Source organism: Streptomyces chengmaiensis (genome assembly GCF_029846775.1).
Taxonomy (GTDB): Bacteria; Actinomycetota; Actinomycetes; order Streptomycetales; family Streptomycetaceae; genus Streptomyces; species Streptomyces chengmaiensis.
In genome coordinates, this window is sequence record NZ_JARWBG010000040.1 from 1 (window position 1) to 53887 (window position 53887).

At 70.8% G+C, this 53887-nt stretch carries 68 protein-coding genes, 1 tRNA gene and 1 riboswitch (1 of these 70 cut by a window edge); of the genes, 9 read left to right on the top strand and 60 right to left on the bottom strand.

What is annotated here, in order from left to right:
- Both QCN29_RS26715 and QCN29_RS26720 read right to left on the bottom strand, forming a co-directional pair.
- Positions 1–838: pyridoxal-phosphate dependent enzyme (locus tag QCN29_RS26715; RefSeq protein WP_450170103.1), on the bottom strand; the 838-nt coding region annotated here is incomplete at its 3' end.
- A gap of 194 nt (positions 839–1032) precedes the next feature.
- Complete coding sequence (locus tag QCN29_RS26720; RefSeq protein WP_279931340.1) at positions 1033–1689, bottom strand: phytanoyl-CoA dioxygenase family protein; 657 nt, start codon at positions 1687–1689, stop codon at positions 1033–1035.
- A gap of 176 nt (positions 1690–1865) precedes the next feature.
- Between QCN29_RS26720 and QCN29_RS26725 the strand changes: the two genes are divergently transcribed.
- Positions 1866–2537 carry a TetR/AcrR family transcriptional regulator gene (locus tag QCN29_RS26725; protein ID WP_318036744.1) on the top strand — a complete coding sequence of 224 codons (672 nt, stop codon included), beginning with the start codon at positions 1866–1868 and terminating at the stop codon, positions 2535–2537.
- A gap of 142 nt (positions 2538–2679) precedes the next feature.
- Here the strand turns inward: QCN29_RS26725 and QCN29_RS26730 are convergent, their stop codons facing one another.
- From QCN29_RS26730 to QCN29_RS26860, 27 genes are all read right to left on the bottom strand, one after another.
- Positions 2680–3498 carry a hypothetical protein gene (locus tag QCN29_RS26730; RefSeq protein ID WP_279931341.1) on the bottom strand — a complete coding sequence of 273 codons (819 nt, stop codon included), beginning with the start codon at positions 3496–3498 and terminating at the stop codon, positions 2680–2682.
- Positions 3499–3512: 14 nt separating this feature from the next.
- Positions 3513–3764: a hypothetical protein gene (locus tag QCN29_RS26735; protein ID WP_279931342.1), complete on the bottom strand. Its 252-nt coding sequence runs from the start codon at positions 3762–3764 to the stop codon at positions 3513–3515.
- Positions 3765–4016, bottom strand: coding sequence for a hypothetical protein (locus tag QCN29_RS26740; RefSeq protein WP_279931344.1), 252 nt, complete (start codon positions 4014–4016; stop codon positions 3765–3767).
- A 19-nt stretch (positions 4017–4035) separates the two neighbouring features.
- Complete coding sequence (locus tag QCN29_RS26745) at positions 4036–5136, bottom strand: peptidoglycan-binding protein (RefSeq protein WP_279931345.1); 1101 nt, start codon at positions 5134–5136, stop codon at positions 4036–4038.
- A gap of 75 nt (positions 5137–5211) precedes the next feature.
- Entirely contained in the window at positions 5212–5643 is a 432-nt protein-coding gene (locus QCN29_RS26750) for a hypothetical protein (protein ID WP_279931346.1), read from the bottom strand.
- Between the two features lie 11 nt (positions 5644–5654).
- Complete coding sequence (locus QCN29_RS26755) at positions 5655–9071, bottom strand: hypothetical protein (protein WP_279931348.1); 3417 nt, start codon at positions 9069–9071, stop codon at positions 5655–5657.
- A 2-nt stretch (positions 9072–9073) separates the two neighbouring features.
- Positions 9074–11197, bottom strand: coding sequence for a phage tail tape measure protein (locus QCN29_RS26760; RefSeq protein ID WP_279931349.1), 2124 nt, complete (start codon positions 11195–11197; stop codon positions 9074–9076).
- Positions 11198–11208: 11 nt separating this feature from the next.
- Complete coding sequence (locus QCN29_RS26765; RefSeq protein WP_279931350.1) at positions 11209–11454, bottom strand: DUF5361 domain-containing protein; 246 nt, start codon at positions 11452–11454, stop codon at positions 11209–11211.
- 47 nt (positions 11455–11501) lie between these two features.
- Positions 11502–11861, bottom strand: a complete 360-nt coding sequence (locus QCN29_RS26770; protein WP_279931351.1) for a hypothetical protein — start codon at positions 11859–11861, stop codon at positions 11502–11504.
- An 87-nt stretch (positions 11862–11948) separates the two neighbouring features.
- A complete protein-coding gene (locus QCN29_RS26775) occupies positions 11949–12512 on the bottom strand; it encodes a phage tail tube protein (protein WP_279931352.1) in 564 nt (187 codons plus the stop codon).
- A 68-nt stretch (positions 12513–12580) separates the two neighbouring features.
- Positions 12581–12985, bottom strand: a complete 405-nt coding sequence (locus tag QCN29_RS26780; RefSeq protein ID WP_279931354.1) for a hypothetical protein — start codon at positions 12983–12985, stop codon at positions 12581–12583.
- Positions 12985–13182: a hypothetical protein gene (locus QCN29_RS26785; protein WP_279931355.1), complete on the bottom strand. Its 198-nt coding sequence runs from the start codon at positions 13180–13182 to the stop codon at positions 12985–12987. Before QCN29_RS26785 ends, QCN29_RS26780 begins: the two co-directional genes overlap by 1 nt.
- A gap of 16 nt (positions 13183–13198) precedes the next feature.
- Positions 13199–13498 (bottom strand): hypothetical protein, encoded by a 300-nt coding sequence (locus QCN29_RS26790; RefSeq protein ID WP_279931356.1) that lies wholly within the window; start codon positions 13496–13498, stop codon positions 13199–13201.
- A gap of 4 nt (positions 13499–13502) precedes the next feature.
- Positions 13503–13886 carry a hypothetical protein gene (locus QCN29_RS26795; RefSeq protein WP_279931358.1) on the bottom strand — a complete coding sequence of 128 codons (384 nt, stop codon included), beginning with the start codon at positions 13884–13886 and terminating at the stop codon, positions 13503–13505.
- Entirely contained in the window at positions 13883–14503 is a 621-nt protein-coding gene (locus QCN29_RS26800) for a hypothetical protein (protein ID WP_279931359.1), read from the bottom strand. Before QCN29_RS26800 ends, QCN29_RS26795 begins: the two co-directional genes overlap by 4 nt.
- Positions 14481–15065, bottom strand: a complete 585-nt coding sequence (locus tag QCN29_RS26805) for a hypothetical protein (RefSeq protein WP_279931361.1) — start codon at positions 15063–15065, stop codon at positions 14481–14483. The genes QCN29_RS26800 and QCN29_RS26805 overlap by 23 nt, the downstream gene beginning before the upstream one ends.
- Before the next feature lie 101 nt (positions 15066–15166).
- Positions 15167–15826: a glycosyltransferase gene (locus tag QCN29_RS26810; protein ID WP_279931362.1), complete on the bottom strand. Its 660-nt coding sequence runs from the start codon at positions 15824–15826 to the stop codon at positions 15167–15169.
- A gap of 4 nt (positions 15827–15830) precedes the next feature.
- The gene (locus QCN29_RS26815) at positions 15831–16385 is read right to left on the bottom strand and encodes a class I SAM-dependent methyltransferase (RefSeq protein ID WP_279931363.1); all 555 of its coding nucleotides are present in this window, start codon (positions 16383–16385) and stop codon (positions 15831–15833) included.
- Entirely contained in the window at positions 16309–16845 is a 537-nt protein-coding gene (locus tag QCN29_RS26820; RefSeq protein ID WP_279931365.1) for a phosphotransferase, read from the bottom strand. Before QCN29_RS26820 ends, QCN29_RS26815 begins: the two co-directional genes overlap by 77 nt.
- Positions 16845–17855: an SU10 major capsid protein gene (locus QCN29_RS26825; RefSeq protein ID WP_279931366.1), complete on the bottom strand. Its 1011-nt coding sequence runs from the start codon at positions 17853–17855 to the stop codon at positions 16845–16847. Before QCN29_RS26825 ends, QCN29_RS26820 begins: the two co-directional genes overlap by 1 nt.
- A gap of 45 nt (positions 17856–17900) precedes the next feature.
- Complete coding sequence (locus QCN29_RS26830) at positions 17901–18518, bottom strand: hypothetical protein (RefSeq protein WP_279931367.1); 618 nt, start codon at positions 18516–18518, stop codon at positions 17901–17903.
- Between the two features lie 126 nt (positions 18519–18644).
- A complete protein-coding gene (locus QCN29_RS26835) occupies positions 18645–19379 on the bottom strand; it encodes a VG15 protein (protein ID WP_279931368.1) in 735 nt (244 codons plus the stop codon).
- Between the two features lie 2 nt (positions 19380–19381).
- Positions 19382–20917 carry a phage portal protein gene (locus QCN29_RS26840; protein WP_279931369.1) on the bottom strand — a complete coding sequence of 512 codons (1536 nt, stop codon included), beginning with the start codon at positions 20915–20917 and terminating at the stop codon, positions 19382–19384.
- Position 20918: 1 nt separating this feature from the next.
- On the bottom strand, positions 20919–21068 hold the full coding sequence (locus tag QCN29_RS26845) for a hypothetical protein (protein WP_279931371.1): 150 nt from the start codon (positions 21066–21068) through the stop codon (positions 20919–20921).
- 4 nt (positions 21069–21072) lie between these two features.
- The gene (locus QCN29_RS26850) at positions 21073–22776 is read right to left on the bottom strand and encodes a terminase (RefSeq protein WP_279931373.1); all 1704 of its coding nucleotides are present in this window, start codon (positions 22774–22776) and stop codon (positions 21073–21075) included.
- Positions 22721–23152, bottom strand: a complete 432-nt coding sequence (locus QCN29_RS26855; protein ID WP_279931374.1) for a phage terminase small subunit — start codon at positions 23150–23152, stop codon at positions 22721–22723. Before QCN29_RS26855 ends, QCN29_RS26850 begins: the two co-directional genes overlap by 56 nt.
- Positions 23153–23270: 118 nt before the next feature.
- Positions 23271–23642, bottom strand: coding sequence for an HNH endonuclease (locus QCN29_RS26860; RefSeq protein WP_279931376.1), 372 nt, complete (start codon positions 23640–23642; stop codon positions 23271–23273).
- Between the two features lie 273 nt (positions 23643–23915).
- Between QCN29_RS26860 and QCN29_RS26865 the strand changes: the two genes are divergently transcribed.
- Positions 23916–24452: a PH domain-containing protein gene (locus tag QCN29_RS26865; protein ID WP_279931377.1), complete on the top strand. Its 537-nt coding sequence runs from the start codon at positions 23916–23918 to the stop codon at positions 24450–24452.
- A gap of 120 nt (positions 24453–24572) precedes the next feature.
- On the opposite strand, the gene QCN29_RS26870 is transcribed toward QCN29_RS26865, so the two are convergent.
- The 25 genes from QCN29_RS26870 to QCN29_RS26990 all read right to left on the bottom strand — a co-directional run bounded on the left by QCN29_RS26870 (position 24573) and on the right by QCN29_RS26990 (position 38097).
- Entirely contained in the window at positions 24573–24794 is a 222-nt protein-coding gene (locus QCN29_RS26870) for a MerR family transcriptional regulator (protein ID WP_279931379.1), read from the bottom strand.
- 140 nt (positions 24795–24934) lie between these two features.
- The gene (locus QCN29_RS26875; protein ID WP_279931380.1) at positions 24935–25558 is read right to left on the bottom strand and encodes a hypothetical protein; all 624 of its coding nucleotides are present in this window, start codon (positions 25556–25558) and stop codon (positions 24935–24937) included.
- 4 nt (positions 25559–25562) lie between these two features.
- A complete protein-coding gene (locus QCN29_RS26880) occupies positions 25563–25862 on the bottom strand; it encodes a hypothetical protein (protein WP_279931381.1) in 300 nt (99 codons plus the stop codon).
- Between the two features lie 11 nt (positions 25863–25873).
- The gene (locus QCN29_RS26885) at positions 25874–26041 is read right to left on the bottom strand and encodes a hypothetical protein (protein ID WP_279931383.1); all 168 of its coding nucleotides are present in this window, start codon (positions 26039–26041) and stop codon (positions 25874–25876) included.
- On the bottom strand, positions 26038–27378 hold the full coding sequence (locus QCN29_RS26890; RefSeq protein WP_279931385.1) for a hypothetical protein: 1341 nt from the start codon (positions 27376–27378) through the stop codon (positions 26038–26040). The genes QCN29_RS26885 and QCN29_RS26890 overlap by 4 nt, the downstream gene beginning before the upstream one ends.
- Positions 27375–27593, bottom strand: a complete 219-nt coding sequence (locus QCN29_RS26895; RefSeq protein WP_279931386.1) for a hypothetical protein — start codon at positions 27591–27593, stop codon at positions 27375–27377. Before QCN29_RS26895 ends, QCN29_RS26890 begins: the two co-directional genes overlap by 4 nt.
- On the bottom strand, positions 27590–27991 hold the full coding sequence (locus QCN29_RS26900) for a hypothetical protein (protein WP_279931387.1): 402 nt from the start codon (positions 27989–27991) through the stop codon (positions 27590–27592). Before QCN29_RS26900 ends, QCN29_RS26895 begins: the two co-directional genes overlap by 4 nt.
- The gene (locus QCN29_RS26905) at positions 27988–28305 is read right to left on the bottom strand and encodes a hypothetical protein (RefSeq protein ID WP_279931389.1); all 318 of its coding nucleotides are present in this window, start codon (positions 28303–28305) and stop codon (positions 27988–27990) included. The genes QCN29_RS26900 and QCN29_RS26905 overlap by 4 nt, the downstream gene beginning before the upstream one ends.
- Complete coding sequence (locus QCN29_RS26910) at positions 28302–28460, bottom strand: hypothetical protein (RefSeq protein ID WP_279931390.1); 159 nt, start codon at positions 28458–28460, stop codon at positions 28302–28304. The genes QCN29_RS26905 and QCN29_RS26910 overlap by 4 nt, the downstream gene beginning before the upstream one ends.
- 114 nt (positions 28461–28574) lie before the next feature.
- A complete protein-coding gene (locus QCN29_RS26915; protein ID WP_279931391.1) occupies positions 28575–28808 on the bottom strand; it encodes a hypothetical protein in 234 nt (77 codons plus the stop codon).
- 13 nt (positions 28809–28821) lie between these two features.
- A complete protein-coding gene (locus tag QCN29_RS26920) occupies positions 28822–29409 on the bottom strand; it encodes a hypothetical protein (protein WP_279931393.1) in 588 nt (195 codons plus the stop codon).
- A gap of 114 nt (positions 29410–29523) precedes the next feature.
- Complete coding sequence (locus QCN29_RS26925) at positions 29524–30042, bottom strand: single-stranded DNA-binding protein (RefSeq protein ID WP_279931394.1); 519 nt, start codon at positions 30040–30042, stop codon at positions 29524–29526.
- Positions 30042–30275, bottom strand: coding sequence for a hypothetical protein (locus tag QCN29_RS26930; protein ID WP_279931395.1), 234 nt, complete (start codon positions 30273–30275; stop codon positions 30042–30044). Before QCN29_RS26930 ends, QCN29_RS26925 begins: the two co-directional genes overlap by 1 nt.
- Before the next feature lie 73 nt (positions 30276–30348).
- Positions 30349–30690 (bottom strand): hypothetical protein, encoded by a 342-nt coding sequence (locus QCN29_RS26935; RefSeq protein ID WP_279931397.1) that lies wholly within the window; start codon positions 30688–30690, stop codon positions 30349–30351.
- A 23-nt stretch (positions 30691–30713) separates the two neighbouring features.
- Positions 30714–31016 carry a hypothetical protein gene (locus tag QCN29_RS26940; protein ID WP_279931399.1) on the bottom strand — a complete coding sequence of 101 codons (303 nt, stop codon included), beginning with the start codon at positions 31014–31016 and terminating at the stop codon, positions 30714–30716.
- A gap of 421 nt (positions 31017–31437) precedes the next feature.
- Positions 31438–34077, bottom strand: coding sequence for a hypothetical protein (locus tag QCN29_RS26945; RefSeq protein WP_279931401.1), 2640 nt, complete (start codon positions 34075–34077; stop codon positions 31438–31440).
- The gene (locus QCN29_RS26950; protein WP_279931403.1) at positions 34074–34370 is read right to left on the bottom strand and encodes a hypothetical protein; all 297 of its coding nucleotides are present in this window, start codon (positions 34368–34370) and stop codon (positions 34074–34076) included. The genes QCN29_RS26945 and QCN29_RS26950 overlap by 4 nt, the downstream gene beginning before the upstream one ends.
- An 86-nt stretch (positions 34371–34456) precedes the next feature.
- Entirely contained in the window at positions 34457–34900 is a 444-nt protein-coding gene (locus QCN29_RS26955) for a hypothetical protein (RefSeq protein ID WP_279931405.1), read from the bottom strand.
- Positions 34897–35346, bottom strand: coding sequence for a hypothetical protein (locus QCN29_RS26960; protein WP_279931406.1), 450 nt, complete (start codon positions 35344–35346; stop codon positions 34897–34899). The genes QCN29_RS26955 and QCN29_RS26960 overlap by 4 nt, the downstream gene beginning before the upstream one ends.
- Positions 35343–35522 carry a hypothetical protein gene (locus QCN29_RS26965; RefSeq protein ID WP_279931408.1) on the bottom strand — a complete coding sequence of 60 codons (180 nt, stop codon included), beginning with the start codon at positions 35520–35522 and terminating at the stop codon, positions 35343–35345. Before QCN29_RS26965 ends, QCN29_RS26960 begins: the two co-directional genes overlap by 4 nt.
- Positions 35519–36073, bottom strand: a complete 555-nt coding sequence (locus QCN29_RS26970) for a hypothetical protein (RefSeq protein WP_279931409.1) — start codon at positions 36071–36073, stop codon at positions 35519–35521. The genes QCN29_RS26965 and QCN29_RS26970 overlap by 4 nt, the downstream gene beginning before the upstream one ends.
- Positions 36070–36762, bottom strand: a complete 693-nt coding sequence (locus QCN29_RS26975) for a hypothetical protein (protein ID WP_279931411.1) — start codon at positions 36760–36762, stop codon at positions 36070–36072. The genes QCN29_RS26970 and QCN29_RS26975 overlap by 4 nt, the downstream gene beginning before the upstream one ends.
- On the bottom strand, positions 36759–37514 hold the full coding sequence (locus QCN29_RS26980; protein ID WP_279931412.1) for a hypothetical protein: 756 nt from the start codon (positions 37512–37514) through the stop codon (positions 36759–36761). Before QCN29_RS26980 ends, QCN29_RS26975 begins: the two co-directional genes overlap by 4 nt.
- 14 nt (positions 37515–37528) lie before the next feature.
- Entirely contained in the window at positions 37529–37873 is a 345-nt protein-coding gene (locus QCN29_RS26985; protein ID WP_279931413.1) for a helix-turn-helix domain-containing protein, read from the bottom strand.
- A complete protein-coding gene (locus tag QCN29_RS26990) occupies positions 37870–38097 on the bottom strand; it encodes a helix-turn-helix transcriptional regulator (RefSeq protein WP_279931414.1) in 228 nt (75 codons plus the stop codon). Before QCN29_RS26990 ends, QCN29_RS26985 begins: the two co-directional genes overlap by 4 nt.
- Positions 38098–38250: 153 nt before the next feature.
- On the opposite strand from QCN29_RS26990, the gene QCN29_RS26995 reads away from it, so the two are divergent.
- Entirely contained in the window at positions 38251–39204 is a 954-nt protein-coding gene (locus tag QCN29_RS26995) for a helix-turn-helix domain-containing protein (protein WP_279931415.1), read from the top strand.
- Positions 39205–39206: 2 nt separating this feature from the next.
- The gene (locus QCN29_RS27000) at positions 39207–40790 is read left to right on the top strand and encodes a tyrosine-type recombinase/integrase (protein ID WP_279931416.1); all 1584 of its coding nucleotides are present in this window, start codon (positions 39207–39209) and stop codon (positions 40788–40790) included.
- Positions 40791–41399: 609 nt separating this feature from the next.
- Here QCN29_RS27000 and QCN29_RS27005 read toward each other — a convergent pair.
- Both QCN29_RS27005 and galE read right to left on the bottom strand, forming a co-directional pair.
- Entirely contained in the window at positions 41400–42875 is a 1476-nt protein-coding gene (locus QCN29_RS27005) for a UDP-glucose dehydrogenase family protein (RefSeq protein ID WP_279931417.1), read from the bottom strand.
- Positions 42876–42907: 32 nt separating this feature from the next.
- On the bottom strand, positions 42908–43933 hold the full coding sequence (gene galE / locus QCN29_RS27010; RefSeq protein WP_279931418.1) for a UDP-glucose 4-epimerase GalE: 1026 nt from the start codon (positions 43931–43933) through the stop codon (positions 42908–42910).
- Positions 43934–44300: 367 nt separating this feature from the next.
- On the opposite strand from galE, the gene QCN29_RS27015 reads away from it, so the two are divergent.
- The 4 genes from QCN29_RS27015 to QCN29_RS27030 all read left to right on the top strand — a co-directional run bounded on the left by QCN29_RS27015 (position 44301) and on the right by QCN29_RS27030 (position 47475).
- Positions 44301–44374 (top strand) — tRNA-Met (locus QCN29_RS27015).
- A 218-nt stretch (positions 44375–44592) separates the two neighbouring features.
- Positions 44593–45726: a PP2C family protein-serine/threonine phosphatase gene (locus QCN29_RS27020; protein WP_279931433.1), complete on the top strand. Its 1134-nt coding sequence runs from the start codon at positions 44593–44595 to the stop codon at positions 45724–45726.
- 236 nt (positions 45727–45962) lie between these two features.
- Positions 45963–46107, top strand: a riboswitch (cyclic di-AMP (ydaO/yuaA leader).
- Between the two features lie 11 nt (positions 46108–46118).
- On the top strand, positions 46119–47201 hold the full coding sequence (locus QCN29_RS27025; RefSeq protein WP_279931420.1) for a M23 family metallopeptidase: 1083 nt from the start codon (positions 46119–46121) through the stop codon (positions 47199–47201).
- A 112-nt stretch (positions 47202–47313) separates the two neighbouring features.
- Positions 47314–47475 (top strand): hypothetical protein, encoded by a 162-nt coding sequence (locus tag QCN29_RS27030; protein ID WP_279931422.1) that lies wholly within the window; start codon positions 47314–47316, stop codon positions 47473–47475.
- Here QCN29_RS27030 and QCN29_RS27035 read toward each other — a convergent pair.
- From QCN29_RS27035 to QCN29_RS27050, 4 genes are all read right to left on the bottom strand, one after another.
- On the bottom strand, positions 47454–48749 hold the full coding sequence (locus QCN29_RS27035; protein WP_279931434.1) for a PrsW family intramembrane metalloprotease: 1296 nt from the start codon (positions 48747–48749) through the stop codon (positions 47454–47456). The genes QCN29_RS27030 and QCN29_RS27035 overlap by 22 nt on opposite strands.
- A gap of 107 nt (positions 48750–48856) precedes the next feature.
- The gene (gene trmB, locus QCN29_RS27040; protein ID WP_398860045.1) at positions 48857–49651 is read right to left on the bottom strand and encodes a tRNA (guanosine(46)-N7)-methyltransferase TrmB; all 795 of its coding nucleotides are present in this window, start codon (positions 49649–49651) and stop codon (positions 48857–48859) included.
- 148 nt (positions 49652–49799) lie between these two features.
- Positions 49800–51008 (bottom strand): L-2-hydroxyglutarate oxidase, encoded by a 1209-nt coding sequence (gene lhgO / locus QCN29_RS27045; RefSeq protein WP_279931424.1) that lies wholly within the window; start codon positions 51006–51008, stop codon positions 49800–49802.
- A gap of 106 nt (positions 51009–51114) precedes the next feature.
- A complete protein-coding gene (locus tag QCN29_RS27050; protein ID WP_279931425.1) occupies positions 51115–52533 on the bottom strand; it encodes an MFS transporter in 1419 nt (472 codons plus the stop codon).
- 998 nt (positions 52534–53531) lie between these two features.
- Here QCN29_RS27050 and QCN29_RS27055 point away from each other — a divergent pair.
- A protein-coding gene (locus QCN29_RS27055; RefSeq protein ID WP_279931426.1) for an asparagine synthase-related protein crosses the window boundary here: on the top strand, positions 53532–53887 show its beginning. It continues 1885 nt past the right edge of the window; only the first 356 of its 2241 coding nucleotides appear in the window; its start codon is at positions 53532–53534; its stop codon lies off the right edge, out of view.

The following is a 53887-nucleotide window of genomic DNA, read 5'->3' on the forward strand; positions in this document are numbered from 1 at the left end:
CGTCCGGCACGGTCACGGAGTGCACCCGGTCCTGCTGGGCTGCGTGCAGTGCCGCAGCCGAGGCGCGGCGTGCGCCGAGGGAGTCGGCCGCGACGGAGTCCGGGGTGACGTCGACGAGACGACCGGCCTCGACGGCGGCGTTCAGGGCGCGGCAGTTCTCCGGCTCGACCGCGACGGTGCGGATGCCGTGGTGCAGGGCGGCCGTGGCCACTCCGGCGAACAGGCCGCCGCCTCCGACCGCGACGACGACCGTGTCGAGCCCGGGGATCTGCCGGCGGATCTCCTCCAGGAGGGTCCCGGCTCCGGCCGCGATGAGCGGGTGGTCGTAGGCGTGGGAGGAAAGCGCCCCGCTGTCGGCGGCGAAGTCGGCGCAGGCGCTCGCGGCCTCCGCGTACTCGACGCCGACGAGGCGGACGTCCGCGCCGTACGCACGCAGCTTGGCGACCTTGACGCGCGGCGCGGTCTCGGGCAGGAACACGGTGGCCCGCACCCCCTGCTGCCGCGCGGCCCACGCACACGCCAGCCCGGCGTTCCCCCCGGACGCGATCGTCACCCCGGCCTCCGGCAGGGTGCCCGCCTCACGGTGAGCCTGAAGGAAGTTCTGCGCCCCGCGGGCCTTGAAGGACCCGGTGTGCTGCATGAACTCCAGCGCCAGCCAGANCTCGGGCAGGAACACGGTGGCCCGCACCCCCTGCTGCCGCGCGGCCCACGCACACGCCAGCCCGGCGTTCCCCCCGGACGCGATCGTCACCCCGGCCTCCGGCAGGGTGCCCGCCTCACGGTGAGCCTGAAGGAAGTTCTGCGCCCCGCGGGCCTTGAAGGACCCGGTGTGCTGCATGAACTCCAGCGCCAGCCAGACCTCGCAGGGGTCGGGGTCGCGTTCCTCGATCGGGTCGCAGAAGGCTGTGGGGATCGCCCCGGGGTCGGTGCGGGCAAGGGAGACGGGGCGGATCTGGTCCACGATGCGTTCGTGTGCAGCTTTGATGTCGGTGTAGGTGAGCTGGTGCACGGTGTGCTCCTGTGGAGGGGTGGTCAGGACCAGGCGATGAGCTGGCCCGTGGTGGTCAGGCCGAGGAAGAAGGCGAACGCGATGCGCCGCCCGACGGGTGAGGGCTCCACGGCGTGGAAGTTGGCCGGGTTGAACAGCAGGGCGTCGCCGAGTTCCGGGGTGATGCTGATGCGCTGGCAGTGTGTGACGGCCTCCGGCTGATAGCCGTAGGCGTCGCTGTGCCGCTCGTCGGCCGGCTCCCAGCGGTGCCGCCAGATGGTGGTGGCCCCTCCGCTGGCAGGGACCGCCACCCAGACGTTGAAGGCCAGCTGGGCCACGATCTCCTGGTCGAAGAGCCCGTTTGGGAACTCACGGTTGATGTCGTCGTAGTGGATCAGCGCTCCGACGTTGATCTCCCGCAGGGTGCCGCCGAACACCGGGCGTCCGCCGATGGTGGCGGGGATGACTGCCGCGCCCCATGCCGAGCCCAGGCGCGCGAGGGATACCGCGATGGGGTCCGGGCGCATCCCCGCCTGCTGCCAGGCGGCCCGGGCGGCGTCGGCGTCCGCCCAGTACCGGTCGGCGTCCAGGGTGCCGTTCTGCTGTCGGTAGTCGTTGAGAGCCGGGCCGAACCGTACAATCCGCGTCGGTACCCGGCGGGGGTCGTAGTCGGCGGTGGGAAGCCGGTCGAGTGCGGCCATGGCGGCTTCGCACGTGGCGGGGCTGAGGGATCCTGGGACGCGGGCGGCGGCGAGTGAGCCGGACGCGAGCCGGGCGAGGTGCCGCTCTGTGAATGAGGGAGCTGATGTGGCTGTGAAGAGGGGATCGAGCGTGGCGCGGAGCATGCCGCCTCCGAGTGAGGAGAGAGATACCTACCGTGGTCGATACGGTGTACCGTACGCTGACTCACATGCCTAGGCAATCCGTTCCGACAACTCCCGAACTCATCGCCGAGACCGCGCTTCTGATCGTTGATCAGCAAGGCCCCGAGGCTCTCAGCTTTCGTTCCCTGGCTGCTCGCCTTGAGATCCCGCATGCCACACTGCAGCGCCGCTGCACCGACATGGCCGGGCTGCTCGACATGTGCACCGACCACCTCGCAGGCCAGATGCCCGAAATCCCCGCGGGCACTGACTGGGCGACCGCCACCGAGTGCCGATTCCGCGCCCTCTACGACCTCCTGACAGGCCACCCCGGCCTCGTCGTGCTGCGTGGGCCCCGTCCATGGCTTGGCCCTCAGCTACTCAAACGCCTGGTGGAGCCACAGCTCGCCGACAGCCTCGCGGCAGGAATGACCCCTGAGGAAGCGATCGTCGCGTACCGGCGCATGTATCTGCTCACCCTCGGCAGCGCGAGCTTTGTGGATCACCGCGACCCGAAAGCTGCGCAATCCGTGACCCGAGCCGCCCTTGCGGCGCTCGACCCAGAGGAGTTTCCCGTTCTCAACGGGTACATCTCCACCATCATCCCGGCGGTGGTGGACCACGAGGTTTACTACGGAGCTCTTCGTCAGCTCATCCAGTCTGCGCATCCTGCAGGCTCGGACTGATGCGTCGGAAGCATGCAGGCATGACGAAAGGGCCCCCTGCGCCCGGCCGTAGCCGGTGCAGGGGGCCTGTAGCGTCAGCAGCCAGAAGACGCGGATAGATGAGGCACAGCGTAGAGGCCGGCAGTGACAGCGGCCGGGGGTGTCAGGCCAGCTTGGTGACCCGCAGCCATGAGCCCGCGAGCAGCCTGGTGGGGGTGGCCGAGGGGGTGTCCTGCGCCCACCTGAGTGTGAGCGCGCCCGCGGTCCCGCCGGTGGTGATCCGCCCGGAGGGGGTGACGATCGTGCCCGCGGGGAGGATGCCGACACTGTCCTCCGCACCGAGCCCGTTGCGGGACCGTTTCAGGGAGCCGATGTTGTTGACGTTCCCGAGGGAGATCCCGCCCGGTGTCCAGGAGCCCGTCGCGCCCGCGGGGCCGGTGAACGTCATCCGCAGGTCCCCGGCGGTGTCGCCCTCGGCGTCCAGGTAGGTGTCGAACGCATACACGCTGTTGGCCTCGACGGTGAGCGTGAGGTGGTCGTCGTCGACCACGGCGATGGACGAGGTCACCGATTGGTCCGCGGTCTTGACCGCGGTGCGGGTCTTCTCGACCACCAGCGTGTCGTGGGCGCCGCTCACCGGGTCGGTGATCAGCACGTCCGCCAGCACCACGCTCGGGGTGTCCGCGGGCAGTTCGATGTACCGGGTCCAGCCGGGTGCGTTCGTGAGCCTCGCTTCGACCGTGTATGTCCAGCCCGTGGGGCTGATGCCGGTGGCGTCCGTGGCCACCAGGACCACCGAGAACTCCCCGCCCACCAGCTCCACGGTGACCGCGCCGCCGAGGGCGTAGTCGTCCTCCGCCACGGTCACCAGATCCGGCGCAGCAAACCGCAGGCTGCCGCGGATCGGGGTGCCGTCCGGCAACGTGAGCGGCACCCCACCCGTGCCCACCGTCACGGTCTCCACACCTGCAGGGATCGCCATCAGCCCACCCCCTTTCAGCGTGCGGAGATCTCGTACAGCGTCAGCCCGATCGCTGCCAGGCCCGTGACCGCAGCCAGCGACGGCAGCGGCCAGCGGGCCCGCTTCAGCGCCTCGACTTCCTGCTTCAGCTCCTCGATGTCAGTCTCGGTCTGCGAGGTGCGCTGCAGCGCCACATCGAGGCGGCCGTTGAGCTTGGCGAAGCCGGTGTCCACTGCGCCTCGGAGCCGTTCCAGCTCCAGCGCCACCGACGGCTCCGAGGCGCTCATCTACACCCCCTTGGCCAGGGACGCCGAGTTGGTGACGTCGCGGACGCGGGCGATCAGCCCCTTCACCAGAGCGAGCGTCGCGCCCACACCTCCGGACAGGGCGGCGTACCACATGGAGGCGTCCAGCGGCTGGGTGACGACCACGCCTGCGAGGAACGCCTGCAGGAACGTGGCCAGCACGCGCTCGGCGAGGTCGCGGGCATAGGTGCCGGCGGTCTTGATGACGGTGTCCGAAGACGGGAAAGCAGCCATGAGATGTCCCTTTCTGGATTCAGGGGGTGACGTCGAAGTTGTGGCGCTGGCCGAGGCGGGTGAGGGAGTCGCGGCCGGGGATGCCGTCGGCGGCCTGGCCGGTGTAGCCGCAGCGGCGCTGCCATGCGGCGTAGGCGCGGATGGTGGCGGTGCCGAAGTGCCCGTCGGCGTAGCGGCGCGGGAGGAGGCCTTCGGCGACGAGCGCCGCCTCCACCGTCTCCACGCCGCTGTACGACACGGGGGCGCCGCTCTTGGGCGGGTCCTGGCGGGCCGCCGCGACGAGGCGGGACAGATCCACTGTCGGCCGCGCCGACGGCAGCGTGCCCAGCAGGCGGCGCAGGGAGGTCTCTCCGGGCACGCCGTCGGCATCCGCCCCCGAGTAGCCCAGGCTGCGCTGCCAGGAGGCGTAGTTCCGGGTGTCCGCGTCCGACCACACCGGGCCCGGGCCCACGCGGTAGTGCTCGCCGAGGCCCTTCGCGACCAGCGCCCGGCCGACCTGGGTGACGTGGTCGCCGCGGGCCCCGTACCCGTAGGCGAGCCCGTTGATGGTGGTCTGGTAGCGGGCCACCTGCGGCGTGGGCTCGACCTCGTCGCCGCGCCCTGCCTGCGGCTGGTCCCCGCCCGGCCGCGGCGCACCGGCCTGCACCCACGCGTACAGCGGCTCGCCCGGGCAGGCCGTCGGGTGCCCGTCGCGGTGGCCCAGGACCTCATCGCCCGCAGCGCCGTCGCGGCGCAGCCACTCGATCGCATCCCGCAGCCCGTGCAGCATCGCCTCCGGCGGCTCGGTGAGTCCGGAGCTGCCGAGCAGCGCCATCACCGCATAGTGCTGCTCATTCAGTGCTCGGGTGCCGTTCGCGCCTGACCGCTTGTGCGCCCCGCGGCCCTCGAACACGGCACCGTGCTCGCACACCACCGCGTTGTACGCGATGTCCACATAGCCCTCGCGGGTGTTGGCCAGGTGGGAGGCGCGGATACTGCGCACGTAGTCGGCGCACCGCGCGTGCTCGCGGGAGCTGTACACGGTGCCGAGGTAGTGGATTTTCACCCCGCGGGTGGAGGCGATGGAGGCGGCCGGAGACGACGCGGGCGCGCCCCACTCCGACCGGGGGACAAACTGCATGAGCCTCTCCTTCGGGCAGCAGAAAACCCCGGAGCCGTCAGCGGTCCGGGGCAGCGATATACGGGGCGGGGCGGGTCAGACGGGGTCGTAGATCGACGCGCCGTCCAGCAGCACAAACGACATGCTCGACCCGGCGGCGGACGGCACCGACACCGTCAGCGCACCGGACGTCTGGAACCCGAGGCGCGCGCCGTGGTGGCCGGTGTTCGAGGCGAAGGTCGTGAACCCGCGCTCAGCGGACACCCTGTGCCCGACGTTGAATGTGAACAGCGTGGTGGTCGTCGCCGCGGTGATGCCGGTGGTGTTGATGCGGCCCTTGAGCTCCCACAACTCTGTGCCCATCACCTTGAGTTTCCGCATCTGCGGCGAGGGTGAGCCGGCGGAGCCGTTGCCGCTGTAGCTGCCCAGCGACGCCAGATCAGTCCAGTCAAGGATCACCTCGATGAGGCGGGTGTTGAGCAGGTCAGCGGTCGCCCGCTGCCCTGCCAGGAACGGCACATACGTCACGAGACTGCCTCCTATAGGGGGATGACGACCGGATGGGCGAGCGCGACGCCTGCGCCCGCAGCGTGCGGTTTGCTAATGCCGTTGACGGAACGGGTGACCGTCATGGCCTGCCCCGTCAGATCCGTCACCCCGGACAGCACATACAGGCGGGCCTGGTTGTCGTCCGGGGCCCCGCCGGGGAAGTCGACCTGCTGGGCGCCCGCCGTCTCGACCCGCCGCGCGTAGGCGACGATGCCCGGCGCATCCGCATGCACCAGCGAGCTGCTCGCCACCAGCTGCCAGCCCTCACCATCCGGCCCCGGCGGCAGGCCCGAGCCGCTGTTGTCCCAGCCGTGCAACGCCAGCAGCCACCAACCCTCCTGCGTCCCGGCCGCGGACGTGAGCGTCACCTGCCCCGACGCCCCGTCCACGCCGTCGAGGTGCTCCTCGAGGACCGGTGTCGTGCCCGGCGCCCCCGAGGCCACGATCGAGACCGCGGCCCAGGCGTGCGACACCGTCCGCGTCGCCGTCCGCGTCCCCGTCGCCCCCGAGCCGGACAGCACCTCCGTGGCGTCGGCGAACCGCGACCATGTGCCGGCGGTCTGCGCCTGCTCCGACATGCTCCCCGGGATGGTGTAGACGTCGGAGGGGCCGTCCCACGGAATCCACGCGCACACCAGCAGATCCGCGCCCCCCGGCGCCGACACGGACGGCGCGACATGGTCCGTGGCGGCCGTGGTGGAGGCGTCCCCGTCCCCCACCATCGGCACCGCGCCCGGGGCACCCACGGCCGTCGCCCGCACGACCTCCCCGCCGACGCGCAGATCGATCGGGAAATCGGCCGGGTACGTCGCTGAGTCGACCCAGCGCGGGCCGGCCGTGGTGGCCACATACATCGTCGTATCCGACGCCGTGACCGCGGAGGCCAGCACGGGGCCGGCCGTGTCCAGCACGAAGGAATCGTCATCGACCACGGCGACGGTGTACGGGCCGGCGGGGGTGCAGTTCGCCCGCACGGTCCAGCGCGTCGGGGACAGGACCTCCGCATAGCCCTGCAGCAGCAGGTCTACGGTGTCTGTCGGGTGCTGGGGCGGCAGGTTGACGACCTGTACGCGGCTGCCGCTGTCGACGTCCAGCCACGATTCGATCAGCTGCGGCGCAATCGCCAGCTCGGCGCTGACGGTCGGGTACCGCATGCCGGGCCACGTGCCCAAGTGCACCCGCCACGCGGCCAGCCCGCGCAGCTGCTCATCGGTGGCCGCGTTGAGGCGGATTTCCTCGGGGCGCAGCCCAAGCCGGGCGACCGACGTGTCATCTACAACCCGCGCCGACGAGCCGCCCTCACGCGTCACTGTGACGTCGTTCCGCGCCCGCTGATCATCCAGGATCGGTTCGAACGGATTGGTCAACTCGTTCTCGCCCGCGTCCACCACAAGTGCCGGGGTCTGGTTGTACAGCGACTCGCGGGTGCGGTACCGCAGCCCGCTCTGTGCCCGCTGCTCGCCCAGAATGCCGCCGTCAACGTCGGCAGCTTTCTGGAGGAGTGCCAGCAGAGTTTCAGACTCCTGCGAGCCGATGCGCTCAGTGGCCCCGTCGGTGCCTGCCAGGGTTGCGGGGATGCCCTCTTCAGCGCACAAGCGCAGGATGCGGTGACCGGAGCGTTCCCCGGTCCAGCCGATCGCGGCGCGCAAAGTGTTTGAGAAGGCGGCCAAGGCATTGGCTAGGACGATGTGGCCCACCGACACGTCTTCGAGGCTGCCGCCAGGGCCGATGCGCACTTGGACGATGCGTCCTACGGTGTGCCCCGCGAGGGTGTCCGACCACACCGGGCCCGGGACCAGAGTGTTGATGTCGGCGACACCGTCGTAGTTCTCCGCAATGATGCGCCAGTCGACGTCGTTCCCGCTCTGGGTGAGTTCCAGGACGATGGACCGAAGGCTGTCGTTTGCGTTGAAGTTGACGGTGAAGGTGAGAACACTCGTCCCTTCGCCGTCGAAGGCGCCGACGGCCAGATCGCCGTCAGTCTTCAGCGTGATGGTCCATCGCCTTGCGGTGCCGGTGGTGAGCAGCTCCACGAGGACCTGGTCACTCGACACGCCGCCGGACGGGATGTGGACATACGACCGCAGCGCCGTCTCGCCGGTGACGGTGTAGGTCGGGACATCGCCGGAGAACGTGCCGGTCTTCATGACGGGGAGGTCGTCTGAGCCGAGCCATCCGCTGAAGGAGGAGAGATCGGGTTCGCCGGACACGGACATGGGGGGATGCCCGGCGATCGCGGACGCGATCTGAGTGGCACCCGAGTCGTCCTCGCACGGCCAGTAGGCGACGATGCCCGTGCGTGTGGGGTTCTCCAGTTCGCGCCGCAGCGCCGACTGCAGCGCCTGCGGCCCCTGGCCCAGGCGCCGCAGGATGCCGGATGCGGTGATCGCCACGCGGGCTTCGCCCTCGTACCCGGTGTCCTTGTCGGAGAGGTCGCCGTAGGGCCAGGTGGGGGCCCACTCGTCGACGGTGCCGAAGAAGCGGCGCTGCCACCTGGTGATCTCCGCGTCTCCGGCGAGAGTCCACGTGCGGCCCGCCGAGTCATCGAACGACGTGGTGCCGGATGTCTGAGCGGTGAAGTCCGGGGCAGCCACGATCGTGCCGTCGATGCCGTCGCGCAGCTCGAACCGGTACACCTTCCCCGATGGAGAGTTGAATACCAGGCTTGATGCGTCGCCGATCTCGACAGGGGTGGTGCTGCTGTAGATGGATGTGGCCCCGGCGGGCGTGCTGGGCGCGCCGAGCTGCGTCCAGGGCCCATCGAGGGTGGGGGCGGTGTAGTGGGTGATGACACCGGCAGACACATCCAGGGTGGAGCGCAGTGCGATCCTCCCGGACGTCGGTGCGGGCACGGGCTCCGTGGAGGAGAACTGCAGATTGCCGGCGCCGTCGCTGGACCAGCGGAAGGTCAGATCGCGGTCAACCTGCCCGTAGAGCAGCAGCCAGGACCGCTGATTCCCCGTGGTCTTGTACTTCGAGGCGAGTTCCACATCGCTTGAGGACCAGTCGTCGAGGGCGACCTCGATGCGGACGTCGATGTCGCCGGTGATGTCCAGGCTGGCGTGGTCGGGGGTGCTGGCCCGGTCCGGGCCGCCGGGCAGCGCCAGGTACGGGCGTCCGGCCTCGACTGATGCGCGGCAGGGGGTGCCCAGGAGCACGTTGGGGTAGTGCACGGAGAGGGGGTTGTCGGGGGTGTAGTTGCCGTGGGGGTTGTCCAGTTCCAGGGACATGGACGTCGGCTGCGCCTGGCCGGACTCATCCGCGCGGCCGCGGGTGATCTGGATCTGCTGCTGGTGGACGTCGTCGGAGACGTCTGCCCAGGTCCAGTCGGCGGGGTCGGAGTCCGGATCCGCGCCGAATGCCATTTCGACGCGGATCGGCAGCCTCCCCTGGGGGAAGTCGGCCATGGTCACCCCTTTCGTGGCTGGCCGAGGAGCGTCTGCACGCTGCCTTGGCCGTCGATGCGGACGGAATGGCGCAGCCACTGCAGCAGGGCGCGTGGCATGGCGGTGCCGTCGATGACGACGGTCGTGCCGGCTGCGGGTGCGGTGCGGGGCGTTTGTCCGGCGTGGCCGGGCAGCATGACCGCGGCGGCCAGCTGGGTGGAGGCGGAGACGTCGGCGGTGCCGGATTCGATGCCCTGCTGGATGCCTGCGGGGATCCAGCGGCCGATCTCGCGGGCCATCACCTTGGACGGCGAGGCGATGCCGAGGGCTTTGGCGATGGGGCCGGGGATCTTGCTGCGGGCGAAGCTGATCAGCTTGCTCTTGAGCCAGCCGCCCATGGACTTGATGCCGTTCCACAGGCCGGAGATCAGGTCCATGCCCTTGTTGTAGAGCAGGCTGCGCAGGGAGCCGATCGCCCTCAGGATGCGACCGGGGATGCCGCGGACCCAGGAGATGAAGCCGAGGACTTTGGACGCTGTGCCGGAGCGGATGCGGTCCCAGTGCTGCAGGAAGAACCGGACCAGTGGCATGCCGAGGATGAAGCCGAGGATGGCCTTGCCGACGCTCTGGATCTTGCTCCAGACCCAATCCCAGGCTTGGCCGGTCCACTTCTTGATCTTGTCCCAGTTTGCGAAGATCAGCAGGCCGAGAGCGATGATCGCGCCGATCACCCAGCCGATCGGGCCCATCGCGATGAACCACGAGGCGGCCATCCGCCCCGCCTGCACCAGCGCCCGCCCGGCCATCAGCACCCACGCCCCGGCGACCCGAGCTCCCGCGGCCGTCTGCGTACCGGCGCTGGATACAGCCGCCGCACCGGCAGTCACCCAGGCCGTCACGGTGGTCGCGGCCGCCACCGTGGCGTTGACCGCCATCAGCACCAGCGCGGGCACCAGCACACCGGCGATCGCCACCGCGATGCCCTTGACGACGTTTGGGTTGTCCCGCGCCCACGAGGCGAAGTCCTCCAGGACCGGGATGACCTTGTTCCCCAGCACCTCGACGAACGCCTGCTGCAGCCCGTTCTTGAACTCGGTCAGCCGTGCGCCGGCGTTGTCGCGCAGACCGTCGCCCAGGGCGTCGGCGGAGCCGGACGCGCCGTCCATCGAGGCGCGCGCCTTGTCGACGTTGAGGGCGAAGAGGGACGCGCCGAGGTCCTCGCCCGGGCCGCCGAAGAGCTCCTTGATGACGTTCGCCCGGGCCGTGGTGGCGGGCATTTCCCGCAGCTTGTCCAGGACGGTGCCGATGGCGTTCTCCGCGCGAGTGCCGCCCGCGGCCACGTCTGCGCCGATCTCCTTCCCGGACAGGCCCAGGTCCTTGAACGCGTCCTGGACCGCCTCGCTGTCCTCGGTGGCCTTGAGAGAGAACTCCTTGACCGCGTCGGCGATCTTGTCCGTGTCGCGGGCCCCGGCCTGCAGCCCCTGACGGATCAGGCCCATCGCGGTCTGGCCGCTGACGCCGACGGTCTTGAAGATCGTGCCGTACTCGGTGATCGTGTCCAGGGCGTCGTCGGCGCGGGCGTCGGTGCCGGACAGCCCTGCGGCCACCAGGTCGAGCGCGGCCTTGGCGTCGGGGGCCATGCCGTTCTTCATCAGCTGCCCGACAGCAGCAGCTGTCTGGCCGAGCTCGAGGTCGAAGGTAGACGCCAGGTCGGCGACGTTGGTCGCGATGCTGTTGATCTGGGCGTTCGTCGCGTCCGGCGGCAGCAGCCCGGCCGCCATCGTGGCGCGGACCGCGTCGGCGGCTTCCTGGAAGTTCGCCGTCACCCCGGCGGCGAACAGCTGCCCGGCGATCTGCCCGTACCGCTTCGCCTCGGATGTGGTCGCGCCGAGCTGCGCGCCCATCTTCGCCGTGATGCGGCCCTGGTCGAGCGCCTCGCCGATCCCGCCGACCAGCGCCGCACCCGCCAGCAGCCCGGCGCCGAGCAGCGCGGTCTTGAACGCGTCGCCGAACCGGCCGCCTGCCTCCTGGCCCGCAGCGGCCGCGGGCTGGGCGGTGGCGTCGTTCAGCGCCCTGCTGGCCTCCGGCCCGAACCCCCGCATCGACGGGACGAGGCGTACGAACGCGACGCCGACCTCTTCAGCCACGGCGACCCCTCCTATGCGGTTGTGGGAGCGGGGCCGAGCCCGGCCAGGAGCTGCTGTACCTGTGCAGGCTGCAGATCGGTGCGGCCGGTGCGCTTGCCCGGCCGGCGCGCCAGCGGGCTGAGCGGCTTGGGCCGGTTGCGGCCCTTGGTTCCGTCTTTGGAGCGCTGCCAGTTCGCCTGCCGCAACTCGTCCACAGCCAGATACAGCAGGTGCTGCTCACGGGTGTGGCCGTCGCCGCCGAACACCTGGGCCGTCACGCTTGCAGGGTCGTGCCGCAGCGCCTCATGCAGGGCCGAGATGCGCCCTACCGTGAGCGCGTCGACCTCCTGCGGCGAGCCGCGGAGGATGAGGTCGACTGCGAGCGCCTCGCGGGCTCGCGTCGACGCGGCGACCGCGAGGCCGCTTTTCCCGGCTGGCCCCCGTGCTCCACCCACGCGCGGGAGAGTTCGGCCTGCACGCCGACGGGCATCTCGTCGATGGCGTCCATGGTGTCGGGGTCGGCGATTTCCTCGAGGACGGACTCGTCGCCCTGGCGGAAGCGGCGGGCCTGTTCGCCGGTGAGGGTGTTGACGTTGGGCAGTTCGTACTCGTCGCCGTCGAGGCCGATGAACACGAACGGTTCGGTGTTCTGCGTGTCTGCGATCTTGCGGGCGTCGAAGGCCATGCGCGGATCTCCTTGACGGTGGTGCGCGGACGGCTGGGGCGCCTCGGGGGCACTCCGCGCGAGATGCCCCCGAGGCGGTCTGTTGGCTCAGGACCCGATGTCCTCGCCCCACGCCGAGCTGTTGGAGAACTTCTGCATGAGGTTGCCGTTGTCATCCGGGTAGGCGGTGATCGTCACCGGGTACATGACGGCGTCGCCGGACTGGTACGGCACCTCGCCGCGTTCGGTCAGCTCGCCGTTGCCGATGTAGATGCGGATGATGTCGGAGCCGTCGACGACGTTCAGTACGAACGAGCGAGGGTCGCTGGTGGCGGGCTTGACGTCGATCTTCCACTCGGTGAGGTTCGCCTCCACCTGCGAGCCCGGGTAGAACAGCTCCAGGTTCGAGCCGCGGGTCTGGATCAGCGAGCAGGCGAGCGTCAGCGTCGACTCGGTGCGGGCGGCCCGCACGGTGGTGGCGTTCTGCCAGGCAATGATGTTGTCAACGCTGTCGTCCCAGTTCTCGGTCACGCCGTCCTCGGACACGTAGCCGTGCCCGACGAACGCGGCGTCCAGGGCAGAGCTGGCGTCGGTGGGGGCGGTGGTGCCGCGGGGGGCCGAGAACAGCTCCCCGGTGATCGCTACGCGGACTTCTGCGGCGTCCAGGGCCATGGTGATCTCCTCACGGTGAAAGCACAGGGGTCACCCGGGCGCGCGGACATCACCGGGAGAACAAGGGGTCAGGGGCTGGGCGGTGCGGGGCTGATGACGTCCTCAGCCCGCAGGTCGAGCTGGTAGGTCGCCCACGCCCGCGGGCTGTTGGTCACCGGATCGTCGGCCAGGCGGGGCGCTAGGAACTCCTGCACCCGGTAGCAGACCGGCCCCAGCAGCGTGGTGCCCGCCAGCTTCCAGACTTCGGAGCGCACCGTCAGGGCCAGGGCCATGGCATCGGCGTCGGTGGGCGCCCACGTCCAGATGTCGAGGCGGGCGCTGTCACGCACCGGCGGCGCGGCCGATCCGCCCACTCGGCGAACCTGGATGAGCTGCTGAGGGCGCGGGTCGGGGACGCGGGAGACTACCGCGACCGGGGCGTGCAGCGGGGTGATGTAGGCGATGAGCAGGGCGTTGGCGTCGGGGAAGGACATCAGATGCCCTCGATCTCGATCGGCCCGCAGATGGTGTGCACGGGGATCCACACCACCCGGGCAGGGGAGGTTTTGACGATGAGGCAGCCCTCGGCCATGCGGGGCGCGTCGATGGCCTCGGTCCAGTCGCTCCAGCCTGCCCACTGCTTCCAGCGGACGCGGAACTTGGCGTCCGGCCCGCCCGGCCCGTTCTGCATACGCCCCCTCCTTTGGCTACTCGGCGGCCGCGCTCATCGCGCCGCGGAAGTACGCGTGCTCCTGCTCGACGCGCAGTGACCCGGGATGCACGGCGATCGCGGTCGCGCCGGCGCGGGTGCGGCCGATGTAGGAGTCGGCGACCATCCGCACCGGCTCCGGGGCGTGTGAGTCGGCGAGGGCCTGCTCGAAGTACGGCCCGGCCCAGTCGACGATCGCCTGGGCGCGGCGCTGAAGGTCCGCCCGGACGCCGTCGGACTTCAGGAGCTTGTCGGCCCCGCGGGAGCTGATCTGGAAACGCTCAACGGCGCGCGCCATGCCATCACCCGTCCACGATCTTGAGGGTCAGTTCCGTGTGATGCGGCCCGCTCGACCCGGCCGTAGCCATCGCGAGCGGGTTGTAGAAGGGGCCCGGAGGCCCGTCCAGTTCGAAGACCAGCAGGCCGGTCGGGCCGGTCCACTCGATGCGCGCACGGCGGTCGACCGGACTGTGGTTGGTGACCATCAGCCACCGCTGCTGCAGCGGGTCCGCTCCCTGGGCGGTGACCTGGATGCGCTGGTCCTGCTGCATCCACGCCGCCACGCTCACGCGCGTGGCGGCCGGCCCGTAGTCGTAGACGGTGTTGCCGTAGGAGTCGGTCGTCGTCGCCGGGGTGACGACGGTGACGGCGTGCGGCAGCAGCCGCCCCGGAACGGCCGGCGTCATCCCGCCGCCACCTGGATCGTGCCCGCACGGCGCGGGCCCCAGCGGGCGAGCGCCTTCTCGTCCGCCGCCGTCATCACCACCGTCGCCCCCGCGGCGCCGGAGCCCTGCTGGAGCTGGTAGTTGTACGAGCCGATCCGCTCGGCCACCATCCCGGCCGTCATCGACGGGGACAGCAGCGTACGCAGCACCATGGCGCACACCACCGCCACCACCCCCGGCGGCACGTCTGCGTCCCCGTGGTCGTAGGTCACTCGGTAGGTGTTCGGCCACGGAGACGCCCCCGGTGCGGGCGGTGTGGTCCAGGTGGCCTGCGTCAGGTCGACCTTGTCCCGTCCGTCCCACGTCCAGCCCGACAGCGCCGCGGTGGAGGTGCCGTCGCCCAGCACGGCCTCCACCGCGGTGACTGCGGTCACCGGGCGCTGCGGCAGCCGCAGCAGCGCCCCGACCGGCCGCAGCACGATCACGTCGCCCGCCACGGTCGTGAATTCCTGCCGGGTGAAGTCCCGCACCAGCGCACTGGCGTCGGCCAGCAGCGCCGCGGCGCGGGCCTGCTCGTCCTCGGTCAGGACCCGGCCCAGCCGGGCCACCAGATCCTCAACGTCCGCCAGATCCGGCATCGGTCACCTCCTTGGGCATCTCGTCGAGCAGCGTCCGCATCGCCTGCGGGTCGGCCCGCGCGGCGTGGTAGCGCTGCCACAGCGCCCTGCTCGCCTGGGAGCCCCATCGGCGGCTGGTGCGCACCTGCGGCGGATGCCACAGGTGCCACAGCCGAGCGCGGCCGCGCCAGGGTCTGCCGGCCAGGCAGAGAAGCGCGAGGGCCCATGCCTCGTCCTCCTGCCCCCAACCGGCGAACCGGGCATCCAGCGGGACGTCTTCGTACGTGGCGCGCGGCAGGACGGCGATGCCGCCTCCGGCGAAGCCTGTGTACGGGCGCTGCACCGTGGGCCCGTCCAGCGGTCCGCCGCCCAGCACGGCCGTGGTGGCTGCTTCGGTGAGCCGGTGCACCTGGCCGTGCGGGATCGCCCACGGCGCGCCGTCCTCCACGGCCTTGACGGCCTGGGGCACGCCGTCGCACCACACATCCGCATCGGCCACCACCAGCACATCGCCGACAGCCTGCGGCAGGGCGGCCGAGACGGCTGCGGCCTTGCACCACGGCCCCGGCGGGGCCTTGGCCACAAGGGGCGTGTGACCGCTGGCGCGCCACCGCCCCGCCACCCACTCAAGGGCCGCCTCTCGGTGAGGGCAGCCGCCCCGCCACGGAATGACCACCGACACGCTCACGGCTCCCACCCCCTGCACAGCCTGCGCCACTGCGAGCGGGCCGCGGCCCTGTCCGCCGCCGACATCGACCGCGAGTACGACCCGTTGTGCTGCCGGTAGACCGCCCCTGCCCGCCTCGTGGGCGCGAACCGGGCCCCCAGGTGAGCCAGGCCCACCCAGAACGCGCTGTCGATCCAGTCGTTCGCTGTGATCCACGGCCGCCGTTGCCACAAGACTCGGCGGAACGGCGCGCAGGAGTAGCAGCCCTGCCGGCCCCGCAGCACCTGCCGCGCCGACACCTGGGGGAAGAGGTGCTCGCGGCCCTCGCGCCACATGCCCATCGCCACCACGTCCGCCCGGTCCGCCAACGCAGCGGTGTCGGCCAGGGCGTGCGGCAGCAGCACATCGTCCGCGTCCAGGTGCATCACCCACGGCACGGGGGTGGCCGCCACTGCCGCGTTTCTCGCCGCGCCCATGCCCTGGTAGGGGGCGGTGACGATCTGCCAGTCCAGGCCGGACGCGGCCAGCGCCGCCCGGGCCGGCGCGAGGTCCTCGGCGCCCGCGTCGAGGATCGTGACCGCGGCCGGCGGGTGGGTCTGTGCGGCGACCGAGCGCACCCAGTCGGGAAGGTAGGCGCTGTAGGGGCCCCACACGGTGGTGACGACGCCGATGTCCACCGGCTCATCCCAGCGAGCCGACCACGCGCAAGGGCCGCTGCTTCTTCGACTTGTAGCCGTGGGAGCGGCAGATGATCCGCCCTGCTAGATCCTCTACAGCGGCGGGGATCTCCGGGCAGTGCGCGCGGGCTTTGGGCAGCACCTCGTTCGCGGTGGCGGTCTCGATGAACAGCACCCGGCCCTGCTCGCTGATCATCTCCAGCATGGCGCGCCACCACGGCACGTGGTGCAGCACGCTCAGGCACAAGATCACATCGAAGTCGCCGAGCCCTGCCAGCGACTCCGGAGTGAGCCGCCGGTAGATCCCGGTCACCCGGCTGTCGGCGGCCTGCGCCAACGCCGAGGGCAGGCCCCGGTAGTCGTCCACCGCCGTGCACCTCGCGTCGAAGTCCTCGGCCAGCCGCAGACTGAAGTACGCGTTGTAGGCGCCCAGGTCCAGCACGCTGAACCCCGTGTGCCCGGTCAGCTCGGCGGCGATCGCCTCATAGCGGGGGGCGGCCTTGCGGATGCCCTCGCCGACCTCCCGGCCGCCCACCCACCTGGGCTGGTACTCCGGCATTCCCCCATCTCCTTCCGATCGATGCGGCCTGCGGCGAGCCCCACCACTGAGGCGTCAGCCCGGTGTGAATGTCGGGTACCGCGATCCCGGACGCGTGCGGTCCGTGCAGGTCGTACGACAGCGCGGACGGCTGCCACAGGCCGGTCTCCCAATCGATCAGCAGCGGGCTGCCGTCGTTGGCCTGGACGATGTTCCCGACGTGCACGTCCCGGTGGTGCACCCCCTCGGCGTGCACAGCGGCCAGCAGCTCCCACAGCGCCGCGGCAGGCCGCCATCCGGGCAGCGACCGCGCCGTGGGGAGCGTCTGCAGCACCAGAACGGGGCCGTCGACGTTGAGCAGCCGCGGCGCGGCCCACGGCAGCCGCCGGTACCAGGCCGCCTCGGCGGCCGCCGCCTGCGCATCTGCGTAGCGTTTGACGGTGTGCGACCGGCCCACCGTCACGGCCGCACGCCGCCCCATCAGGACCCGGTTCCGTCAGCCAGGTTGATGATCTTGCCGTGGGCCTTCTCGTTGCCGTACTTCAGGCCGATCTCCCCATAGACCTGGTACCGCTCGGCGGAGCCCTGCCGGGCCAGCGGCTCGACGAACAGGAACCCCTTGCCGGGCACGAGCATGAACGCCGGCGCGCACTCCTCCAGCGAGACGACGGCGACCTCGTCGGTGGGCATGTACCGGTTGAGCATGATGTTCAGCCGGCCGAAGTCCGTCTCGATCGTCGTCACGGACACACCGCCGACCTCGCGGGACATCTCCTGATAGTTCCGGTCGGTGATGAACGCCTTCGTCAGCTTCCGCTTCTGGTAGGCGTTGCACATGATCGTCGCGGTCTCGGAGACCATGATCCCGCCGTTGGCCCACACCGACTGCAGCAGATCGAGCAGCAGATAGCCGGGCTCCTCCGCGCCGCCGTTGTCGGAGTCGAGCTCGGCCCCGGCCGCGTCGACGACGTTCGTGGTGATCGCGGCGAGGATGCCGCGGGTCTTGCGCGGAGTGAGGTTGTCCGCCGGGTTCTGGAACGTGCCCGTCAGGAAGGACTGCTCGACGTCCCGGGCGATCTGGATCAGGTGCTGGCGGGTCTGCCAGTCCACCTCGTTCGTCACCGGGTTCGCCCCCGAGATGCCCACGCTGCCGGGGTGGTTGGAGCCGGTGGAGTTGAACTGCCCGGTGGCGGCCTGCTTGGTGTAGGAGATCTCCAGCGCCTCCTGGTGGATCTCCAGCACGTTGGTCACGTTGAACCTGGTGCGGGCCTCCGCCGTCGGCGCGTTCGCCCCTTCCAGGCGCTGCCGGTCGTCCGCGGCCGCGCGCAGGTCGTAGCCCTGCCACTGGAACAGTGTCGCGGTGACCTGCATCCCGCCGGACAGTCCGCCGATCGCGGACAGGAACGGGGTGTCGGTCGGGGTCTCGGCGAACAGCTCGCCCACATAGTTCGGCAGGTCGAACGTGTCGCCCTGCCCGGTGATGCCTGGCATCGGTTACCTCCCATCGGGCAGCGCGATACGGTCGCCTGCCCTCGTTCAGGTCTTGTTCTCCTGCAGCTGCAGCAGCCGCTGCGCCTTCAGGCGGCGGGCTTCGGCCCACTTGCCGCCCTGCTCTGCGGCCTTGATCTGCTCGGCCAGCGTCGGCTCGGGCGGAGTGGGCAGCGCGCCGGGCTGCAGCTTCTGCACCGGTGTACGGCCCTTGTTGCCCGAGCCGCTGCCCTTGCCGCCGCTGGTGTCGCCGGGGCCGAAGGAGGCCAGGAGCTCGTCGGCGTCCGCCTCCAGCTCCTCCTTCGTGGTGCCGACGAGCCGCTTGGCCTGCGCTTGCGTGAGCCCCTTGGCTGCGGCGACCTCCAGGCGCAGCGCCTTCGACTCCGCCTCCACCGCGCGCTTCTCGGCTGTGGTGAGCTTCTCGCTCAGCTTCTCTGTCTCGGTCTTCTTGGAGTCTTCGAGCTGGGCGAGCTTCTCGGCGGCGTCCTTGTTCGTCTTGGCCAGGCGCTCCCACTTGCGGGCCTCGGCCTTCCAGTCCGGCTCCGCGGGCTGTGCAGCCGGTGCGGACGGTTCTGGAGCGGCCGGAGCCGGTGCCGGGGCGGCAGGCGGCGGGCTGCCCTCCGGTGGCGTGCCCGGCGGCTGCTCGGGGGGCGTAGGTGTACTCATGCGTCTTCTCCCGTGCGGGATAGCCCGGCCGGCCATGCGGCACTGCGGGCGGGCGGAATGGACCAGTTGAGCAGGTGCCGGCCATGCGGCCGTACGCCGTATCCGGGCCTCGGGCCCGGAAGCTTCTTACTCGGTGCGCCCGGCGCGCTGGCCGGTGACGTACCTGCGCCACGCCTTGATCGCGGCCTTCCCGGAGTGCCCGGCGGTGGCCTGCGACCACTGCTCCGACAGGCGGCGCACCTCGGGCGGTTCCGGCTCACGCCGGTACAGCAGCTCGGGCTTGCAGGAGCAGCGGTCGTGCGACTGGAAGCGGGCCGTGGCCTTGGAGTAGACGGCGCCGCGGCCGATCAGCATCAGGCAGAACGGACACGGCGAGGAACGCCCCGCCACCCTGCGCCAGCCCTCCACTTCGTCTCGGGCCTGGAACGTCTGCATCGTGGTCTGCCGGTCACCTTCGAGGACCAGGCGCGTGGCTGAACCCTGCATCTGCGAGGCCATGGTGCGCACGGAGGCGGTCTCGGAGCCGGAGTCGGCCATGTGCGTCTTGAACGCCACCGGCCCCGACACCCGCAGGGACGTGGCGATCTGCTCGGGGTCCGGCTCGACGACCGCGGCGACGAGGCTGACGCCTTCGAGGCGGGCGTGCTGGGCGAGGTAGCCGCGGGCGAGGCGGGCGAGCGCGGACTGCCCGGTGAGGATCTCCTCCTGCACCTGCGGAGCAACCTGGTCCCACCAGCCGTCGATGTCGTCGACGTCTGCCCGCATCGCCGTGATGCGCAGGCGGCGGGCGATGAGCTGGGCGACGTTGAGGACTTGCTGCTGGTACTCGCGGGTCAGGGTCTGCGCCTCGACGCCGGGCACCGCTACGCCTCTTCCCCAGGCACCGTAACGGCTGCCGGAACCTCCGGCGCTCCCTCGGCGGGAGCGCCCTCGCCGTCGTCCTCGGTGCCGGGTACCGGCGGTGTGTCGGCGCCGGCGGCCGGGGCGGCCAGCAGTTGGCTGATGTCGCCGAGGGCGTCGCGGTCCTCGGCGAGCATCTCCCACCGCTTGATGTCCGTCTCCGTCACCCCCGGGATGCGTTCCCACAGGGCCCGCGGGGGCACGTCGAGGAGCTGGGCCAGCTTGCCCAGTGCGTCAGCGACCTGGGCCAGCGAGCGCGGGGTGGTGTCCCGCCACACGACCTGAGCGGCCGTGTCCCGCCAAGTCTCCTCATCATCCATCGCCAGCCCGGCGAGGCGCAGCATCTGCTCGATGCTCTCGCCGAAGGCGGTCTTGTGCTCGCCGATGTCGAGCTGATGCCCGGCCTCCAGCGCGGCCAGGGCTTCGGCGGAGACGTTGGAGACGGCGTTGCCGACGACGAGGGTGTGCGGCGGGATCTGCCGCGCCGAGGCGATGTAGAGCAGGGTCTTGTCCCGGCTGTTGAGGTAGCCGTTGAGGTCGGCCTGGCTGAACTCGCCGAACTTGGTGTCGGGGCTGTCGGACTGCCAGACGCGGTTGACGGCGGCGTTCCACGGCTCGATGGGGTTGCCGTCGGCGTCCTCGGCGATCGCCATACCGGTGACCCAGCGCTGCTTGAACGCCTCGTACTGCTGGGTCATCAGCAGCCCGAACGTGGTCTGGTTCAGCTGCCGCTGGGCGGGCAGCATCGGCTCGACGATGCCCGTCGGCCCGTCGTCCAGGTCCTCGTACGACTCGCAGAACCTGACGACGGGGCACACCCCGAGCCCGTGCTCGGCCGTGGTGACCTGCTCGGTGTTGATGGTGATGCCTTCCATCGGCAGCGGATCGGTCCACTCGCCGTTCGCCAGCGGGTACACCATCGCTGCGGGCACGTCCGTGGTGTAGGTGTGGGTGTCGTCGTACACGGTGACCGTGGACACCATCGTCGTCGGGCTCTCCGCATCGATCACCGGGTGTGGCAGACCTACGGTGACCGCGTACATCGGCCACTCGTCGTTGATCGAGTCCTCGTACAGAGCGGTCAGGCGGCGCGGCGAATACGGAGTGATGACCGGTACCGGGTCACCGGGCAGTACCACGGCGTAGGAGTACCCGTACGACAACGCGGCCCGGTAGATACCCGACTGCCGGGCGTCCATCCGGTTGGGCTGCCAGACGGCCTCCCACACCGGGGAGTTGTCGACGGTGTCGGAGGGCCGGTAGCCGTCGACGAACAGGCCCTGCGCGACCGAGCTGACGAGGAGGGGCAGGATGTTGAAGCGGGCCTGGTCGACGAGCTTCTTGTACTCCGTGGTCGCGGACTTGGGCACGTAGATGTCGCAGACCCGGTTCTTCAGGTACTCGCGGATCGTGGAGATCCGCCCCGCCTCCGCGCGCCGCGCGGACAGCAGCCACGGCAGCACCCTGCCCAACTCCTGGGCATCCATCGGCTCCGCCATGTCAGGCCCCCTCCCTCTCCCGTAGCAGCGCGGCGACGCCCAGCCACGAGTCGGCGAGGCCTTCAAGGCGTTCCATCAGCGGCAGGTTCAGTTCGGTCTCGGCGGCCTCCAGCAGCCGTACCGCGTTGGCGATCGCCTCCTCGGAGGTCACCGGCTCACCCCCATCCGACGACGCGGCCGGCCCGCTTCTTCGGCCCAGCCTTGTACTTCGCCCACTGCGAGGACACCAGCAGCTGACGGCGCACCATCCGCGCCCCGATCACACACACCGCCGCGTCGATCTTCTTCGGCGACGTGCGCGACTCCTTGCCGATCGACACCCCGTACCGGTTCGGACGGCGCCGCGCGTTCGCCACATGCCGCGAGGTGACCGCCGCCCCGTCGTGCGTGAACTGCCGTTCGACGATCTCCGTGTGGCAGGCCTCCGCCGCCATGGTGAAGTCCCGCACATGGGAGCGCATGTCCCACGCGATCGGCGAGGCATTCCGCCCGGAGTCCTGCGCCCACAGCACCAGCTGCTCCCGGTACAGGTCCGGCCAGGTGGTGTGCACATAGGACTCCCACTCCTTCACGTCGCCGAAGAACGCCACCACCCGCCAGGTGCGAAACGCCCTCGCCACCGCGGCATCGACCTCGTTCACCGGCACCTGCCACGCCACCGGCTCGCCGTCCTGCGTCGGGTCGACGAGTGGCTGCTCCCAGGTGTCGATCTCGAAGACGTGCCCATCGCTCACGCGGCAACCGATCAACGCGGTGGCGTCACGGGACTTGGAGCCGTCGAAGAACATCACGACCTCGTCGCCGTCCGCGACGACCACCGAAGCGTCGGCGCAGGCCGGCCACTCGTGCGCAGCCAGCCATGCATCCGCCGCTGCCGTGGGCTGGTTCAGGTACTTCCGCCGGGAGTCCTCCGGCGCACTGCGCGGGTCCCAGATGCGGTTCATGATGGCGCGCCGGTCCGCCCACCAGCAGTCGTCGTAGACGTGCTCCAGCGCCGCCGCGAGCGACTCCGGATCGGCCATGTCGGTCTCCGGCGGAGCCACCCGCGCGTCATACAGGATGCGCGACTCCGCGCGGACCCGGCCCTCTTCCTGCGCGACCCAGGCGTCCCACGACGCCTCGGCGACCGAGCCCTCCTCCGGCACCCACGCATTGGACGTCTCCAGCATGCGGCTGCCGGACTTCGCCAGGTTGTCTTCCAGGGTGGAGGCCAGCTCGGGGCCGCCGTTGTTGGGCTTCCAGTGCTCCGTCTCGTCCCCGACGATGAACGTGGCCTCGGCACCCTCCGCCGCGGTGGCGCTGGAGGTGATGACCTCCAGCTTCCCCTCCGGCAGCATGTAGTACTGCGTCTTGCCCGGATCCAGCTGGAAGTCGGCCACCAGACGCGAGCCCTTCGGGGCCATCGCCCGCACCATCCGCATCGTGTTCGCCGTCTGGCTCTCCGCGGTAGCCGCGATCTGCACCAGCGGCATGTCCACCGACTTGCCGACACAACCACCTGCCGCCCTCGGGTCGAAGTCGAGCAGCCGCACCGGCGCGGTCAGCTCAGCCAGCGCCAGCAGCGCAGCGAACGGCGACTTCCCCGAGCCCTTCGCCAACCGCCGCACCCCGTGGTGAAACAGCCAGTGCCCATCCGCGTCGACCGAGTACCACCACAGCAGGAACCGCACCTGGCTATCGACGAACTGCCACCGCTGCCCAGCCCGCGGACCGTTCGGGTGCTTCAGATACTTCGACGCCCACTTGACCACCTCCCAGCCCAGCGTGAGCGCGGGCACACCGTCCGGGAGAGTGACGAGCCGATCAGCCGGAGAGCCGGGCCCGGTAGTCATCCAGCGCCGCCACAGCAGCGTCCTCATCGGCGTCAGCGGAGCCCGCGCGCTCCAGCTCCAGCCGCGCCCGCCGCCGGGCGCCCTCCGTCGTCAACAGCTCGGTGGCCGCCGCCGACCACGCCGCAACCATCTGCGCCGACGGCCGCTCCGAGAACAGCTGCCGCGACAGCAGGTCAGCCCACACCCACGCCTGCGCCCAGTCCGACGGCTCGTAGAAGCGGGACTGCCCGGACTCCGCGAGCGAGGCGTACCAGCGCGCAGCGGCCGGGTGCCAGTCGCCATCGGCCGACGGCTGCTCCGGCTCGGCAGCGGTCCCGGACTGGGCAGTGGCCACGGGCCCGCCGTCCTTGTTGCGCCTCCTGCGCTGGTCCGTGCGCTTCGGCACGGGGCCGCGTGCACCCACGGTGACCACCTCCCCTCACAACCTCACAACCCGTACAGACCCTGGGGCGCTATGCCGCACCGTGGGCCGTGGGACCGGGCGGAGGGGGTCACCCCCCACCCTGCGACGACCGCGCAGGTCAGAAGCCTGGCTTGTCGTCCGGAGTGTGCTTGGTCTTCGGCTTGTCGTTGGTGATCAGCCCTGGATGTGCTTCGGCCGGTCGACGCCTGGGGGGCGTGTCGCCGCGGGCTGCGCGTGCTTGGAGTGCGGTGCGCTTGCGGTGGTGGTAACGGCACAGTGTGCGCAGGTTGCTCAGGCTGTGGTCGGTGGGGTCGCCGATGTGGTCGGCGTCCGTGCCAGCTTGGGCGCAGCGCTGGCCGTCCTCGACCCAGGTGCACTGCTGCCCGTCGCGCTCCAGAGCTTGGGCCCGGAGGGTCTTCCACCCCCGGGGGCGGGGCGTCGTACGCCAGGCCCCGGGGCCTTCGTTCCAGTGACCGTCTGCAGAGGACATGGTCACCACCTCCGCTGTGCGCCTACGTGGCGGGACAGATGCGATCGTCGACGACTTCGGACTCGGTCTCTCCATCGTCCAGGCTTGTGCGTGCGCCGCCCGGGAGCCCCACTTCCCGGGCGGCGCGCTCCCTTCCGCCCCGGCCTGGGTGGTCTTCTGCGGTATGGGGGGTCAGGCCGGTTGGGTGCCGATACGCTCTGGGATTCCCCACACCCATGTGTCCCTGGCCCCACTCAGGGCGCGTTTCATCCCGGCATGGCGGAGGAGTGTCCTATGGCGAAGTTCGATGTACGTCCCGACATCGATGCAGCTGCCGAGAAGCTGCAGAGCACGTTTGGCGCGAAGCGGGAGATCCAGCGGTTGCCGGAGATCCTGTGGGAGGGCGAGACGGTGGAGATGCTGGCGACCGGGATGTACGGCAAGGGCAACGGGCTGGTTGTGATGACGGACCAGCGGCTGATCTTCTTCATGCACGGGATGATGTCGCAGCAGGTCGAGGACTTCCCGTACGGCCGGATCAGCTCGGTGCAGTGGGCGGGCGGCATGCTCACCGGCGCGTTGATCGTGTTCGCTTCGGGTAACAAGGCTGAGATCAAGCAGATGCCGAAGGAGCAGGGCAAGGCGCTCGCGGACGCACTCAGGGCGCGCCTTGCAGATGCGGGTGCTGTATCGGGTGGTTCAACCGCCCCTGCTGCCCCTGCAGCTGATGTTGCGTCCCGCTTGCAGACGTTGGATCAGTTGCGGGCTTCCGGTGCGATCACGGACGAGGAGTACCGAGACCGCCGGGCGAAGATTCTCGACAGCCTGTAGAAGGGACGGCCCGGGAATGGCGAGAGCCCCGCAGCGGTGGCGGGGCTCTCGGTGGTCGCGGTCAGCCTGCTTTCGGGCATGGCTGTACTCGCAAATCGTGGCGCGTGTCGATCAGCTGTGTCAAGCGGCGCGGTTGCTGCGCTGTCCGGGGCGGCTGGGTTTGGCCGCTGCGCGGGCTGCTTGGACGTCTTCGATGCGGTAGACGGGGCGCTTGGGGGTGCCGCCGCAGGGGGTGAGGATGCCGCGGCGGACCCAGTCTCGGATGGTGGCGGGTTGGACGTCTGCGGCGAGGGCGGCCATGGAGGTGGTGAGGGTGCCTCGGGGTGGCGTCAGGTACTCCATGAGGCCAGTGTCGCTCAGTGTCCGCAGTGGGGTTTGGTCCACCAGCCGCAGACGGAGCAGTAAGTGAGCGTGGCGACGGCCTGGATGAGGGCGCGGATGTGGCGGGTCATGTCCTTCTCCTGGGTGGTCTACAGCCGCTTCTACGGCTGGTCTACGGCCTCTTCTGCGCTGCTCTGGCCTGCGTCTACGCGGTCGGGAGGGGTGTTGGCGGGGGTGGGGGAGAGGAGGGCTCGGATGTCGGCGGCCTTGATGCCGCTGCGGCCGGTCTGGTCGCCGATGCGGACGCTTTTGTGGATGGTGATGCCGCAGTGGAGGAGGACGGCGCGCAGGCGGGTGTCGTCGAGGTGTTGGGCGGCGGGGCGGGCTTGGAAGGCGGCGTACACGTCGCGCAGGAAGATCGCGGGCTGGTCGCTGATGAGGGCGTGGACGCCTTCGATGACGCGGCGCTTGAGGTCGTCTTCGGTGGGCGGGAGGGGGCGGCCGGTGCGCCAGGCGGCGACGGCGTAGGCGGCGGTGGCCGCGGCGAGGAGCTTGGGCTCGTGGTTGGCGGTGCGGGCGGCTGTGAGGGCTCCGGCGCCGAGGAGGGCGAGCCGGCCGGGGGTGTTCTTTGCCGTGGCCCAGTGGCGCAGGCGGCGCAGGAGGGTGCGGTTGCCGCGGGCGATGCGGCGGGGGTGGATGCGGCGTGCTGCCCGCCGGGGCCTCCCGCGCCCGAAGGCGGGCACGGGAGGCAGCTCGAGGGTGTCGGCGTCGGGGTCGGCGGCCACGGGTTCAGGCGTTGCCGATGAAGGTGGCGAGCATCTGGCCGACGCTTCCGAACAGCGTGCCGAGCATGGTGCCGACCTGGGTGCCGGACAGGGACAGGCCGAGGCCGAGGCAGACGAAGCCGGGGAGCAGGTTGAGCTTCTTGGTGTCCTTGCCGTGCTTGTGCATGTTCCAGGCCCAGATGCCGAGCACGATGATCAGCAGGACGCTGACGGGCACGGAACCGTCCGGGGCGGGGGCTTGGGGCGCTGCGGTGATGGTGTGGTGGGCGGCGGTGTCGATGGCGGTGCGGAGGCTGGTGGTCACGTGCGTGTCCTTCAGTACGAGAGGCCGACGATGGCGGCGACGATGAGGAGGCTGAGGAGGGCCGCTCGGGAGATCAGGCGGTGGGCGTGGGAGTCGCGCGGCAGGATTCGCAGCAGGAGGGCGGCGGCGATGAGGGCGGGCAGGCCCCAGTAGCCGAGCGCGTGGTACGTCAGGCTCATGGCTGGGTCTCCTGGTCGAGCAGTGCGCGCATCCGCTGGGCGCGGGCCTGTCCGATGCGCAGGCCGGATTGCAGCGCGCGCAGGGATGCGGGGCGGCCGTGCTCGGCTTGGTGGGCGGCCTCGACGCGCCGGGCGTCGGGAAGGAGGGCGCGGTCTGCATCCGCATCCGAAGCGGCCGCATCCGCATCCGGCGGGGCCGCATCCGAGGCGGCCTCGGCCGTCGTCGTCCCGGGGTCGGCGTGCCAGCGGGCGTGGACCGCGAACGAGGGCTGGTCTGCGGCGGATGCGCCGTTGAGCACGCGCGGATGCGCGGGTGCCTCGAGGCGCATGGCCATGCGGACCTGGGTGTCGGAGACGACGACGCCGTGGTCGCCGAGCACCTCCCGCAGCCGTTGCGCATCCAGGTCCGGGTGCGCACTGGCCACGGCCAGGACGGCGTCGAGCGGGTGCATCTCGCGCAGTTCCCGGCAAGCTACCGCGGGCGCCGCGCGGCGTGATGACACCGGTTCGCGCATCTGCCAGGGGGAGGGCAGGTCGAGGCTGGCGAGTGCGCCGGAGTGCAGCCGGGCGGACAGGAGTTGCAGCAGGGCGCGGCGCTGCTCGGGATGCGCGCCGACCTGGGCGCGGCCCACGGCGCGGGAGAGCCTGCGCTGGAGGCGGGCGGTGTGCCAGGCCCAGCCGCCGTGGCGGTGGGCGAGGCGGGCGGCGAGGTCGACGGCGCGGGCGGTCCAGCGGTCGCGGGTGATCTGCTCGGCGCTGCGGTCGCGCACGGCGAGGCCGAGCCGTGACAGCAGCCGCTCTCGCAGCTCCCGGGCGATGAGGGCCGGCAGGGAGCGGGAGTTCGCGCCCGGCCGGGCGTGCCGGAGCTCGATGCCCATGGCGAGGTGCCACAGGACGGCAGCGAGGATGGGGCCGACGAAAGCGCGTACCGTGCCGCCGATGAGGCCGGATTCGGCGTAGGCGGGGATGATCTGCACGCCGGTGATCAGCCAGACGAGTATGCCGGGCGTGCCTGGGGCGCCGGTGGTTTTCAGGTTCTGCCGGGCCATGAGGGCGGTGGCGAACAGCGCCATCTCTCCGGCGGCGAACATGGCGGCGCGTTCGGCCGCGGAGTTCATGTCGAGGTGGTCGGCGGCGAAGCGCCAGGAGGTGTCGGCGCTGTAGGCGGTGCATGCCGCGGCGGCGACCGCGGCGGCGATCACGGCCGCGGGAGGGCGCGTCCCGCCCCGCCGGGCCCGGGCGGCTGCCCACCCGAGCCCCGCGAGGACAACAGCGCCGCCGGCCGCGACCAGGAGCCAGGGCTGCACTGCCGCCCACGTCATCGGCGGCGGGGTCATCGTGCACCGTCCTCGGCGTCGAGGGCGTCGAGGAGGTGCCGCAGACGCGATTCGAGGGACACGGCGGCGCGGATCATCGCGGCCGGGTCGTGGATGTCCGCGCTCTGGCACTCGGCGAGGGCCTGCCGCGCCAGGTAGCGCGCCAGGTCCAGGGGCGGGGTCCAGCCGGAGGCGTCGCGGACGGCGTCGTACAGGGCCTGCGGGCGGGGCGTCATCGGCCGTCACCCCCGTACCGGGCCGGGGCGCAGATGACGCACACGTGCTCCGAGCCTGAGTCGTGGCAGTTGTCGACGCACTGCCGGCACCACGGCGTCTCGCGGTGGCGGGCACGTCCGTCGAAGCGGGCGTCGGCCGGATCGAACGGGGCGCGGCAGCGCCGGCACCGGTTGTTCTCACGATCGGCCGCCTCGGCCTGCTCGTCCGCGAGCTTGCGCTGGAGGTAGTCGGCGTCCCACTCGAGATCGGCCGGGGCCTCGGCGAGAGCCGCGCTGGCGACTGTGTGAGCCAAGGTGGCGCGGTTGAGGAGCCGCTGGTCGTAGTCGGGCGTATCGGGCGGGAGGGTGAGGGCGTCGACCACGGCCTGGAGGAGGTCGCGCATCGGGTCGTTGCTCACAGGTGCTCACCTCCGGCGATGCGGTGGAGGATGAGCGCGTACTCGCCGCGGGTGATGTCGCGTTCGATGCGAGGCGTGTGGCGGAGGACGGAGTCTTCGACGTCGCGGGCGGTTCGGGTGTCGACGCCGTGGCGGGTCTCGGCCTGGCGGCGGGCCAGGGTGAGCCGGGTGGCCTCGCGCATGGGGTCGCCGGGGCGTTCGGCGGTGAGCCGGTCAGCGATCTGCAGCAGCGTGGCCCGGGTGTTGACCCAGGTACGCAGCTGGGCGCCGACGCGGGCGGATTCGGGGCCCCACAAGGGCTGGTTGTGGTTCACCGGGCCGCCCCCGTGCGGATGGTGCCGGTGACGCCGGCCGGGGTGGCGCGCACCGTGGTGGTGCGGCCGCCGCAGCGGCGGATGCAGCCGACGGCGACGAGGCGCCGCTGGGGCGGGGGCGCACTGGGGTGCGCGGGCATGGCAAGGTTGGCCATAGCCGAGTCCTCCTGGTTAGGTCAGGTGGTACTTCGGTCAGGGAGTCGGGCGGCGCGCGCGCCTCGTCGGTGTTCCAGCACCGCCGAGAGCTGCCGTCCGGCTCCCGCTCTGCGTTATGCGGTTGTGTCGGGGCCCGACTTGCCGGGCCGGTTCTTCTTGATCGCGTTGTCCACGGCGGTCCAGCTCTTGCCGAGGTCCTTGGCGACCTTGTAGACGCTGCCGAGTTCAGCAACCCCTTCGGCAAGGGCGGCCGCGCGGCGTTTGGCGGCCTGCGACACCTGTTCTTGGAGCTGTTCCAGCAGCTCATCCTCCAGGCGAACACGTTCCCGCCAGGGCTTCCTATCCATCATGAGGAACATATCACACGGGGGGTGTGATAGTCGCGGGTTCGCCGCCTTCGGCTTCCGCCTTCTCGTCCTCGTCCATGAGTCCCTTCAGCTCCATCCAGGCGGCTGGCGGGAACACGCACCCGCACCACCAGCAGGTGACCGTCTTCTCTCCTGGGTAGTGCCGCAGCATCGCGCCGCAGACGTTCCCGCTCAGATCCACAGCCGGACACGTCCCGAGACGGCGACCGCGCTCCGCGGGGTCCGGCGGACTCACGATCGACGCGACGTCCCGCTCGAGGTCCCGGATCTCCTCTGCGAACGCCCCGGCCATCGGCCAGCTGGCAGCGATCCAGTCCAGGTTCATCGACAGCGCCCTGGCCGCCACCGCGATGCGGCGCTCGACGGTGCCGCTCACGGCCGGCTCACTCCACCCGCGGTCCGCCTGCATCGCCGAGCGCCAGTCCTCCAGGACGCCGACGATCCCCCCGAGGCCGCGGAGGCTGAGCACCGGCTCTGAGACGGGCAGCGCGGCATCCACAGACTGTGTGCGGCCGTACCGCGCGGAACCACGCGCCCCTGGCTGGAGAAACGCAGCCAGCGCCTCGTACAGCCTCGGCATGCGATCTAGTCTGCGGGCCGTGGCCAGCGCGCAGCCGGGACACAAGAAGCTGTGGGTCTCGCTTCGCTCACACAGGCCGCAGTCGGTCGTCGGCGCCATTGGGGAGCTCCTCCATCAGAACGGGGGCTCGTCGGAGTAGCCCGGTGCTTGCTGTGACGCGGCCCGGGCAGGCGGATGCTGTGTATCGCCCAAGCCGTTGCTCGCGGAGGTCTGCTGTCGTGCAGGCCGTGTTCCGGCCCGATGTGCGTCGCTGTCTGGGGTGCCGCTGCCGGTGGTCTTGGTGACCTTGGCGGTCGCGTTCCGAAGGCTGGGGCCGACCTCGTCGACGTCCAGTTCGAAGACCGTGCGCTTGATGCCCTCGCGGTCCTCGTAGGACCGCTGCTTGAGCCGGCCCTGAACGACGACGCGCATGCCGCGCTGGAGCGACTCGGCGACGTTCTCCGCCGCCTGACGCCAGACCGAGCAGGTGAGGAAGAGGCTCTCGCCGTCCTTCCACTCATTGGTCTGGCGGTCGAAGGTGCGGGGAGTGGACGCGACGCGGAACTTCGCGACCGCTGCACCGGACGGGGTGAAGCGCAGCTCGGGGTCGTCGACGAGATTGCCGACGACCGTGATGACGGTCTCGCCAGCCATCAGATGTTCTCCTCCATGGGCGTGTGGGTCGTCTGGTTGCGGCAGCCGTTGCCCCAGCAGTGGCGCGGGTCTTTCCCGTCGACCTGGTAACAGGACACGCAGAGCTCGGCGGCTTGGGCGTTGCGGACCATCTCTTGGGCGAAGCGGGCGCCCTCCTCGATGGCGGTCCAGTCGTCTCCGTCGCCCTCGGCGGGCTCCGCCGTGGTGCTGATGAGCCGCAGGTGTGTGCCCACTGGTTCTCCTTGTGTGGTGTGCTGGGTGATGGCCAGGCCCGCGGACATCGGGCCCGGCCGCGGGCTCGGCTGGTCAGTCAGAGATGCCGTTGAGTTCCCGGAGAATCTGGTTCGCGGCCTCGGGGGAGAGCCGTTCTACACGGGCCCCGTATCCGGTGATCAGGGCGGGGCCGGAGAGGCTGTCGGTGAAGCCGTACCGGTTCATGAGGGCGTCGGCGAGGGCGTTGTACCCCCACCGGCCGTGGCCCTCTTCGTCGGTCCAGATGACCACGCCGGTGGTGACGTCGAAGGTTTCGACGGTGGTGCAGCGGAGGACGGCGGCGGCGTACTCGATGAAGTGGCTGCGGTTGGCGGGGAGGTTGAGGGTGGCGATCGTTCCGTCCTCGGTGATGAGAATGGCGTCGTCGTACTTCATGAGTTCTCCCGGTGGTGTGTGGGTCAGCGGACGCCGGCGGCGGCGAGGAACTCGGCGCGCTTGGCCGGGTCCTGTAGTTCGCGGGCCGAAGCGACCCACGCCTGATGCATGTGCGCGGCGCCGTCCAGGTGCTCGGCGCACACGGTGACGCGCATGGTGCTGGACTCGGCGGGTCGCTGCTGGTCGATGGTGTTGCGGACGGCGAGGACGCCCGGCTTGCCACAGCTGTCGTGTCCGTGGCTGCAAGTGCCGGTGTCGACGGGAACGGTCTGCACGGTGTGTGTGGTGGCGCGGTCGTCGCCGAGCCGGATGATGGTCGTGGTCACTGGTCCTCCTTGGTGGCGTGGAAGTTTTCCTGGGGCCCAGGAAGTTCTTGGCCGCCTGATTGCGGAGCTTGACGGCGTGCCTGCGGGCGAGGCCGCGCTTACGGCTGGCGTTGATGGCGGCGCGGGCGGCGGCGATCTTCTCGGCCACGATGTCGTCGACGTTCACGAGGTCGGCCCGGGGGTGACGGGTGTAGGCCCCTTCGGATACTCCGGAGTGAGCATGGGGGCTCCTTCTTGGTGGGACGACGTGGACAGCCGATGTGGACGTGGACAACGTGGACGCTGTCCACATGGGCCCGTCTCGCGTCGCGGGAGTGAAATTGGAAGTTTGTTTGTCCATTTATGTACTAATTGGGGGCTCGCTGGATCTCGGAACAGGTGGACGTGGACGGCCGTCCACATGTCCACATGTCCACATCGCTCACTCCGTCTGGACACAGACCCGGTCGCCCTCGACGAACACCCACTCGTGGGCCTCCGCAACATCCACAGCGCGGCGGAGAAAGTCCCGGTCGCTGCTGCGCAGACGGCGGTTCAGCTCACCGAAGGTGATGCCACCGACCGCAGACGCGTGCTTTTTCACGAGCCGCGCAATGCGCTCGAGCGTGCGGTCGGTGTCTGTCTTCGCCTGGTGAGTGCGAAGCTCCTGCGCAACCTTTGCGTCCTGCTCACGGCGCCGGGCTGCCTCCGCTTCCCGCTCCGCGCGTTGGATCAGCGTGCCGCGCACGGCGCACGAGGAAGCCCAGACGACTTCTGCCAGCTCCCAGTCCTCTTCCGTGGCGTCTGTGCGTCCGCCGTCGAGGAGGGCCAGGAGCGCCGAGAGCTTCACCTTCATCAGGTTGGCGTGGCCGTCCAGTTCGTCGATGGCCAGTTCGCCGCGGTTGCGTGCGACGTGCTCGGCCCACAGCATCCGGCGGATGCGCTCAGGGAGCACGATGTCCAGCGAGTCGCCAGGCTGGAGCGTGGCCGGGTTCACGGGGAGCGGGCCGGGCGTGGGCGGCGGCTCGTCCGGAATGGCCGGGTCGGCCGCCCATGCCCACAGGAACCGTTGCGGTGTGCCCGTGCTGGCGTCCGCGATGACCGGCATGGCTGTCGACGGCTGGAAACCGACGACCATGCCGAGGCTGTAGGAGCCCGCGGCCACGTACCTGGTCCGCTCCTCCGAGGCGTTCGTCTGGCCGAGTGTCTCGCCAATGGCCGCGCGCCGGAGTGTCTCGCCGAGCACGCTGCCGGCACGTTCAGCGAGACGAGCGAGGGTCTGGCCCTCGTCGACGTAGAAGTAGGCGTTGTGCCGGACCTGTTTGCGTACCTTCTTGGTGACCGGGTCGCCCTTGAGCGGGCCTTTGGCGTGGATCTCGCCAGTCTCTTCGTCGACCGTGCCCATGAAGGCCTCGGCGATTCCTTCGCCGGAGCCGATAGGCAAGCCGTCGCGGAACTCAGGGTCGAGCGGGGGGAGCAAGGACCGCGCGACCTTCGTGCCGATGGACTTGCCGCCGCCGGAGGCGGCTACGATCGCGACGAACAGGTTGAGGGAGGCGCGGCCGCCGATACCGGACACCGCGGTGATCCGGTGGGAGATCATCGCCGACATCCGGGCGAGCAGCGAGTAGAACAGCACGTCGCCGCTGGACCCCTCCGCGTGCGCGGCCTGCCGAATGTGCTGGTGCACGGCACGGCGCGTCCAGAACTCCTCCGGCAGTAGTCCGCGGGGCCGCCTGGCAGCCTCGTCGTCCTCCGGTTGACCTGCCGGTGTCGCATCACTGAGTGGGTCCCCCGCCCACATGTCGTCCGGCGGCGGGGACGGTGTGTCGCGGCGCTGTGTCGGCGGGCGGCAGTGCTGCCGCACGTGAGCGAGTACGGCTGCGGGAAGGGCGCGGGCGGGCGCTTGGGCGTCCTGGTCGAACGCGGCGCGCAGCACGTCGCGGGTGGCCTCGCGCTCGTCGCCGCCGTAGTGCAAGTGCGACCACAGGGTGGGGACGGTGAGTTTCCGCCCGGAGGACTGCTGCCCGACGGGCAGGCCGGACCGTTCGGACCAGTTCACGGCCACGTGGTCATCGCAGACGAGGCTGTACTCGCTGTCCGCTGCGCCCTCGGCGCCGGCGGGGCGGAGCCACTTCTCCCTGCCATCGGCGGCCGTACCGCGGTGGGTCCAGCCTGCGGGTTCGAGGATGTCCTGGAACGTCAGTTCGGTGGCGAGGATGTCGAAAACGCTCGCGCCGCCGCCGGAGCGAGGGAAGGAGGCCCGGCGGGGCCCCGGCGCGACCACGGTGGTGCGGCCCGTGCGCGCGTCGTGCCGTGCCCGCTTCTCCGCAGCGGCCTTCTCCAACAGGGCACGAGCGTCGGGTGCCAGGCGCTGGACGGCTTCTTGCATCACGGCTAGGTCGACGGGCTCGCCGGTACCAGGGAAGCTGCCTGTGTACCGGGGCTCAGCCTTACGGTTGACGGTGCCGGGAATCCGCATGAGCCGGTCGAGGTTGCCGATCTGCGTATCCCAGGAGCAGCCGTGGGAGTACGCGCAGCCGCCGAGGACGGTCTGCAGGCCCATCGTGAACTGCTCGACGGCTGCGCGGCCCTCGTCGTCAGCGATGATGTAGGGCTCGGCGAGGACCCAGATCGGGTTGTAGCCGCCGCCGGACAGCCACCACCCCGATGGCTCGGGCAGGCCTGAGGCGAGGACGATCTCGCGGACGTGGTTGGCGTCGACGGGGTGAGGCATGTCGTCCAGGCCGGGCTTGTGGCCGGTCGTGCCGAAGTCGCCGTCTGCCCACAGGAACGTCAGTCCGTGTGCCAAGTCCTTACCGCCGCGGCCCTTGGAGGGGTGCTCGCGCAGGGTGGTGACCTGGGTGTAGATGCCCTTCGGTGAGCGAGCGTCGAGCTCGGTGACGTACTGGGTGGCCGCAGCGATGCCAGCATCGTCCGTGGTGAAGCGGCGGCCGACCCACCGGTCTGCATCCGAGCAGATGCTGAGCAGCCCGGATACGTCCTGGAAGTGGTAGGCCAGCGAAGCGTGGACGAGCTGTTCGTCGACCACGAGGCGTTCGGCGACCGGGACTTGGGTCACTGGTGCACCGCCGGGAAGTAGTACGTGCCGGTCGGTTGGCCGACGCAGCGCGATCTGCGGGGGCAGACGCGCGGCGCTGCGGCAGCCCCGGCGGGGTGGATGTGCTGGTGGTCGCAGAAGGGGCAGTCGACGACGAGGAGGGCGTGCGGCTGACCGTCTCCGTGCAGAGAGTCCTCGTAGGGGACGAGGTGGGCCGCGGCGGTGGCCATGCCGAAGTGGACCTGCGGCTGGGGTCCCGTCTCGGTTTGCTCGGTGTCCTCCCCGAAGAGCGGGAGGTTGGTGGTGCTGTTCACGAACGTGCTCTCTTCTACGAGCGGGGCCAATGCGGTTCGTGAGTGCGTACGGCGGCCCCGGGCCGGGCCGCCGTACGCTTCCCGGGTCAGCCGGTAGGCCGCAGGTCGGCCAGCATCCGGGCGTGATCCGCTGCGAAGTTGCGGAGATGCTGCTGGACTTCGCTGGCGAGATGGGCCCCCAGGGGGCCGGCCGGGACGTGGATCTCGACGGTCTGAGCGGAGAGGAAGAACCGGGCGGCGATCGAGTGTCCGAGACTCCCGCAGCACCGCAGGGCGTCCTCGCCGATGCGGACGATGGCGGTGTGACAGTCGGTGGAGTACCGGGTCTGCTCGTGCAGGTCCGCGGCGACTTCCCGACTACTGGTGTACGGCCCCGTGAGGTCGACGGTCACGACGAGGCGGACCTTCGGCGCGGCTACCTCGGCGCGCGACGGGACCTGGGGCTGCTGCTCTGAGGCCGGAGGTGCCGGGACCGGGCCCACGGGCACGGGGTTGGTGACCGGCCACTGGCCGGGACGGTGCGTCGTCACGCGTCGTCTCCGTTGTCAGAAGCCTTGGCCATGACCAGGCGGTGGCGGAGCAGGTCAAGTTCGTCGAGGACGTTGGCCAGTGCGGAGGCGCATACTCCATCGACGACCGTGTCCGTACCGATGCCGCTGGGCCGGACTTCGTTAAGTGCGGAGTGGAGGAGGTACTCGTCCTCGCCTTCGAGGTACGTCTTCACCTCGGCTGCAGCAGCATCGAGCGCGGCGGCGCGCTCCTCGTCGTGGAGGCGGCAGATGTAGGCGACGAACAGGTCATCGAGTGCGCGGGCCTGCTGGAGTGGCGTCAGCTGCTTCCACGCCGCGTGGCCGATCTTGGCGACGTCGATGCCGCGGGGGTGTTCGCGGTGGAGGCGGCCTTGGGCTTCTTGTACAGCGGCATACCAGTCCGTGGAGCTGGTGAACGCCGAGGCGATCTCGTCGAAGGTGCTCACGCTGCCTCCTGGCGCGGGATGGTCTGGTGGAAGATCGTGCGGAGCCTGGCGCGCTGGTGGTCGGTGAGCGGCGGGGTCTGGCCGTCGATGCGGTCGATGCGCTCCCAGTAGCCGACGGGCCGGGCCGGACGGCCGGGGACATCCCCGGCCGTCACGACGTTCTGCTTGGAGGTCACCGGCCACGCTCCTGCTCGTCGTCGGTGTCGTCGTAGCCGTGCTCCAGCCAGCCGCCCGGGTGCGGGCGCAGCAGGGGCAGGAACGGGGCGGTGCCCTCGGCGGTCACCAGGACCGCCCCCTCGGGCCCGACCTCCAGGACCGCGGTCTGGGCCCGGGCCTTGGCCTGCTCGATCAGATCGGCCTCGATCTCCTTGCGGGTAAGGTCCTCGCCGTCGTCGAAGTCGGTCGGCCAGCCGGTGACTGCGAGGAGCCCGAGCATCGGCTCGGCCCACGAGGAGCAGGTTTCGCAGACGGGGATGCACCGGCAGGTCGTTGCCCGGGATCCGGCCGGGCGCCACCCCTCGGGTGCGCCGGCAATCGCGAGGGGGTCGGAGCAGCGCGGGCAGACGCTGGAGTCCACGGCGGTCGTCACGCGCTCGGCGATGTGCATGGCGAGCGCCTCGGCGTCGGGCCCCGCGAGCACCTCGCCGAGGATCGCGCGGGCGCTGTTGAGGACGCACTGGGGCCGGTACGGGTGCGCACCGGAGAAGGTGAGGATGGGCCCGCTCATGCTGTGACACCTGCCGTGCTGAGGGCGGCGCGGAGCCGGGCGAGGGTGCCGCGAGGGCTCTCCCCGGCCGGGACGGCGAACAGGCGGAGACCGTCACCGCCGGGCTGCCCGAGAGCGCCGATGGGGAGGTGGGCCGCATGCGGGCCATCGGCGGCGACGAGGCAGACCTGCGCGGTGATGAGCAGGTCGTGCAGCCTGTCGAGGTCGAGGGCATCGAGGATCTTCCGGGCGACGCCGACGGGGTTGCCGGTGCGGTCGAAGTCCTCCAGGAGCACGTCGAGGAACTCGGCGTACTGTCCGGTGGCTGTGGCTCGTTCGGCGCGGAAGGCCGTCACGAGCGGGTGCTCTTCGTCCTCGTCGTTGGTGTTCGTGCTCTGCCCGAGGAGGAGAAAGGTCCGGCGGGCCTCGGTCTCCGTTATCTGCCGCGGGTCGTAGCCGACGCGCCAGCAGGTCTCGGTCTCCTGGAAAGCGACGACGATGCCGTGGTCGAGCTCGACCGCTTCGTACTCGGCGGGCTTGCGGGATTGGATGCTGCCGGTGTCGATGAGGGTCTTGGCCATGATGTTGCCGAGTTCGGCAGTGCTGATGCGGCGGGCCAGCAGCGGCATCTCGGCCAGTACGTCGGCGCCGATCGCAGCGGCGTCCGGCAGGACAGGCACTGTCGGCTTCTCGGGGGTCTGCTGGCTCATCGGGTGACCTCCGAGAACGCGTGCTCCAGGACCAGGACGGGGTAGACGTTGACGACGCCGAACGTGGCATCCTGCCGCTGGTGCGGTTCCCGGCCCTGCTCGCGCATGATCCTGGTGGCGCGCCTGCCGACCTGCGCCAGGTACGGGCGGCCGGTGGGGTGGTCGTGCAGCTTGGCGTAGCCAAGCGCAGTGAATTCGTCGTGCCGTCCCTCGAGCGCGGCGACCTTCGCGGCCGTGGCGGCCTGCGTGGCCTCGATGGTGGCCAGGCGCTGCTCCTGGGCGACGAGTTCCTGCGCCATCTGGAGGACCAGTTCCGCGCCGGACTTCGGGCGTACGGTCTCCTGTGCGGCCAGCTCCGCCTCGCGGGTCTTCGCCGCGAAGTAGAGCTGGGCGGCGGCGACCTCCGGCTTGTTCGGGTCGCCGTTCATGGCGAGGAGGTACGCGGCCGTGCGGCTCAGCTCGTAGTCCTCGGGTGCGGGACCGCTCTGACCAGCAACTTTGCCCGATCGGGGAAAGTTCGCTGCCACGTCCAGGCCCTGGTTCTTGGCGGTTGCCATGGCGCGGGTGAGCGGGGTCTTGAGCTTGCTCCACTGGCTGTAGCCCATGAGGGGCTGCATGTCGCGGGCGGGCCAGTACTCAGAGCCGTCCGGCCGTACGCGGCGGATCGCGTCGAACGGGGACTCGGGCGCGGTGGGGTCGCGCTGTTCGGTCGGAGTCGACGGCAAAGCCGAAGACGTGGTTTTCTGATGCATAGAGCTTCCGTTTCTTACTTGCGCGTAGGTGCGGATTTGCTCGACAGAGGCGGCCCGGCTGGTACCCGGGCCGCTTCGTCGTTTCCGGCGTGCTCTCCCGGCTGGTACACGGGAGAGGCGCCGTTCTCCTCGGTCAGGCCGAGGAAGTCGATGAGGCTCTGTCGTCGGACCTTGATGGACCGGCCGATGCGTACGACGGGTACGGGAGTCTCGCCCTTGGCGACGAGCCCATACCAGACGGTGCGTGAGATGCCTCCGCAGGCGGCGGCTGCGTCGGGCCAGCCGTCGACCATCGCGGGCAGAGCGAGGACTTCGGCGGCGGAGAGAGCCTTGCGGTGGACTGCGGTGCGCTCGGTCATGCCGACACCTCAGCGAGGCTGTCGAGCCACGCGTCGACATTGGTGCGACGAGCGCGGAGGTGTTTGCCGACACGAACCCATGTTGGGCCGAGGCCGCGCGTCTTCCAGCCGTAGATCGTGGACTTAGGGATCTGGAGTTCGTCGGCGAGGTCGTCGACGGACACCCAGCTGTGGTTGCAGGTCGCGCCCTGTATAGCAGCGTGGATCTTCTCCTGAGTTGGCATCGCTTGCCGTCCTCCAGAGTTTGGTTCCTGTCGCTGCACAGCCTGCAACACGCGCATCTGGCGCGTCAAGCGTTCAGAGCCTGTCTCTGCAAACCGGCCAAGCGGGGGTGCGGCGTCTAGCGCCCGACGCTCCATCGCCCGTACCGTGGCGCTATGACAACCGACAGCAAGCGACGGCCATTGGCTGCGATCGTGGGCGAGAGGCTGCGCATGCTCCGAGAGGCGAAGGGGCTGCGCCAAGAGGACGTCGCGGACGCCGCGCGTGAATTTGGGCTGAACTGGGGGCGCAGCAGTATTGCTGCCCTAGAGCAGGGGAGCCGGAATCTCGACTTCGAAGAGCTAATCGTTTTGGCTTCAGTGCTGCGCAAGCTTGGAGGGTGGGAGGAGCCGCTAATTCCCAGCCACGAAGTGATTGCGCTGAACGAGCAGTTCAACGTCTACGGGTATCAGTTGCCCGCGTTTATGATGAATCTAACCCTCCCGTCGGCGCGGCCTGCTGGGTCCGGAGAGGAGGGGCGAACACTTAATGAGGAAGAGGCTCTAGGCTCTATTGAAACCGAGCCGGCAGAGACAGAAGAAGAGCGGCTGAAGCGGGTGGCTCGCGACGTCAAGATTCATGACTACATTCTGTATTCACTGTGGCCCGATTATGAGGAACCTAAGCGGCGGCGCTCGAGCGAGATGCGGGGGCTTGAGCTGTCCAGGAGGATCGCGGAACGCATCACCTTGCCAGACGGAAGCAGTCTTTCCGACTGGTTCCTCGTCGTGACGTTTGCCCAAGGGCTGTGGGGGCGCGTCCCGGCTGACGAGAGGGATGCCCGCACTGAAGCAAGGGGGGATTATGCAACGAAGCGGGCTCTGCAAAGTGCACGAGGTCATGTAACCCGCGAACTGATTGAAGAACTACAGGAAGCGTTTAACGCGCGTTGGTCGGAGGTTCAGGCGGCCTACGATGAGCTGGAGTCTGTAATTGATGATCCCAAAAAGCTTAAGCAGTGGATTCGTCATGTGAATTCTCTTGAGGATCGCGCCAAGGGGATAGAGACTCCCGAGAGGAAAGCCCGGCGCCGTGTTGTCGTGCGGCGAAAGTGGAAGATCGAGGAGTAGCGATGCCTGCATCTCGCCGCGCTGGCGGCATCTCGAAGCGGTGTGAGTGCCGCGGCCTGGATGGGAAACGGCTCGGGGCAAACTGCCCGCAGCTCTCGAAGCGCAATCACGGCAAGCACCGCGTCAGCCAGGAACTGCCTGAGGACGCCGAGGGCAGGCGCCGCCGCTTCCAGCGCACCGGCTACACCGATGCCAAGGACGCGCAGAGGGACCTCGACCGCATCCGGGCCATCCTCGATCTGGCGGGCGACGACGAGGATGCGCAGCGCCGTGTCGGTGACCTCCTCGCGGGCATTCAGGCGAGCCGAGCCTCTATCCCTGACGCTGCCGAAGTATCCCGGCGCCTGGGCGTCGGCGTGCCGCTCAACGGAACCATGACTGTCGGCGAGTGGCTGGACACCTGGCTTGCCTCGAAGAAGACCAAGAAGAAGACGAACGGCGGCTACGAGTCCCACATTCGGGTGCATCTCCGGCCGGCGCTTGGCCACCTTCGTCTCGACCGGCTCACAGTCGGGCACTGCCAGGAGTTCTTCGACGCGATCGACGACGCCAACGAGGTGATCCGCGCGGAGAACCAGGCGCGCCGTGAGCAGCAGGCCCGCTGCACGCGCGGCCGGCCAGGCGTGCCGAAGGCGTCCGAGCGCGCCCAGCTGGCGGAAGAGCGGGCGAAGCTGGCGGATATGAAGCCGTACCGCCGCGTCACGGGGCCGGCGACGAGGCAGCGGATCCGCGCGACATTGCGCACGGCGCTGAACGCTGCCATCCGCCGGCAGCTCATCACCTTCAACCCGGCTTCCCACGTGGAGCTGGCCTCGGGCAAGCGGCCGAAGGCAGTGCTGTGGACTGATCAGCACGTGGCCAGGTGGCGCGAGACGGGGGAGCAGCCGAGCGCCGTGATGGTGTGGACTCCCGCCCAGCTCGGCGAGTTCCTGGACGCGGCCGCGGACGACAGGCTGTACGCCTTCTTCCACCTGATCGCTTTCCGTGGACTCCGGAGGGGCGAGGGCGTCGGCCAGGACTGGGTGAACGTCGACCTCGACGGCCAGTCCCTCACAGTGGCCAAGGAGATAGTCGTCGACGGGTGGACCCCGGTCGAAGATGTGCCGAAGACGGACGGCAGCGCTGCCGCTATCGGCCTGGACCGCGCGACCGTGCAGGCTCTGCGCGAGCACCGGGCCCGCCAGTTGCAGGAGCGCGACGCGTGGAATGCGCAGGCCGCCGAGAAGCGGGACGCGGGCAAGGAAGCCGCGGACTGGGTCGACACGGGCAAGGTGTTCACGGCCGAGTCGGGCGAGTGGCTGCACCCGGACGTCGTCTCGAAGACGTTCCGCCGGCTGTACGAGTCGGTAGGTCTGCCGCCGATCAATCTCAGAGACTTGAGGCACTGCGCGGCCACCCTGATCCACGCCGGTGGCGGTGACCTTCATGCCATCAAGGAGACGCTGCGCCACTCCACGATCAAGCTGGCCTCTGACACCTACACGTCACTCCTGCGCGAGGTCGACCTGGAGATCGCGGAGAAGGCGGCCGCCGTGGTGCCGCGTGCTAGGAGGGCAGGCAGTGAACCAGTCCCGTCGGCACCGTAGGCCGGTACGATGGATGAGGAACGAGTAAGGCTCCGTCACTGCAGGTGGCGGGGCCTTTTTGCTCAGCCAATGCTCAGCCGAACGTCACGGAACGAGGCGGTACGGAACGACATGGAGCAGCATGGCGAGGCTGCTTCAAGTGGCGGGCCTGAGCCTCTGAACAGCATCTTTTGGTTTTGTGCGGCACGACGCGGCATTGGGCGGAACGGAGTGGTCCGATAGGTCCCCGGACTTTTAATCCGTTGGTTGTGGGTTCGAGTCCCACACGGCCTACTGCTTCAGGCGCTGGGGAGGCTTCCCCGGCCTGCTGCGAAGCGCCCGACCGGTTCAGCCGGCCGGGCGCTTCGCCGTTCCCGGGCCTGTGTGCGGCCTCGTGCGTGCACTGCACATCGCCGGGGTCGGCAGGACTTCCCCACGCTGGCCGTGTGGCGCAAGGCGACGAGGCAGGAGGAGCGGCGTGCCAAGCCGATCGGCGCCCACACAAACCCTTGCAGCCGGCCGCCAAGGCCCCGGTCAGGTCACCAGCGCGGACGAGGGGGCGTTCGCGCTGGCGCCGGGGTGTTCGGGGGGCGTGCCGGGGTGTTCGAGAGGCGCGCCGGGGGACGTGGACTACTTTGGCACGCCTCTCAGCGCCTCGCGGTCGCCGGGCGCTGTCCAGTCCGCCGACGCGCCCGCGTCGCCTCCCGCCATGTCACCCGCGGGGTGACGGACGGCGGCCGCGGGGTGCTGGCCGGGGAGCAGGGACGCCGCCGGGCCGGCGGCGCCGCCGGGTGTCGGGCGGCCCAGGGTGCGCACGGTCCACCCCGCCGCCCGCCAGCGCGGTGCGTTGAGGGCGTTGCGTGCGTCCAGGATCCTCGGGGTCCGCACGAGCGGGGCCAGCGCGGCCGGGTCCAGCGCGCGGTACGGGGCCCACTCGGTCAGATGCAGGACGATGTCGGCGTCCCGGACCGCGGTGGCCGCGTCCGGCGCGTACTCCGGCTCGGGCAGTACCGCGCGGGCGTTCTCCGCACCTTCCGGGTCGTGGATGCGCAGCTGTGCGCCTTCGAGGAGAGCCGCCTCCGCCACGGCGAGGGCGGGTGAGTCCCGTACGTCGTCGCTGTCCGGCTTGAACGTCACCCCGAGGATCGCGACCCGCCGCCCGGAGAGGTCTCCGCCCACGAGCTCCCTGGCGATGTCCAGGGTCCGCCGCCGCTGCCGCAGATTGATCGAGTCGATCTCGCGGAGGAATTCCACGGCGTTGCCCACCCCCAGTTCCCGGGCGCGGGCGGCGAAGGCGCGGATGTCCTTGGGCAGGCGTCGGCCGCCGAAGCCGAGCCCCGCGGACAGACAGCGCCGCCCGATGCGGGTGTCGTGCCCGATGGCGTCGGCCAGGGTCGCCACGTCCGCCCCGGCCGCGTCGCACACCTCGGCCATCGCGTTGATGAACGAGATCTTGGTGGCGAGGAAGGAGTTCGCCGCGGCCTTCACCAACTCGGCGGTGGCGGGGTCGGTGCAGAGGTACGGGACGCCCGCGGTGAGCATCGGCGCGTACACCGCGCGGAGGGTCTGATCGGCCTGGGCGGACAGGACGCCGGCCACCAGCCGGTCGGGACGCAGCGCGTCCTGGACGGCGAACCCCTCGCGCAGGAACCCCGGGTTCCAGGCGATCTCCGCGCCGCCGCCCTCCGGGGCGAGCCCGTCGACCAGAGAGGCCAGCCGGACCGTCGTGCCCACCGGGACGGTCGACTTTCCCACGATCAGGCAGCGGCGGTGCAGATGAGGGGTGAGGCCCGTGACGACCGCGTCGACGTGCCGCAGATCCGCGGCGGGCGAGTCGTGCCGCTGGGGCGTGCCCACGCAGATGAAGTGGACGTCTCCGAAGTCGGCGGCCTCCCGCAGGGAGGTGGTGAACCGCAGCCGCCCGGAGCGGACGTTCCTGTCGAGGATCTCGCCCAGCCCCGGCTCGAAGAAGGGCGGGCTGCCGGCGGCGAGCTTCTTGATCTTGGAGGCGTCGGTGTCGACGCCGAGGACGTCGTGTCCGATCTCCGCCATGCACGCCGCATGCACGGCGCCCAGGTATCCCGTGCCGATGACGGTCAACCGCATGTCTTGTCTCCTTTGAACCGTTGTGAAGCAGGTCAGTCCGGATAGCCGTCGGGATTGAGGTCCTGGAAGCGCCAGGCGTCGGCGCACATCGCGGCCAGACCGCGGGAGGCGGTCCAGTTCCATGCGTGGGCCACCGCGCCCGGGTCCGCCACCAGCGCCGCCACGTCTCCGGGGCGGCGGCGGGTGATCTCGTACGGGATGGGCCGGCCGCAGGCGGCCTGGAACGCGGCGATCAGCTCCAGGACGGACGTCCCCACCCCGGTGCCCAGGTTGAAGACGCGCATCCCGCGGTCGTCGCCGAGGTGTTCGAGGGCGACGCGGTGGCCGTCGGCGACGTCCACGACATGGATGTAGTCGCGCACTCCGGTGCCGTCGGCCGTCGGATAGTCGTCGCCGAAGACGCTCAGCCGGTCCCTTCTGCCGACGGCCACCTGGGCGAGGTACGGCATGACGTTGCCCGGCACGCCGTGCGGGTCCTCGCCGAGCAGACCGCTCGGGTGCGCTCCGACCGGGTTGAAGTAGCGCAGTGCCAGGACGCTGAGCTCCGGCTGGTGCCGACAGGCGTCGGCCAGGAGCTGCTCGCAGAGCCATTTGGCGGTGGCGTACGGATTGGTGGGGGCGGCGGGGTCGTTCTCGGTGAGCGGGATGCCGACGGGGGCGTCGCCGTAGATCGAGCAGGACGACGAGAAGACCAGCCGCTGCACGCCGTGGACCCGCATGGCGTGCAGCAGCGCCGTTGTGCCGCCGAGGTTGACGTCGTAGTACTCCGTCGGCTTCTCCACGGACTCGCCCACGGCCCTCTTCGCCGCGAAGTGCACGACCGTGTCGATGCGGTGGGCGGCGAACACGCGGTCCAGCGCGGCCCGGTCCCGCAGATCGGCCTCGTACGCGGCGGCGACGGGGCGGCCGGCGACCTTCGCGACGCGTTCCAGAGCGTGGGGCGAGCTGTTGGAGTGGTCGTCGATGACGACGACCTCGTAGCCGTGTTGGAGCAGCTCGACGCAGGTGTGGCTGCCGATGAATCCGGCGCCGCCGGTCACCAGGACCGTTGCGGACATGGAGCGACCTCGTTTCGTGCCGCAGGGAGGGAGCCGCCGCCGGTTACAGCAACGCGCATGAGATATCTCCAGCGGTCTGATGGGGAGCGTTGAGTTCTCCGGGACCGGAGACGGTCTCGGTTCTCGGACAACCGCAGAAAAGCGTATGGACGTTCATAGGATCTTCTGCGGCGGTTTTCGGCGGTGCTGAGCTGATCGGCGGGCATCCGGCGGCCCGCGGTTCGCGTGGTTCGCGTGGTTCGCGCGGGGGCGTCCGCGGGCGCGCTCACTCGGGCGTGTGAAAGGGCCCCGGGCGAGTCGTCGGACCCGGCGGCCGGAAACCGTGTCGTCGGCAGCCCTTCGGATGGCGTAAGGTGGTGTGCACCGACGCGGGGTGGAGCAGCTCGGTAGCTCGCTGGGCTCATAACCCAGAGGTCGCAGGTTCAAATCCTGTCCCCGCTACTCGCAGCACGGCGGCCCGGCACTTCTCATAGAAGTGCCGGGCCGCCGTCGTCGTACCTCCGGTGGCTTCGCGGGTGAGCGGCAGGGCATCGTCCGGTCGGCCGACGGCCGGGTCGCCGTGCGGCGCGGCTCCGGCCAGCCTGGAAGGGGCGCGGTACGGTCCGCGGCCTGACGGACTGGGCAGGAGAGCACCGGTGGGGCAGCGACGGCACGACGGCATGAGCTCGGCGCAGCTCCTCGTCCGCCTGCTGCCCGGTCTGATGATCCTCGGCGCGATCTTCTTCGACCTCGCGACGCCGGCCAAGTTCACCGCCGTCCCCATGTTCGCCGCCTCCCCGCTGATCGCCGCGCCCTTCTTCTCCTGGCGCGCCACCGCGATCACCGGCCTCGCCGCGGTGGTCGGCGCCATGGGGATGCACGCCTACAACGAGACCGCCGCCCAGATCACGGCACTGACCGAGACCACCACGCTGGTGACGGTGGCGGCTCTCGCGCTGCTCATCAACGACGTCGTACGGCGCAGCAACCAGCGGCTCGCCTCCGCGCGGGTGATCGCGGAGACCGCACAGCGCGCCGTGCTGCCCTCACCTGCGGACCGGATCGGCGGGCTGCAGGTCGCCGCGCGGTACGAGGCGGCCCAGGAGGACGCGTTCATCGGCGGCGACCTCTTCGCCGTACAGGACACGCCGTACGGGGTGCGGCTGGTGGTCGGGGACGTACGGGGCAAGGGGCTGGGCGCGGTGGAGGCCGTGGCCGTGGTCATCGGGGCGTTCCGGGAGGCCGCGGAGCAGGAGCGGTCGTTGGAGGGCGTCGCGGGGCGGCTGGAGCGGGCGCTGGCGCGCGAGGGGACGCGGCGCAGCGGGCTGGATGCGGTCGAGGGGTTCACCACGGCGGTGCTCGCGGAGATCTCCCGGCCGGTGGACGCCCTGCGGGTGGTGAACCGGGGGCACCCCGCGCCGCTGCTGCTGTACGCCGACGGGCGCGTGGACATGCTGGAGCCGTCCGAGGCGGCGCTGCCTCTGGGCATGGGGGACCTGGGGAGCTGGCCGGACCGTGCGGAGGAGCGGCCACTGCCCCCTGGGGCGACGCTGCTGCTCTACACCGACGGGCTGTCCGAGGCGCGCGACTCGCACGGCGTCTTCTACGACCCGGGGGAGCGGCTCAGCGGCCGGATCTTCCCCGGTCCCGAGGAACTGCTGGACGCGCTGGTCGCGGATGTGCGGAGGCACACGGGCGGCGGCACCACGGACGACATGGCGCTGCTGGCCGTGATGCGCCCGACGGAGCGGCAGCCGCGAAAGCGCAGGACCGTGCCGGTCGTCCGGGCCGGGACGGATGACGACCGTCCGTAATCGAGAGGGAGCCCTCCGCATAACATTTGACACACAGTCAGATACTGGACCAGTCCAAGAGGGAGCTCGGAAGAGTCTGAGAGCCACTCAACTCGCCCGCTTCCATGGCCTTGTGTCCGGTTATGTCCCGCGCAAAGAACTTAAAGATCAGACGGAACAGCTTGGATTCCCGTGCGGGTGTCTATTAACGTTCGATAACGCAACGCGGTCGTCCCAGCCGTCGCCAGAGGCGGCGCCGTGCGTGTGCGCCGAATTCCGAAAGGGAGCCGGGGAACCACTATTTGGGGTGAATCGGACGCCTTCGCAGCCTGCGGAGGGCCGTAGGAGACCTTCCTGCTCCGAACCCGTCAGCTAACCCGGTAGGCGAGAAGGAAGGAAAGGAGTACGCCTCCGTGGCGTCCAACACACCTGCCCCTGAAGCACCCTTCGAATCCGCCTACTTCGGTGAGCGGGCTGCAGAGCGGTCTTGGGGGGAGTGGAACCCCACCGAGGACTCCGTCCGTCCGGTGCGCGGCCGGCACCGCGTCGTCAAGCAGCGCGGGGGACTCGCCCGCAGCTCCACCGTGCTCGGCGTGGGCGTCATCGCCGCGGTCGGCGCGGGCGGCCTGGCCACCGCCCAGGACAAGCCCGCCGTCTCGATCTCCCTTCCGGACCTCCCCGACGCCGAGTCCCTCCCGGGCGTCGGCGCCCTGATCGGCGACGCCGAGGACTCCGGCGACGCCGACGGCTCGGGCGACTCCGGGGGCAGCGAGGTGTCCGCCGAATCCGGCACGGCCGGCCAGGACGGTGCGGGCAGCGGGCCCTTCGCCATGCTCGGCTCCGACGCCGCCGAGTCGAGTGCGGGCGGCGCGGGCGAGGCCCTGCGCGCCCGCATCCTCCAGCAGGCCGAGCAGCAGCAGGCCGCGGCCGAAGCGGAAGCCAAGGCAGCAGCCGAGCAGGCCGCCGCAGAGAAGGCCGCGGCGGAGGCGGCGAAGCAGCAGGAGGCGGCCGAAGCCAAGGCCGCCGAGGAGAAGCGGAAGGCGGAGGAGGCCGCCAGGGCCAAGGCGGAGGCGGAGCGCCTCGCCAAGCTCGCCGCGAGCTACTCCCTGCCCACCTCCTCGTACACCATCACCTCCACCTACGGCCAGGCCGGGTCCATGTGGTCCTCCGGCCAGCACACCGGCCTCGACTTCGCCGCGCCGACGGGCACCCCCGTCAAGGCCGTCCACGGCGGCACGGTCAAGTCCGCCGGCTGGTCGGGCTCGTACGGCTACCGCATCGTGCTGGAGCTTGAGGACGGCACCGAGGTCTGGTACGCGCACCTCTCCTCCATGACCGCGAGCGCCGGGCAGAAGGTGACGACCGGCGAGACCATCGGGCGGGTGGGCGCGACCGGCAATGTGACCGGCCCCCACCTCCACCTCGAGGTGCACACGCCGAGCGGGGCCGGCGTCGACCCGATGGCGTGGCTGCGCGACAAGGGCCTGACGGTCTGACGCTCCGACCGCTCCGACGAACTGCAACGGCCCCGGACGACTCCGGACGGCCCCGGACGCCCACCGTCCGGGCGGAGCGCCGCGCCGCACAGGCACGCCGCGCCCGCGTACGGTGGCAGAGCGTCCGCACCCCGAACCCCGGCAGCTCTGGCGCACACCCCCCGACGCCAGGGCTGCCGGTCCTGCGGTGGAGCAGCTGCCCGATCTGCTCGCCGCCGCCGAACTGCCGGCGCCGGGGCCGCCCGCCATGGCTCAGGAGCGGTACGGGTTGTAGCCGCCGTAGTCCCGGTGCGGCGGCGGGGACCACACCCGGCCCGACGCCCGTGCCGCGTACGTCAGTGCGGGTCCGGCCACCTCCCTTCGCTGCCACAGATGGTGCAGCAGCTCCCGCTCCCGCTCCGCGAAGTCCTCTCCGGCAGTGCCCCGGTGGGCCCGGTGGCGCAGAAACGCCAGTGTGGTCGCCAGCGACTCGTACTCCGACACCGCGTCCGCCGCGGGCCTGCCGAACGTATGCCGGGCGAAGTCGCGTGCCATCGCCCTCGCCCGCATCGACGACAGGGCGGGCGGCTCGTCCGGGGACAGCCACCCAGCCGCCGCATACGCGGGCAGATGCCTGGATATCGTGCGCAGCTCACGCTGCCGCGACCAGATCGTCAGCCAGGTCAGCAACCCGAAGGCGGGAACCATGAACGCGCCGTAGACGGCGTAGAAACCCCAGGGGCCGAGGAGCGTGGCCGAGCCGTTCCACAGCGCGTGCACGCCCATCGCGAGCAGGAGGCCAAGGACCGGCAGCGCCGTCCTGCGGAACCGGCGCTGCCGGGCCGCGAGCGCGGCGATCCCGAAACCGAGGCCGGTGAGCACCGTGAAGAGCGGATGGGCGAACGGCGACATCACGATCCGCACGAAGAAGGTCGCGGCGGTCACCGACTCCAGACCCGAGGTGCCGAGCGTCTGGTCCTCGCCGAAGGCGCTGCCCAGGTACAGGATGTTCTCGGTGAAGGCGAAGCCGGTGGCGGTGAAGCCCGCGACGACGACGCCGTCCACGATCCCCGTGAAGTCCCGTCTCCGAAAGAGGAAGATCAGCAGGATCGCGGCGGCCTTGGCACTCTCCTCGACCACCGGGGCTATGACCGTCGCGCCGAGTGTGTCCGCACTCGCCGGGTCCGCGGTGGCCGTGGCTATCCAGCGCGTCGCGAACGTATTGGCGATGATCGCGACAAGGGCGGCGGCGCAGGCGCCCCAGGCGAAGGAGAACAGAAGGTTCCGCCAGGGGCCCGGCTGCACCCTGTCCAGCCAGCGGAACGCGGCCATCAGGAGGGGGACCGGAAGGGTGGCCAGGCCCAGGCCGACCAGAAAGCCACGGGTGCCGGTCTGCTCGCGCACCAGCGCGAGGATCATCAGCCCGCACAGGGCCAGCAGGGTGATGACCGCACCGGCCCGGACGGCCTTGCTGCGCCACAGGTGTGAGACCCGGCGAGGCTTGTAGCGCCACCGGGAGCGCTCGGGCACGGCGGCGAGCAGCTCTGCCAGCTGCTGCGGGGAGCGCAGCGGAGGCGGCGGCTGCGGCGGCGACTGCTGAGGCTGCGGCGGGGACTCGGACACCACACGACCCTAACGAGGGGTACTGACAGTGTGCGACCGTGTTGTAGCTGCGATCAGGAGGGTGATACCCGGCGGAACAGCAGGTCGTGCACCACATGGCCCTTCTCGAGTCCCTGGCCCTCGAATCGGGTCAGCGGCCGGAAAGCGGGGCGGGGGGCGTACCCGCCGTCCGGCTGGGTGTTCTGGAAGTCCGGGTGCGCGGTGAGCACCTCGAGCATCCGCTCTGCGTACGGCTCCCAGTCCGTGGCGCAGTGCAGCACGGCGTCGGGCTTCATCCGCTCGGCGGCCTGCGTGAGGAACTCGGGCTGGATCAGCCGTCGCTTGTGGTGCCGCTTCTTGGGCCAGGGATCGGGGAAGTAGACGCGCACGCCGTCGAGCGAGCCGGGCCGCAGCATCTCGCGGAGCAGGATGATCGCATCGCCGTTGGCCACCCGGACGTTGGACAGGCCGTTGCGCTCGGCCAGGGCGAGCAGGTTGCCCTGACCGGGGGTGTGCACATCGACCGCGAGGATGCCGGTGTGCGGGTCCTCCGCGGCCATCTGAGCGGTGGCCTCGCCCATGCCGAAACCGATCTCGAGGACGACGGGCAGCCCGTCGAACATCTCGTCCAGGTCGAGGACGCGCCGGCCGTCGATGTCCAGACCCCAGACGGGCCACAGCCGCTGCAGCGCGTCGGCCTGCCCCGCGGTGACCCGGCTCCGCCGCGGCTGGAAGCTCCGGATCCGCCGTTCGTGGTGCGATCCTGCGGGATCGGCGGCGGGACCGCCGGGGAAGCGCGGTTCCCCCTTGGCCCGGTGACTCACAGGGGTGGCGCCGGACGGTGCGCGGTCGGGGCGGTCACCGGGCACGGCGTTTCGAAGCTGCTCAGACACAATGCCCCGATTCTACGGCCCGGCGCATCGGGCCTGCGGCGGCAGTTCAGCCTCGCCGGCCTCTGAGGCGCGGGGGTCCGGGGCGGAGCCCCGGGGGACGGGGTCTGGGGCGGAGCCCCGGCCCCTATCCCTCCGCCAGGGCCGCAAGCGCGCGGGTGGCGATTTCGCGGCCGATGGGGAGGGAGGCGGTCGCCGCGGGGGAGGGGGCGTTCAGCACATGGACCGTGCGGGGGGACTCATGGATGAGGAAGTCGTCCACGAGCGTGCCGTCGCGCAGTACGGCCTGTGCGCGCACACCCGCCGCGGCGGGCCGCAGATCGGCTTCGGTGATCTCCGGAAGGAGCCTCCGCACCGCTGCGAGGAAGGCCGGCTTCGACAGAGAGCGGTGCAGTTCGCCCGCCCCGTACCGCCAGTGGCGCTGGGCGATGCGCCAGGAGCCGGGCCAGGCCAGGGTGGCGGCCAGCTCGGCCGGGCGGACCGTGGACCAGCGGTAGCCCTCGCGGGCCAGGGCCGGGACCGCGTTCGGCCCGACGTGGACCTCCCCGTCGACGCCTCGGGTCAGATGGACGCCGAGGAAGGGGAAGGCCGGGTCGGGGACCGGATACACCAGGCCGCGCACCAGCGCGGGCCTGGTCAGCTCGTAGTACTCGCCCCGGAAGGGGACGATCCGCATGCCGGGGTCGTCGCCCGCCAGCCGGGCCACCCGGTCGCAGTGCAGCCCCGCGCAGTTCACGAGGACGCGGGCCCGTATCACCGTGCCCGCGGTCGTGCGCACCGCCACGCCCCAGGCGCGCCGGTCGACGGCGGCGACCTCTTCCCCGTACCGGATGTCCGTGCCGGAGGCCTCCGCGGAGGCGGCCAGCTGGGCGGCCACCGCGCGGAAGTCGCACACCCCCGTGGTGCCGACGTGGATCGCGGCGAGGCCCCGCACCTGCGGCTCGTGCTCCGTGATCTGCGCGGCGCCGAGCTCCCGCACCGGAATGCCGTTCTCCCGGCCGCGCTGCACCAGGGCGTGCAGCCGGGGCAGCTCCTCGCGATCCGTGGCGACGATCAGCTTCCCGGTGACCGCGCAGTCGATGCCGTACTCCGCGCAGAACTTCACCATCTCGGCCGCGCCGCGCACCGCGAACCGCGCCTTCAGCGAGCCGGGCCGGTAGTAGACGCCGCTGTGGATCACGCCGCTGTTCCGTCCGGTCTGGTGGCGGGCCGGTCCGGGCTCCTTCTCCAGGACCGTCACCTTCGTGCCGGGCGCAGCCCGGGTGAGCGCATACGCGGTCGACAGGCCGACGATCCCGCCGCCGACCACCAGCACCTCACAGTCGTACGCCCTCAACGCGACACCTCCCACCCCGATAGTGCACTGGCCCACTGACAATGCCGTTAAACCAGCTCAGACAGTGGTGTGCGCCTCCCCGCAACCGCGGGCGGCTGCGCGCAGGCTACGCCGGGGCCATCAGGAGCGGCCGGGCCCGCTCCCTGAGCTCCACCACTCTCGGCTCGTCCCCGTACGGCTCCAGTCGGTGCAGCAGATCCCGCACATACTCCGTCGTACGGGCCGAGGAGATGCGCCCGGCGACCTCCACCGCGCGCGTGCCCGCCGCGCAGGCCGCGTCCAGGTTCCCCGACTCCAGCTCGGCGACCGCCGAGACCACCAGCCGCAGCCCGTGGGAGCGGACGAACTCCTCCGTGGGCCGCGACAGCGCCTGCTCGGTGAAGCGGCGCACTTGCCGGGGGGCCTTCAGATCGCGGTAGCACTCGGCGGCGTCGGCGGCGAAGCGGTCGTACGAGTAGAAGCCGAGCCACGTCGGGTCGGGGTCTCCCTCGCGGGAGCGCTCCAGCCAGCCCTCGGCGGCACGCAGGGCGGAGCCGGCCGCCGAGGCGTCGTTGGCCTTGGCGTGTGCGCGCGCCTCGACCAGCCGGAAGAAGCTCATCGTGCGGGCGGTGGCGAGGCCGCGGTTGCGCTCCAGCGCCGCCTGGGCGAGGTCGACGCCCTCGTCGGCGAAGCCGCGGTAGATGGCCTGGAGGGACATCGAGGCCAGCACATAGCCGCCCAGGGGCACGTCCGCGGCCGCGCGGGCGAGCCGCAGTGCCTGGATGTAGTAGCGCTGCGCCGCCTCCTGCTGCCCGGTGTCGAAGGCCATCCAGCCGGCCAGCCGGGTCAGTTCCGCGGTCGCGCCGAAGAGTCCGCGGCCCACCTCGTCCGAGTAGGAGCCGAGGAGCAGCGGGGCCGCGTCCACCCTCAGGCATTCCGGGACCATCGACGAACGCCAGTCCCCGCCTCCGTATTTGGAGTCCCAGCGGCGGGCGTCCTCGGCCGCTTCGCGCAGTTTCGCCACGTCGCTGTGGCCCACGCGAGCGGGAGCCTCGTCGGCGCCGTCCGCCGAACGCTCGACCGAGGAGTCGGCGGGCGTTATCAGCCAGCGGGACGCGGGGGTCGCGTAGGCGCTCACCGCGAACGATCCGGCCAGCGACTGCCAGATCCCGCCGCTGCCGGTGCGCCGGCCCGCGAGGTCGAGTCGGTACAGCTCGGTGGCCGTCTTCACCGCCTCGCCGACGTCGCGCGGGAAGGCGAGACCGACCTCCGGGGCCGGATCGGCGTCGGCGAGGCCGATCTCGTGCAGCGGCACGGGACGGCCGAGCTTCGCCCCGATCGCCGCGGCGATGAGATGGGGCGCGGCGCCTTGCGGCACCATGCCCTTCGACACCCACCGTGCCACCGAGGTCTTGTCGTAGCGAAGGGTCAGACCGCGCTGCGCCCCGAGGTCGTTGACCCGCCGGGCGAGGCCGGCGTTGCTGATTCCCGCGAGGGCGAGAACGGTGCCGAGCTTCTCGTTCGGCCCGCGTTGCTCCCTGGACATGCGCCACCCCTCGACACACAGACGGCCGCCGCGTCGCTGCCCGGGCGCGCGGCTTTCGTGCTGAGTCCTCCTGGTCCACACCCCCGGGATCACGGCTGCAAAGGCTTGTGGCCGAGCCCCCGGGAATATGCGCCCCCGCGGAGAACATCAGTAAACCCAGCGTAGTTCGCCGCATCCCGACCGTTAAGGGGCGGTGTTCCGTATGGCGAGATTGTTGTGCGTAGCGCGCGACGGGTTTCTGGCGACGGGCAGTTGGCCGGTCGGCGGCCGGTCCGCCGAGGGTGGCCGGCCGGCGGGGCGGGCGGGCGGGCGGGCGCGGGGAGGTGCGAAGGGGCGGGGTCCGGCCCTGCGGCGCGGCCGGAACGCGAGGCGGCGGGCCCGCCCCGTCCGCCCCGTCCGTCCCTTCGCGCCCCGTGGGGCCGTGCTCCGGGCGTGTGGCCGTGCGCCTGTGCGTGCGCTCTGGCCCGACTGGTGGGGGACCGCTTCCATGAGTGCTGCGTGGGTCGGCCCGCCGTGGACTTCACCGGTGGGCTGGGGGATGCCGCCGCCTCAATCCCCGCGGGCGGCGGACCGGTCCGGGGGGCGTGCCGCGTCTCCCGGATCGTGCGTCGAGTCCGCCCCGGGTCGTCTCGGGGCCGCCCGCGGGGTCGCCGCGCGGGGATCGGCGACTCCTCCCGGCGGCCTGCACAGCCATCCGTACGGACGTGTGTGCGGCCCGCGTTCCCGTCGCAGATTGGCCGAATGTCGACGTTCCTGCATGGGCCAACTTCCCACTCCTGAGGGCTTGTTCGCGTCCATTGAGGTGAAGTGCGGGCGCACTTCCAGGGGCGTGAAGGGGGCGCGCAAGGGTGCGTCGGGGCGGTAAGTGGCCCATGCCAGGGGCGCGTTCACATTTTGCGTGCGCTACCCGCAGCCCCGCGTGCGCGCCTCCTTCGTGGCAGCATGTCCCCCAGATGTGAAGCGGCGGATGTGGTTGTCCACAACCTGTGGAGGCGGCGATGCGGTGGCTGGTGGGTTGGAGCAGTATCGCCGCGCACTTCGGCACGGCCGGGGCCGTCGAGGACCCCGCCGACCCCGCCGACGCGTCCGACGAAGCCCGCACCGTCCACCCCGTCGGCTCCCAGCTGCTGTGGGGAGACCCGGATCCGCTGTGGGCCGTGGGCGACTGGCGACCCGACGAGATCCGCGTCGTCACCGCCGACGCTCCCCCTAGGCCCACCGGGGCCGCCCCCATCGCCAGGCTCGCCGTCCTGGGCTGCTGCGGGGCCGGCGACGAACAGCTCAGACTCGGCCTCTTCGCAGCGCGCGGGGGCGCACTGCGACATCTCACGGCCTGGCCCGGCAGCTACACGGC

Excerpts from the sequence above, each read along its gene's own strand:
- QCN29_RS27050 (WP_279931425.1), bottom strand. The coding sequence starts at position 52,533 with ATGTCCAGGGAGCAACGCGGGCCGAACGAGAAGCTCGGCACCGTTCTC.
- QCN29_RS26775 (WP_279931352.1), bottom strand. The coding sequence starts at position 12,512 with ATGGCCCTGGACGCCGCAGAAGTCCGCGTAGCGATCACCGGGGAGCTG.
- QCN29_RS26785 (WP_279931355.1), bottom strand. The coding sequence starts at position 13,182 with ATGCAGAACGGGCCGGGCGGGCCGGACGCCAAGTTCCGCGTCCGCTGG.
- QCN29_RS26755 (WP_279931348.1), bottom strand. The coding sequence starts at position 9,071 with ATGGCCGACTTCCCCCAGGGGAGGCTGCCGATCCGCGTCGAAATGGCA.
- QCN29_RS26935 (WP_279931397.1), bottom strand. The coding sequence starts at position 30,690 with ATGAAGTACGACGACGCCATTCTCATCACCGAGGACGGAACGATCGCC.
- QCN29_RS26840 (WP_279931369.1), bottom strand. The coding sequence starts at position 20,917 with ATGGCGGAGCCGATGGATGCCCAGGAGTTGGGCAGGGTGCTGCCGTGG.
- QCN29_RS26735 (WP_279931342.1), bottom strand. The coding sequence starts at position 3,764 with ATGAGCGCCTCGGAGCCGTCGGTGGCGCTGGAGCTGGAACGGCTCCGA.
- QCN29_RS26795 (WP_279931358.1), bottom strand. The coding sequence starts at position 13,886 with ATGACGCCGGCCGTTCCGGGGCGGCTGCTGCCGCACGCCGTCACCGTC.
- QCN29_RS26790 (WP_279931356.1), bottom strand. The coding sequence starts at position 13,498 with ATGGCGCGCGCCGTTGAGCGTTTCCAGATCAGCTCCCGCGGGGCCGAC.
- QCN29_RS26865 (WP_279931377.1), top strand. The coding sequence starts at position 23,916 with ATGGCGAAGTTCGATGTACGTCCCGACATCGATGCAGCTGCCGAGAAG.
- QCN29_RS26995 (WP_279931415.1), top strand. The coding sequence starts at position 38,251 with ATGACAACCGACAGCAAGCGACGGCCATTGGCTGCGATCGTGGGCGAG.
- QCN29_RS26870 (WP_279931379.1), bottom strand. The coding sequence starts at position 24,794 with ATGGAGTACCTGACGCCACCCCGAGGCACCCTCACCACCTCCATGGCC.
- QCN29_RS26745 (WP_279931345.1), bottom strand. The coding sequence starts at position 5,136 with ATGCAGTTTGTCCCCCGGTCGGAGTGGGGCGCGCCCGCGTCGTCTCCG.
- QCN29_RS26740 (WP_279931344.1), bottom strand. The coding sequence starts at position 4,016 with ATGGCTGCTTTCCCGTCTTCGGACACCGTCATCAAGACCGCCGGCACC.
- QCN29_RS26860 (WP_279931376.1), bottom strand. The coding sequence starts at position 23,642 with ATGTCCTCTGCAGACGGTCACTGGAACGAAGGCCCCGGGGCCTGGCGT.
- QCN29_RS26910 (WP_279931390.1), bottom strand. The coding sequence starts at position 28,460 with ATGGCCAACCTTGCCATGCCCGCGCACCCCAGTGCGCCCCCGCCCCAG.
- QCN29_RS26830 (WP_279931367.1), bottom strand. The coding sequence starts at position 18,518 with ATGAGTACACCTACGCCCCCCGAGCAGCCGCCGGGCACGCCACCGGAG.
- QCN29_RS26885 (WP_279931383.1), bottom strand. The coding sequence starts at position 26,041 with ATGAGCCTGACGTACCACGCGCTCGGCTACTGGGGCCTGCCCGCCCTC.
- QCN29_RS26915 (WP_279931391.1), bottom strand. The coding sequence starts at position 28,808 with ATGGATAGGAAGCCCTGGCGGGAACGTGTTCGCCTGGAGGATGAGCTG.
- QCN29_RS27020 (WP_279931433.1), top strand. The coding sequence starts at position 44,593 with ATGAGCTCGGCGCAGCTCCTCGTCCGCCTGCTGCCCGGTCTGATGATC.
- QCN29_RS26920 (WP_279931393.1), bottom strand. The coding sequence starts at position 29,409 with ATGCCGAGGCTGTACGAGGCGCTGGCTGCGTTTCTCCAGCCAGGGGCG.
- QCN29_RS26985 (WP_279931413.1), bottom strand. The coding sequence starts at position 37,873 with ATGACCGAGCGCACCGCAGTCCACCGCAAGGCTCTCTCCGCCGCCGAA.
- galE (WP_279931418.1), bottom strand. The coding sequence starts at position 43,933 with ATGTCCGCAACGGTCCTGGTGACCGGCGGCGCCGGATTCATCGGCAGC.
- QCN29_RS26990 (WP_279931414.1), bottom strand. The coding sequence starts at position 38,097 with ATGCCAACTCAGGAGAAGATCCACGCTGCTATACAGGGCGCGACCTGC.
- QCN29_RS26815 (WP_279931363.1), bottom strand. The coding sequence starts at position 16,385 with ATGCCGGAGTACCAGCCCAGGTGGGTGGGCGGCCGGGAGGTCGGCGAG.
- QCN29_RS26890 (WP_279931385.1), bottom strand. The coding sequence starts at position 27,378 with ATGACCCCGCCGCCGATGACGTGGGCGGCAGTGCAGCCCTGGCTCCTG.
- QCN29_RS26820 (WP_279931365.1), bottom strand. The coding sequence starts at position 16,845 with ATGGGGCGGCGTGCGGCCGTGACGGTGGGCCGGTCGCACACCGTCAAA.
- QCN29_RS26980 (WP_279931412.1), bottom strand. The coding sequence starts at position 37,514 with ATGCATCAGAAAACCACGTCTTCGGCTTTGCCGTCGACTCCGACCGAA.
- QCN29_RS26850 (WP_279931373.1), bottom strand. The coding sequence starts at position 22,776 with ATGAGGACGCTGCTGTGGCGGCGCTGGATGACTACCGGGCCCGGCTCT.
- QCN29_RS27000 (WP_279931416.1), top strand. The coding sequence starts at position 39,207 with ATGCCTGCATCTCGCCGCGCTGGCGGCATCTCGAAGCGGTGTGAGTGC.
- QCN29_RS26895 (WP_279931386.1), bottom strand. The coding sequence starts at position 27,593 with ATGACGCCCCGCCCGCAGGCCCTGTACGACGCCGTCCGCGACGCCTCC.
- QCN29_RS26780 (WP_279931354.1), bottom strand. The coding sequence starts at position 12,985 with ATGTCCTTCCCCGACGCCAACGCCCTGCTCATCGCCTACATCACCCCG.
- QCN29_RS26770 (WP_279931351.1), bottom strand. The coding sequence starts at position 11,861 with ATGGCCTTCGACGCCCGCAAGATCGCAGACACGCAGAACACCGAACCG.
- QCN29_RS26730 (WP_279931341.1), bottom strand. The coding sequence starts at position 3,498 with ATGGCGATCCCTGCAGGTGTGGAGACCGTGACGGTGGGCACGGGTGGG.
- QCN29_RS26720 (WP_279931340.1), bottom strand. The coding sequence starts at position 1,689 with ATGGCCGCACTCGACCGGCTTCCCACCGCCGACTACGACCCCCGCCGG.
- QCN29_RS26800 (WP_279931359.1), bottom strand. The coding sequence starts at position 14,503 with ATGCCGGATCTGGCGGACGTTGAGGATCTGGTGGCCCGGCTGGGCCGG.
- QCN29_RS26975 (WP_279931411.1), bottom strand. The coding sequence starts at position 36,762 with ATGAGCCAGCAGACCCCCGAGAAGCCGACAGTGCCTGTCCTGCCGGAC.
- QCN29_RS26825 (WP_279931366.1), bottom strand. The coding sequence starts at position 17,855 with ATGCCAGGCATCACCGGGCAGGGCGACACGTTCGACCTGCCGAACTAT.
- QCN29_RS26970 (WP_279931409.1), bottom strand. The coding sequence starts at position 36,073 with ATGAGCGGGCCCATCCTCACCTTCTCCGGTGCGCACCCGTACCGGCCC.
- QCN29_RS27005 (WP_279931417.1), bottom strand. The coding sequence starts at position 42,875 with ATGCGGTTGACCGTCATCGGCACGGGATACCTGGGCGCCGTGCATGCG.
- QCN29_RS26925 (WP_279931394.1), bottom strand. The coding sequence starts at position 30,042 with ATGGCTGGCGAGACCGTCATCACGGTCGTCGGCAATCTCGTCGACGAC.